The sequence below is a fragment of the Anaerolineae bacterium genome (assembly GCA_035529315.1).
Classification (GTDB): Bacteria; Desulfobacterota; Desulfobacteria; order Desulfobacterales; family ETH-SRB1; genus Desulfaltia.
In genome coordinates this window covers 1-50,826 of record DATKWZ010000012.1, presented here as the reverse complement: position 1 = coordinate 50,826, position 50,826 = coordinate 1, and the positions used below count along the sequence as shown (strand labels likewise).

The 50,826-nt window shown below is 44.3% G+C and carries 53 protein-coding genes; 3 read left to right on the top strand and 50 right to left on the bottom strand.

The window, feature by feature from the left end; genetic code table 11:
• The 20 genes from VMW78_02060 to feoB all read right to left on the bottom strand — a co-directional run.
• Positions 1-252 (bottom strand): lecithin retinol acyltransferase family protein (locus tag VMW78_02060; protein HUV49793.1); only part of this gene is annotated, 252 nt, incomplete at its 3' end.
• Between the two features lie 149 nt (positions 253-401).
• Positions 402-2,108 carry a hypothetical protein gene (locus VMW78_02055; GenBank protein HUV49792.1) on the bottom strand — a complete coding sequence of 569 codons (1,707 nt, stop codon included), beginning with the start codon at positions 2,106-2,108 and terminating at the stop codon, positions 402-404.
• The gene (locus VMW78_02050; GenBank protein ID HUV49791.1) at positions 2,105-2,716 is read right to left on the bottom strand and encodes a DUF2505 family protein; all 612 of its coding nucleotides are present in this window, start codon (positions 2,714-2,716) and stop codon (positions 2,105-2,107) included. The genes VMW78_02055 and VMW78_02050 overlap by 4 nt, the downstream gene beginning before the upstream one ends.
• 106 nt (positions 2,717-2,822) lie before the next feature.
• On the bottom strand, positions 2,823-4,136 hold the full coding sequence (locus VMW78_02045) for a tetratricopeptide repeat protein (protein ID HUV49790.1): 1,314 nt from the start codon (positions 4,134-4,136) through the stop codon (positions 2,823-2,825).
• Positions 4,137-4,152: 16 nt separating this feature from the next.
• The gene (locus VMW78_02040; GenBank protein HUV49789.1) at positions 4,153-5,493 is read right to left on the bottom strand and encodes an amino acid carrier protein; all 1,341 of its coding nucleotides are present in this window, start codon (positions 5,491-5,493) and stop codon (positions 4,153-4,155) included.
• A 144-nt stretch (positions 5,494-5,637) separates the two neighbouring features.
• Complete coding sequence (locus VMW78_02035; protein HUV49788.1) at positions 5,638-6,066, bottom strand: hypothetical protein; 429 nt, start codon at positions 6,064-6,066, stop codon at positions 5,638-5,640.
• Entirely contained in the window at positions 6,067-7,254 is a 1,188-nt protein-coding gene (locus VMW78_02030) for a hypothetical protein (GenBank protein ID HUV49787.1), read from the bottom strand.
• Positions 7,255-7,309: 55 nt separating this feature from the next.
• Entirely contained in the window at positions 7,310-7,894 is a 585-nt protein-coding gene (locus VMW78_02025; GenBank protein ID HUV49786.1) for a hypothetical protein, read from the bottom strand.
• Positions 7,891-8,757: a hypothetical protein gene (locus VMW78_02020; protein HUV49785.1), complete on the bottom strand. Its 867-nt coding sequence runs from the start codon at positions 8,755-8,757 to the stop codon at positions 7,891-7,893. Before VMW78_02020 ends, VMW78_02025 begins: the two co-directional genes overlap by 4 nt.
• Positions 8,758-8,770: 13 nt before the next feature.
• Complete coding sequence (locus tag VMW78_02015) at positions 8,771-9,412, bottom strand: hypothetical protein (GenBank protein ID HUV49784.1); 642 nt, start codon at positions 9,410-9,412, stop codon at positions 8,771-8,773.
• The gene (locus VMW78_02010; GenBank protein HUV49783.1) at positions 9,412-10,854 is read right to left on the bottom strand and encodes a HEAT repeat domain-containing protein; all 1,443 of its coding nucleotides are present in this window, start codon (positions 10,852-10,854) and stop codon (positions 9,412-9,414) included. Before VMW78_02010 ends, VMW78_02015 begins: the two co-directional genes overlap by 1 nt.
• Positions 10,855-10,913: 59 nt before the next feature.
• Positions 10,914-12,116: a hypothetical protein gene (locus tag VMW78_02005; protein ID HUV49782.1), complete on the bottom strand. Its 1,203-nt coding sequence runs from the start codon at positions 12,114-12,116 to the stop codon at positions 10,914-10,916.
• A 4-nt stretch (positions 12,117-12,120) separates the two neighbouring features.
• Positions 12,121-13,179: a hypothetical protein gene (locus tag VMW78_02000; protein HUV49781.1), complete on the bottom strand. Its 1,059-nt coding sequence runs from the start codon at positions 13,177-13,179 to the stop codon at positions 12,121-12,123.
• A 1-nt stretch (position 13,180) separates the two neighbouring features.
• The gene (locus tag VMW78_01995; protein ID HUV49780.1) at positions 13,181-13,855 is read right to left on the bottom strand and encodes a hypothetical protein; all 675 of its coding nucleotides are present in this window, start codon (positions 13,853-13,855) and stop codon (positions 13,181-13,183) included.
• Between the two features lie 21 nt (positions 13,856-13,876).
• The gene (locus tag VMW78_01990; protein ID HUV49779.1) at positions 13,877-14,596 is read right to left on the bottom strand and encodes a hypothetical protein; all 720 of its coding nucleotides are present in this window, start codon (positions 14,594-14,596) and stop codon (positions 13,877-13,879) included.
• 2 nt (positions 14,597-14,598) lie between these two features.
• On the bottom strand, positions 14,599-14,925 hold the full coding sequence (locus VMW78_01985) for a hypothetical protein (protein ID HUV49778.1): 327 nt from the start codon (positions 14,923-14,925) through the stop codon (positions 14,599-14,601).
• Between the two features lie 40 nt (positions 14,926-14,965).
• Positions 14,966-16,033, bottom strand: a complete 1,068-nt coding sequence (gene mamK / locus VMW78_01980) for a MamK family actin-like protein (protein HUV49777.1) — start codon at positions 16,031-16,033, stop codon at positions 14,966-14,968.
• Positions 16,034-16,069: 36 nt separating this feature from the next.
• Positions 16,070-16,696 (bottom strand): hypothetical protein, encoded by a 627-nt coding sequence (locus VMW78_01975; protein HUV49776.1) that lies wholly within the window; start codon positions 16,694-16,696, stop codon positions 16,070-16,072.
• A 49-nt stretch (positions 16,697-16,745) separates the two neighbouring features.
• On the bottom strand, positions 16,746-17,495 hold the full coding sequence (locus tag VMW78_01970; protein HUV49775.1) for a metal-dependent transcriptional regulator: 750 nt from the start codon (positions 17,493-17,495) through the stop codon (positions 16,746-16,748).
• Between the two features lie 21 nt (positions 17,496-17,516).
• Positions 17,517-19,460, bottom strand: a complete 1,944-nt coding sequence (feoB, locus tag VMW78_01965) for a ferrous iron transport protein B (GenBank protein ID HUV49774.1) — start codon at positions 19,458-19,460, stop codon at positions 17,517-17,519.
• A 93-nt stretch (positions 19,461-19,553) separates the two neighbouring features.
• Here feoB and VMW78_01960 point away from each other — a divergent pair, with 93 nt between their 5' ends.
• Complete coding sequence (locus tag VMW78_01960; GenBank protein HUV49773.1) at positions 19,554-19,955, top strand: 4Fe-4S binding protein; 402 nt, start codon at positions 19,554-19,556, stop codon at positions 19,953-19,955.
• Here the strand turns inward: VMW78_01960 and VMW78_01955 are convergent.
• The 27 genes from VMW78_01955 to VMW78_01825 form a co-directional block, all read right to left on the bottom strand.
• Positions 19,947-20,225, bottom strand: a complete 279-nt coding sequence (locus VMW78_01955; GenBank protein HUV49772.1) for an LITAF-like zinc ribbon domain-containing protein — start codon at positions 20,223-20,225, stop codon at positions 19,947-19,949. The genes VMW78_01960 and VMW78_01955 overlap by 9 nt on opposite strands.
• Before the next feature lie 20 nt (positions 20,226-20,245).
• Complete coding sequence (locus VMW78_01950) at positions 20,246-20,566, bottom strand: hypothetical protein (GenBank protein HUV49771.1); 321 nt, start codon at positions 20,564-20,566, stop codon at positions 20,246-20,248.
• An 88-nt stretch (positions 20,567-20,654) separates the two neighbouring features.
• The gene (locus VMW78_01945; protein ID HUV49770.1) at positions 20,655-21,011 is read right to left on the bottom strand and encodes a hypothetical protein; all 357 of its coding nucleotides are present in this window, start codon (positions 21,009-21,011) and stop codon (positions 20,655-20,657) included.
• A gap of 14 nt (positions 21,012-21,025) precedes the next feature.
• Positions 21,026-22,840 (bottom strand): SLC13 family permease, encoded by a 1,815-nt coding sequence (locus VMW78_01940; protein HUV49769.1) that lies wholly within the window; start codon positions 22,838-22,840, stop codon positions 21,026-21,028.
• Positions 22,834-23,715, bottom strand: coding sequence for a cation diffusion facilitator family transporter (locus tag VMW78_01935; protein ID HUV49768.1), 882 nt, complete (start codon positions 23,713-23,715; stop codon positions 22,834-22,836). The genes VMW78_01940 and VMW78_01935 overlap by 7 nt, the downstream gene beginning before the upstream one ends.
• Positions 23,716-23,726: 11 nt before the next feature.
• Positions 23,727-24,002, bottom strand: coding sequence for a hypothetical protein (locus VMW78_01930; protein HUV49767.1), 276 nt, complete (start codon positions 24,000-24,002; stop codon positions 23,727-23,729).
• 17 nt (positions 24,003-24,019) lie between these two features.
• On the bottom strand, positions 24,020-24,331 hold the full coding sequence (locus VMW78_01925; protein ID HUV49766.1) for a hypothetical protein: 312 nt from the start codon (positions 24,329-24,331) through the stop codon (positions 24,020-24,022).
• Positions 24,300-25,163, bottom strand: coding sequence for a 4Fe-4S binding protein (locus tag VMW78_01920; protein ID HUV49765.1), 864 nt, complete (start codon positions 25,161-25,163; stop codon positions 24,300-24,302). The genes VMW78_01925 and VMW78_01920 overlap by 32 nt, the downstream gene beginning before the upstream one ends.
• 131 nt (positions 25,164-25,294) lie before the next feature.
• Positions 25,295-25,651 carry a hypothetical protein gene (locus VMW78_01915; protein HUV49764.1) on the bottom strand — a complete coding sequence of 119 codons (357 nt, stop codon included), beginning with the start codon at positions 25,649-25,651 and terminating at the stop codon, positions 25,295-25,297.
• Between the two features lie 483 nt (positions 25,652-26,134).
• Positions 26,135-27,001 (bottom strand): trypsin-like peptidase domain-containing protein, encoded by an 867-nt coding sequence (locus VMW78_01910; protein ID HUV49763.1) that lies wholly within the window; start codon positions 26,999-27,001, stop codon positions 26,135-26,137.
• 26 nt (positions 27,002-27,027) lie between these two features.
• Positions 27,028-28,836: a TSUP family transporter gene (locus tag VMW78_01905; GenBank protein ID HUV49762.1), complete on the bottom strand. Its 1,809-nt coding sequence runs from the start codon at positions 28,834-28,836 to the stop codon at positions 27,028-27,030.
• Between the two features lie 30 nt (positions 28,837-28,866).
• Complete coding sequence (locus tag VMW78_01900) at positions 28,867-30,486, bottom strand: PDZ domain-containing protein (protein HUV49761.1); 1,620 nt, start codon at positions 30,484-30,486, stop codon at positions 28,867-28,869.
• 17 nt (positions 30,487-30,503) lie between these two features.
• Positions 30,504-31,883: a magnetochrome domain-containing protein gene (locus VMW78_01895; GenBank protein HUV49760.1), complete on the bottom strand. Its 1,380-nt coding sequence runs from the start codon at positions 31,881-31,883 to the stop codon at positions 30,504-30,506.
• A gap of 125 nt (positions 31,884-32,008) precedes the next feature.
• Positions 32,009-32,896 carry a cation diffusion facilitator family transporter gene (locus tag VMW78_01890; protein HUV49759.1) on the bottom strand — a complete coding sequence of 296 codons (888 nt, stop codon included), beginning with the start codon at positions 32,894-32,896 and terminating at the stop codon, positions 32,009-32,011.
• Entirely contained in the window at positions 32,893-33,048 is a 156-nt protein-coding gene (locus tag VMW78_01885; GenBank protein HUV49758.1) for a hypothetical protein, read from the bottom strand. Before VMW78_01885 ends, VMW78_01890 begins: the two co-directional genes overlap by 4 nt.
• 76 nt (positions 33,049-33,124) lie before the next feature.
• Positions 33,125-33,625 (bottom strand): hypothetical protein, encoded by a 501-nt coding sequence (locus VMW78_01880; GenBank protein HUV49757.1) that lies wholly within the window; start codon positions 33,623-33,625, stop codon positions 33,125-33,127.
• A 38-nt stretch (positions 33,626-33,663) separates the two neighbouring features.
• Positions 33,664-34,443 (bottom strand): LemA family protein, encoded by a 780-nt coding sequence (locus tag VMW78_01875; protein ID HUV49756.1) that lies wholly within the window; start codon positions 34,441-34,443, stop codon positions 33,664-33,666.
• Between the two features lie 13 nt (positions 34,444-34,456).
• Positions 34,457-34,792, bottom strand: a complete 336-nt coding sequence (locus VMW78_01870) for a hypothetical protein (protein HUV49755.1) — start codon at positions 34,790-34,792, stop codon at positions 34,457-34,459.
• A 44-nt stretch (positions 34,793-34,836) separates the two neighbouring features.
• Complete coding sequence (locus VMW78_01865) at positions 34,837-35,466, bottom strand: hypothetical protein (GenBank protein ID HUV49754.1); 630 nt, start codon at positions 35,464-35,466, stop codon at positions 34,837-34,839.
• Between the two features lie 24 nt (positions 35,467-35,490).
• Positions 35,491-36,291 carry a magnetosome protein MamA gene (gene mamA, locus VMW78_01860; GenBank protein ID HUV49753.1) on the bottom strand — a complete coding sequence of 267 codons (801 nt, stop codon included), beginning with the start codon at positions 36,289-36,291 and terminating at the stop codon, positions 35,491-35,493.
• Positions 36,284-36,469, bottom strand: coding sequence for a hypothetical protein (locus VMW78_01855; protein ID HUV49752.1), 186 nt, complete (start codon positions 36,467-36,469; stop codon positions 36,284-36,286). Before VMW78_01855 ends, mamA begins: the two co-directional genes overlap by 8 nt.
• A gap of 303 nt (positions 36,470-36,772) precedes the next feature.
• Positions 36,773-37,984 (bottom strand): hypothetical protein, encoded by a 1,212-nt coding sequence (locus tag VMW78_01850; protein HUV49751.1) that lies wholly within the window; start codon positions 37,982-37,984, stop codon positions 36,773-36,775.
• Complete coding sequence (locus tag VMW78_01845) at positions 37,926-38,219, bottom strand: hypothetical protein (protein ID HUV49750.1); 294 nt, start codon at positions 38,217-38,219, stop codon at positions 37,926-37,928. The genes VMW78_01850 and VMW78_01845 overlap by 59 nt, the downstream gene beginning before the upstream one ends.
• Positions 38,220-38,533: 314 nt before the next feature.
• On the bottom strand, positions 38,534-40,294 hold the full coding sequence (locus VMW78_01840; protein HUV49749.1) for an extracellular solute-binding protein: 1,761 nt from the start codon (positions 40,292-40,294) through the stop codon (positions 38,534-38,536).
• A gap of 9 nt (positions 40,295-40,303) precedes the next feature.
• Positions 40,304-41,137, bottom strand: a complete 834-nt coding sequence (gene dapB, locus VMW78_01835; protein HUV49748.1) for a dihydrodipicolinate reductase — start codon at positions 41,135-41,137, stop codon at positions 40,304-40,306.
• A gap of 76 nt (positions 41,138-41,213) precedes the next feature.
• Positions 41,214-42,926, bottom strand: a complete 1,713-nt coding sequence (locus tag VMW78_01830; GenBank protein HUV49747.1) for a sugar phosphate nucleotidyltransferase — start codon at positions 42,924-42,926, stop codon at positions 41,214-41,216.
• A 16-nt stretch (positions 42,927-42,942) separates the two neighbouring features.
• Positions 42,943-45,576, bottom strand: coding sequence for a 1-acyl-sn-glycerol-3-phosphate acyltransferase (locus VMW78_01825; GenBank protein HUV49746.1), 2,634 nt, complete (start codon positions 45,574-45,576; stop codon positions 42,943-42,945).
• Between the two features lie 306 nt (positions 45,577-45,882).
• On the opposite strand from VMW78_01825, the gene VMW78_01820 reads away from it, so the two are divergent.
• Positions 45,883-46,170, top strand: a complete 288-nt coding sequence (locus tag VMW78_01820) for a hypothetical protein (GenBank protein HUV49745.1) — start codon at positions 45,883-45,885, stop codon at positions 46,168-46,170.
• Between the two features lie 56 nt (positions 46,171-46,226).
• Here the strand turns inward: VMW78_01820 and VMW78_01815 are convergent, their stop codons facing one another.
• On the bottom strand, positions 46,227-46,934 hold the full coding sequence (locus VMW78_01815; protein HUV49744.1) for an RNase H family protein: 708 nt from the start codon (positions 46,932-46,934) through the stop codon (positions 46,227-46,229).
• 20 nt (positions 46,935-46,954) lie between these two features.
• Positions 46,955-48,154, bottom strand: a complete 1,200-nt coding sequence (locus tag VMW78_01810; protein ID HUV49743.1) for a DUF1343 domain-containing protein — start codon at positions 48,152-48,154, stop codon at positions 46,955-46,957.
• Positions 48,155-48,342: 188 nt separating this feature from the next.
• Here VMW78_01810 and VMW78_01805 point away from each other — a divergent pair, with 188 nt between their 5' ends.
• On the top strand, positions 48,343-49,197 hold the full coding sequence (locus VMW78_01805) for a hypothetical protein (GenBank protein HUV49742.1): 855 nt from the start codon (positions 48,343-48,345) through the stop codon (positions 49,195-49,197).
• 596 nt (positions 49,198-49,793) lie between these two features.
• Here VMW78_01805 and VMW78_01800 read toward each other — a convergent pair.
• Positions 49,794-50,826: hypothetical protein (locus VMW78_01800; protein ID HUV49741.1), on the bottom strand; the 1,033-nt coding region annotated here is incomplete at its 5' end.

Sequence of the window (50,826 nt, the reverse complement as noted above, 5' to 3'; positions counted from 1 at the left end):
GGAGGCCGGAAGCCTTTTTTCGTATTCACGCCGTCTGAGTATTCCGCCTTTCAGAAACCTGGACAGGTCTGTTTCATGAACCTCCGGGTCTACCTTTTCCCTTATTGAGCCGGTGAAATGAATAACCTTTTCATAGCCGATATAAATCCCGTGGTGAGCATAGAACCTGCCTCTTCGCCTGACACAGATATGATCACCAGGCAAAAGATCCGCCTCGGTTAAACGCTCGGATTTTAAACGATCAAATTTCATCTAAACGGCCCCTTCAATCTCCATAAGATTCTGATTTCCCCCAGATTACTGTTCCGTCCATTCGGAGATTTTGTTCAGCGCCCTCTCCCCTTTCTCAATTTGCACGTCTGATTGAAGAACCCCGCAGCAAGCTACAGGGAATGCACTCGCTATTGCGGTTCAACTGTCTTCCAGTACTCCGAAAGCTCCTTCTCAAAAACCCCCATCCTTTTCTCTTTCTCGGCTTTTACCTCTGATTCAACCGTCTTCCAGTACTCCGAAAGCTCCTCCTCAAAAACCCTCATCTTTTTCTCTTTCTCGGCTTTTACCTCTGACTCAATGCCCCTGCGATACTCTGAAAGACCCTTTTCAAGCTCCTCGTTCTTCCTCTCCTTTTCAGCAGTAAGTTCAGCTTCCAGTTCAGACAACCTCTGTTCCCTGATCAACCTTATTTCACCCTCAACCTCCGCCTCCAGCTCCTTCTTGCGCTCGAAGGATTCGGTCGAAATATCGGGCTGCATCACACCGGCATTGGCTTCAAGCTCCTGCATTTTTCTCTCTTTCTCAGCTTCAATCTCTTGCTCTACGGACTTTCCGTACTCGGACAGCTCCCTTTCAATCTCTTTCTTTTTTCTCTCCTTTTCGGTCGCAAGTTCAGCCTCCATTTTGCTTAGCCTCTGCCCCCTTGTGGACCTAATTTCCGCCTCAACTTCCGCCTCCATTTCACTTAGCCTCTGCTTCCTGATCGACCTTGTTTCACCCTCCAGCTCGACCTCCAACTCCCTTTTGAGACTGGTTAGCGCCGCCTTTTTACGAAACCTGCCAAGCATAATTATATTGCCCCCGATAATCACCACGAACAACGTCACCGCACCAGCGATAGCCGAGCCGTTTACACCATCTCGAACGATCTGTTTTTGACTCTGCCCCACAGGCTTTTTGGGCTCATCACCCATGTCAGGCGATACCGGCTGAGAAGTCACCGTTGCATGAGCCCTCTCCGGCCTCTGCTCGGGACTGGTCTCCGGCTTCGGCTCAACGGGTGTGGGCAATGGTGACTTGCCGGGTATCCCATAATGTTGTGAAGGCGGCGAATGGGTAATACTGCTTGATCTTGCCGACAAAGATAACGTCACGTATCTCAAGAAATCAACAGGCGTCAGGTTCTGTTCTGTTTTCATTGGCAGATACTGCGCGCCACACTTCTCAGCCCAGCTTTTAAGGTAAGCTGACTCACCGGAAAGGTCCCACAGAAGGATTCTGTCACCTGTCCGACCCCTTAAACCGGACAACTGTTCTTCAATCAGCTCAAGGTTCCTTTCGTGATAAAGGTGTCCCAAACGTTCAAAGAGTTCGTCCGGGGAAAGTCCCGAAGCCTTAAGCATACGGTACTGACTGTTAAGGTGTTCGTACCTTGGATCGGATTTCACCCTTTTACTGAAGTGGCGGAGTTTGCCGTCCCATATATCAGGTTCGCCGTCGGAAATAATCAACGCGAACTTGATTGTTTCCTTGCCCTCCCGTTCAAGCAGATATCTGAAAGGAATCTCCAGGTCGGTACAGTAGCTGTGGGCATCGATTTTCTCTATCTCTCCGGCCAGCGCCTCAATATCCGCTTTAGTGTCAGTGACTACGCTGATGTACTCGTAAATTTCCTCATTAAATCCGGCAAGTACTATTCTGAAGGGTTTTTTGAGGGTTCTGAGGAATGCAATTAGCAGGTCTCTCGATTTCAGCCCGGCATCGTGCTTTTTCACTGATCCGGACTTGTCGACGAATATGATCCCTTCGGGGATATCCTCGGCATGCGACACAGGGGAAGCGAGAAAAAATGCAAGGATTAACACTATAATCAATAAAGACTTTGCGGCTTTCATGTATTCACCCCACTGTTGTATGACTCTTTCGTTGAATTCGGCCTGCAACTCCGGAATAATCCAGCCACCTGTTTTGGTCTATCTCTGCCACCACATTCGGCATTCTCAGGGTTCCATTTGGCCACCACTTGGCAGAATTGATCGCTTGTCCTTTTTACTTGCTCCGCAGTTATCCGTTCCAGTAAGCCACCCACTCCGAACAGCCCAACATGTATCCTCCCTTCCATAATTCGGAGACACCGGCTTCCATCAATGGATGCGAGTCGCAATACTCCTGAAGCGTGAAATTTTTCTTTGAACACCGGAGGATGAATTCTCCAGCGCATTTCAAAACGATTCGAGTTTTTCTTCTGTATTTCTTCGTAGATTATTTCATCCCCCACAAACACCTTTTTTACAGCACTACGGACAATATCAGGCATATCCACGCAGGCAAGTCTGATTCTCACCTGCCTGCGTATCAAACAACTCGAGGACTGTCTTTTGATCTGTACATGGGGATAAAGTTCGCATTCTCTGGCCACAAAGCTATCGAACTCGGGGGTATATAAAGCATGCCACAATTCTTGTGCCGACACAGGGATCTCATTTTCCAGACGGAATTCCATGCAAACCTCTCTTGCCTAACCCGGACAGGTCTGTTCCTTGCGCCCTTGGGTTAGGCGCGCTTATTTTGAGCGCTTTATCTTCATCTCCTCAAAACGACAAACCTTATCAAAGAAAATCGATATCATCAAGGGTCATTAAATCTTCATCCGTACATTCTGAAAGTGAGACAACACGATTTGCCTGATTTGCCACCGCTTTTTCAAAAATATTTCTGACGCCCCTTGCGTTGCCGAATTTTTTATCCCCCGGTCCCGATACTTCTCTGAAGAATAGCTTTAAATAAACCATGGCTTTGGGGGTGATTTTGTATCCTGCATTGCCGCACATGAGTTTCATAATCTCAAACAGCTCGAGAGAGTTGTAATCATCGAAGCGAATAAACTTGTTGAAGCGCGATTTTAACCCTGGATTCACCCCCAGGAATTTCATCATCTTGTCAGGATAACCGGCAACAATAACAATGAGATTATCTCGATGGTCTTCCATTACTTTCAGCAATGTATCAATCGCCTCCCTGCCAAAATCCGAGTCATCCCCACCTGACACCAGGGAATAGGCTTCATCAATAAACAATACGCCACCTAATGATTGATCAACAACATCCCTTACCTTAAGCGCTGTTTGTCCCATATAACCCGCCACAAGCCCGGAACGATCTACTTCCACCAGGTGCCCTTTTGAAAGCAAACCCAGTGCCCTGAAGATTCCGGCAAGCGATCTGGCTATAATTGTCTTGCCTGTTCCGGGATTGCCGGTGAAAACAAGATGCAAAGACATGGGAGCAACCGGAAGTCCACGTTTTTTACGTTCTTTATTTGCCATAACAAGGTTGACAAGTGTGTTTACTTCCTTTTTTACTCTTTGTAATCCGGTCAGATTGTTCAGAATATCTATCTGCTCATTCAAATCTAAAAACTGTGAGCCTGCTTTACTTATATTTACATCAAAAGACTCATTATGTAGTTTTTTCTTAAAGCACGCGATGATATCGTGAACATCTTTCCTGCCGGGATCGAGTTCGATGACTTTTTGATAATCCATTATCGCGAGGTCGCATCTTCCCATCTCGTAACATAAAAGACCTCTGCAATAATAAGAATTGGCATCTTCGGGGTTTAATTTAATTGCCTTGTTATAGTCTTCAATTGCTTTTTCAAACTCCTTTAATGCCCGGTAAGCTTCTCCTCTCCAACTATAATATTCGACAACATCAGGATTCAGTTCTATTGCCTTGTTATAATCGGAAATTGCTTTTTTATATTTCAGGGATTCCTTATAGGTCCTTCCCCGGCAGAAATAAAGATAATCATCGTCCGGATCTATGATTATTGCCTTGGAAAAGGACTCTATTGCTTCTCCATATCTTCCTGAATTTAAGGAAGCAAGACCTTCTTTGCGATAATAGTAATAATATGCCATTTTAGCGCTTATTGTTTCAACAGGTATTTGATGGTTTTCGATGACGTTTTATATCAATACTTTCCTCTGCGAGCGCCTGCAGATCTTTGCACATTTCTTTACGGTTTTTAAGAGTGATATACAGAAGAGGAAGCAGGTGAAAAACAATAATCATCGCTATAATAATGTCGCTGAGAGACCATACAAACCGTAAATTGAGAAAAGGGCCAAGAAAGGTTACAACAAGAAAGACGATTCGATAATAAAAGGAATTTGTACCTCCGAGATATTTAAAACATCTTTCCGAGATATGAGCAAATGCGGCAATCGTTGTAAGAGCAAAAACAATAAGACTTACAACGACAACTATCTGGCCGAGAAAGCCGAGACCTGCCTCAAAGGAGGCTGCTGTGAGATGTGCTCCGGTTTGATACTGCCAATTAGAAGTAGAAAGAATCACCAGGCCGGTAATACTGCATATTATTACCGTATCAACAACAGGGGTAATTGCCGACATAAATGCCCCCATTGCAGGGGCCTCTTTATTTGCTCCCTGTAAAAAGGTACTCGTACCCATACCTGACATATGTGAAAACACTCCGCGGGAAATACCAAACTGCATTGCTTGAAGAACAGCATAACCAGCAACCCCTCCGGCAATGGAATAGGGCATGAAGGCACAAGAAAAAACCTGGCCAAGTGCTTTTATTGTCTGAGCAGGATGAAACAGGAGCACCAGAAGTCCGGTAACAACATAGATGGCAATTACAGCAGGAGCTATTGCCGAGCAACAATTGACAATTTTCTTTAAACCACCCAGGATGACCATGCCGACACAAAGGGTCATTAAAAACGCGATCAACAGATTGGGAACGTCGAACCTGTTGTGTACTGCCTGGGCCAGGGAGTTAGCCTGTACCAAATTGTAAAGGACTACTCCCTGAATTAATAGAAGACACGCTACCAGTTTAGAGATAAAAGCCCATTTTCCTGTCATATATTTTTCAAGATAGACCATTGGTGTGGCAAAGGATAAAGAGTTTTCATCAGCAGGCCGCATTTTGATTGCCATATAGGTAGAGGCCATTCTGAAAAACATGCCGAAAAGAGCAGACACCCACATCCAGAACAAAGCGCCCGGCCCCCCAAGGTGGATTGCGGTTCCAACTCCGGCGATATTGCCGATCCCTACTGTCGCGGCTACGGCGGAAAAAAATGCCTTTTTGTGCGAAACAAGTCTGTCGCTGGATTTTGACCGGTCGCTTCGAATGATTTTTAAAAATACGGGTATCCCTTTTTTCCAGGCAATACCACGGGTAAGGTATAAAAAAACTATGCCCAATTCCAGATAAACAAGGCAAAGTACCGGGTCCCATATCCATTTTGCTAATGTAACTATAGCAACTCCTCCTGTATGCCTGTCAGATTCAGGCAGTTACGGCCTATAAGAGTCATTTGTTATGATCTCTGAAATTTAGTGAATAATCCGGGTTAGGGGAACATCAAAGTCAAATTTGATGGGTCAATCCAATTTCAAAAACTGTTTCAAGTCGGATTCAAGTCCATGTCCCTGTAAATGTTTTCCCTTTGCTTTTAAAGAAAGAATCTGCTTGACCTTTGAAGCAATAAGCTCGGGATCAAAGGGATCAGCGAGACAACAGCCGTTTTGAACAGCCTCTCCCTCGAATGTATCCACAATTGACCGATCTCCAATGACAATTACAGCGGTATTCTGAAGAGTTCGGCACAAATTTCTCAACGAATTCAACTCGTCCGGAAAAACGCCTTTTGCGTCAAAAATCACAACCGTGGGGAAATTATCGGCTATAACATCTCCGGCATCCAGAACTCTGTTAACCACCAGAGATTCAAAACCGGTTCGTTTCAACACCTTCTGTGTTATTCCGCCCCTGAGTCTATCTGTTGAAAAAATAATTATCGGAGCCGGCATTCAGCTTTTCGCCTCTGTCATCGCCATTATCAACGCACCCTTGGCAGTTGTGTTAAGAGGGTCTTCAGCAAGGCGGACGCCGGAAATTTCAATGGGTAATTGAATACTATTGAGAACCTTTTCAAACTTCTCCTTGCATCCCTTCGGCATGGCCGTGCCCCCGCTCAAAACGATCGGGATGGGGCTTGAGATCTTTGGCACCTTGTCTGTCGAAGTAAGCACCCGCTGGAGGCTGTCAAGCAGGCTAAAAATGAGTTCATCATAAAAGATATGCAGCGCTGTCGTTATCCTGTCTGTCGGTTCCTTTGAGAGATCCAACCCCTCCTCTTTTATAACCTTTATCTTTGTGGCAGGTACTCCCACAGATGCTTCAACCATTGAATCTATATAATCGCCTGCCTTCTTAATGCTATAGGTAATTACAGGAAAAGAGAGGTACGAGAGACAGACATTGCACATTCCTCCGCCCATGCTTATTCCTATGCCTGTATAGTCATCGCTTGCAAGCTCGGACACTACTATAGCCATTCCTTCGTTTATGGAGACAGGGGAATATCCCATGCTGCCAAGAAACCTTTTGATTACCGACTCATGATACACCACAGAGCCTCCTCCATCAATGGGTTCGCCAGGAATGGCAAAACATAGTGTCTCACCGAAATTCCTGGGTTTTTTAATAAGTGTGCCCACTATGGCCTTGATAACGCTCATGCCCTCTTCTTCATGTGAACTCAAAAACCCTTCTTTTACGGGCTGCCTGCTATTCATATTAAACATGTTTGCAAAACTTTCGGCGGAATAGCCGATGACGTAAAACAAGTCCCCTCGTTCATAATACATGACCTGATTTTTGTTAAGAATACTCCTGGAAAATTTTGATTTGGGAACCGTAAAAAATGCGTTCAACTGTTTAACCACATGAATGTGCTTAAACTTCTCTTGGGCTGCTACGATATGGCTGGTCCCTATATCCAGACCTACCGGCCCATCCGGGCTTTCCGCATCTTCCCCAATCTCTCTTTCGCTGGCGATCACCGGCTTGAGCGAAGCCCCCTCTGCTTTTTCAATCCGCTCGTCAGCCTTTTTGTCACTTTCCCCGATTGGCTGGGCATATCCGCCAAGGGTCTGGCTCTTAAATGCCTCGAAACGCTCTTTTTGTTCGCTTAAAAATTCTTTTTCATCTGCCATTTTTCTCTACCTCCCGGTTCTTTGTGTATGTCTCGTTAACCCCTGGGTTACGGGTTTATCTGCCTTTAAGCATCAGGGAAACTTCCATCCTGTTTTGAGTCTCCATAAAAACATTATGTATTTGCTTGAACATTCCATCATACCTCTTCAGATGTGGGAACTTGACATCTTTATCACTGGAAATTTGCTGGAGTCCGATGTTGATATCATCAAGTCGTTTGGCGACGATTTTCTTTTCCGCCTCTATTTGATTCAGCTCATCTTTTAACATGTTTGTGAGATTCAAGGTTGATTCCACATCCTTTGTTGCAGCCTTTACTTTGAGGCGCAGATCGCTAATTTCCGCAGTTAACACATCTCTTTTGGGCCCTGTTTTTTCTATGTTTTCGACACACTTTCTTGTTCTGCTACCATATGATACCATGTACGCCTCAACTGAAGACATGGCTATACTTATTCCTTCAAGCTCAGCGGTCATGGCATCTATCTCATTCTTAAGCCTGCTGTTTTCCGCTTCTAAAAATGTCTTTGTATTCTGAAACTCATTAAATCCCCTGAGTTCGTCTACAATTTTCTCGTATTCTTCTTCGCCCATGGCTGCATCTTCGGGATCTTGTGCTCCCTTAATGTCTTCCATCATAATTCTCTGCCTTTCAATTGTCGCTCACTCCCACTTTCATAAAACGCCTTTTTCGCCTGAAGCTTTTTATCGGAAAAAGCGGAATGAAGCTTGTTTACCACTGTTTTTGACTTTTTAAGCTCATTCATAAGCATGTACTTATCATCCAGCGCTTCCTTCAACTCTTCCTCAAGGGTTTTTGTCTTTCCCACATAAACCAGCTTTTCACCTTTTAACACATTTATCTCATTTCCATACTCGGCAATCTTTTCCAAAGCGTTATTCAATCTGGAGTCAAGGAAGGTTATCTCTGACATAAGATCCGTCTTTTCTTCCTCCAGACTGCCGCACCTTTTTTGGTATTCAATAACAGCTTCCTGGAGCTTTGTTGTCCTTGACTTCATCTCGCTGATGCTCGCCTGGACGTCGTTTCTTTCCTCTGTCAGCTGGTCGGTCTCTATCTGCAACTCCCTTTTAGATGGCATCTCCTCTGCCATTCGGGCAATGGTCTCCTTGAGCTTTGATTTCGCTCTCTTTAAATCAGCCATCATCTCCTTGGACTCATTGAGATCTTTTTCGAGAACCGAGTTTATTTTCAGCACTCTTTGAAGCTGAACCTCCATGTTCTTAATAACCATAAACATGTCATTTACGGTCTTTTCCAGGTCAACTGCATAAACACCCTGTTTTAAGGCCTCGAGTTCCTTTATTTTGGGCATAATAGTCTCCTGGACCTTTTCTATCCGTGATTGGCCGGTAGCTTGTTGCTGTAATATCTCCTTCAAACGTTCGTCGACATTCTGCTGATTTCCCCAAACAGGCATTTCCATGGATTCGCCAATTTCCTGATTTTGCTTCCGCTTTGATGTATCAATAATAGTCATGGCCACCCCATTGTTATCTTTTGTTTGTGTAGTAATTAGTCTTGACCTTTCTTTCAACAACCTGCATCCTGTTGTAGAGATCTTTCAGCGCCTTGATGCCCCCGGTAATTTTTTCATCGAGATTATCCACATTGGTAGCTTTCACGGGAACCTCACGCTCAAGCATGCCCATTTTGTTTATGAACACCTCCATCTCACCCTTCATAAAATCTATACCCTTAACAGTACTGCCAAGGACGGAGATCTCGGCGCGGAGTCTTTCCGAGACTTCCAGGTGTGTATCGGAAAGTTTAGCTTTTTCTGCCTCATAAAATTGTATTTCGTTTATAATGTCGCGCTCTCTTGCTAACAACCTCACCAGTTTCTTCTTGAGAACATCCGACCTCTTAAGCAATATCCGGCTTTTTCTTCTCTTTTCCGAAAGCTGGAGTTGGAAATCCCTGACACTCCTGGACATCAAATGGTTTTCTTCTTCAAGCCTCTCAACCTCGGAAACTACCCTTTTCTTTTCCATGGTGAGATTTTCTCTGTCGATCTTCAAGACACCCCCGCCTTTTGAGAGGCTTTTTAACAAGGCTTCCTTCTTTTTAATCCACCTGTCTTCCATCACTCCCGAAGAAGGGCTTTGTATGTAATCGTCTTCAGCAATATTCATTATTTCTCCCCAAGAATAAGCCGGGTAAGTTCAGCCTTGGTTTGTTTCTCATTATATTCAATGCCGCGTTCTTCACAGATGGAAAGAAGCTCCGCCTTTGTAATCCTCATCAAGCTCTCCTCTGTAAATTCAGACTCTTCCGACGCGGCAGCCTCTTCAACAGCCTCTGCTCCAGATTCGGCAACCTCTGCGGCAACCCCGGATTCGCTTACATCAACCCTGTTAAACCTTTCTTGTTGCCACCAATTCCTGAGATTATTGATCGCCTCGGTCAATTCCTTCCCCGATGCATTAATGTCAAATGTTATATCTTCACCGCTGATCACCTTGATAGCTTCAAATGCTTTCTCTCTGATATCAAGCTCCTTATCCTTCAACACCTTGATTAAAGGCAACACAGCAGAAATATCCTTGATATTGGCAAGAGCCGTTACAGTCGCCTTCCTGACCCTTGAATCTTCGTCTCTAAGACATTGCACCAGCGAAGGCACAACGTCCGTATAGTCTTTCCAGCCGATAAAAGTAGCCGCGGTTCTCCTCACTTCAGGATTTTCATCCCTCAAGGCCTTTGTCATCACTGGTATCGCTTCTTCATTCTCTGCCATCTTGTAAAGCCCTCTGAGACATCCTGTGCGTATCCTGTGGTCCTGGTGATCAGCATTTCCCTTGAAAACAGGAATGGCCCGGGCATCACCTATTGAGATGAGCGAATTTATTATTTCGGAAGTCAGCTCCGGATTATCAAATTTTACAGCCTCCATAAGGATGGGAACAGAGGCAACAGATGCTATCTTTCCAAGCTCTGCGGCTGCAAGGATTTTGATATCTATCTCAGCATCAAGGAGGTCATTTGCGATCTTGTTGAATATTTCCCGCTCTGAGAGCGTCTCAAATTCGCCATGTCTTAAGGCCCTTGCTATGGCGGATTCAACATTCTTGTTCACCCTGTCATCCGCCGCCGCCTTATCGCTTTCTTTAGACAGTCCGGCCGCTTTCCTGAGCTTCTTCCCCCTCACAGCTTCCGCCTTTTTCTGTTCTCTGGCCTCAACGATACGGTCCTTCAGCCGCTGTATCTCTTTCTCATATTCCCTTACATCAGCGATAAGCTTCTTGATCGGCTCTGTTTGCAGAGCACTCTCATCACCCGAATAATTTGCTCCTTCCTTGCCTATCTCAAGATACAATGCCTTTATCTTCCTTTCGTATTCTTCAATCTTATCCTCCAGGCGTCTGGTTTCACTCGGTCTTGACATGCCAAGACCTGAGGTAAACATGCCTGCTACTTTTTCCGGCAAAAACGTCGATTTTTTTGCCGCGGTGAAAAGTTTGTTAAGAGCGTCGGATGTCACATCATACGCAGACACCATTGCTCTGCCCCCAAAGTTCAACACCCTGGCCACACCACCTATGAATCCTGATCTTTCGTGATAAGAATTTTCCATAACTGCCTCCTTGCTTTAAACTCTGATTTCGAACTCAGGGGGTTTTGCCCCAACCGCGACTAAATGTCCTGCGATTTTGCCCATTTGTAGAAATTACGAAAAGGCTTGTCATACTCTTCAATGGCGGATTGCAGCTTGCCATTCATCAAGCCTGCATCCTGTTTAATGCTGTTAATGATCTCGGTTAACCTGACATTAACATTTGAATCCCTGTCATGCTTTTGAATCTCATTCTGAAGTCTTTCAATTTCAGCGTCTATGTCATCAAATTTGTCCATCTCCTGCTTTAGGGAGGTCAGACGTGAATACCTTTCGGCTAACTCTTGCTTCAGTCTTTTTCCCTGTTCCAGCTCATCGTCCAGGCTCTTAATTCCGGAGTTTAATTCATTTGTCTCTTTAGCAGCTTGTTCAAACTCCGCTACCAGACGTTCCTTTTCGTCTCGCAGCCTATTTACTTCATCCACTATTGTCGCTTTCTCAACATCGCCTCCCACGTCGGTCGTAAGATGCTGGATCTTCTCTTTCAGATCCTCCTTTTTTGACAAAAAGGACCTTTCCTGCGCGTGCTTCTCATCTATTTGTGTATTGAGCCCGGATTTCTCCTTTTCAAGCCTCTCCTTGTGTTCATTGACTTCAGCAATATAGTCGTTAATTGTCTTCTCTATCTCAGCCTGATTCTGAATCGCATCAAAAGTATCGGGATCAAAACCTTCGGGCATCAGTCCGACAAGGATATCTCTCGTGTTTCTCATCACAGAAATCTCATTCTCCAATCCGCTTGACCTTGTTTTCAGGCCCGCCATCTTTTTTTCAACATCCTCCTTTTTGACCAGGCTCTTCCGGTGAATCGATTGAAGATCTTTGAATCTGTCCGATAATCTGCCAACATGTCCACGCACATGCGCAATTTGTCTTTTTATGTCCGGCAAAGTTGCCTGTTTGTTTTCGATCTCCTTTTCAATTGTCTTTAGCTCCTCGTGTTTACTTTCGGCAGCCTCCCTCTCTTCCCGAATGCCGGCCAACTCCTTTTCAGCCTCACTCAAACGGAGCTCGGTCTCTCTGATGGCTTTTTTCGTTCCCTGAAGCTTTGCGCGGCCTGTCGCGACTTTGGCCTCAATATATTGAATTTCTATTATAGACTTGCGTATCTCGGACACAAGGATCTGCTTCTTCTTTGAAGCATGCAGAAGGTCTTCGGTCTTGTCCAGGAAGTTGAGCAAATTTTTATTTGCATCCACTGTTGCGCCAGGATATTGTGGCATATCATTACCTCATGTCTGCTGTTTTGATGAACATGGAACTCATAACCTGCACCAGCCCGGCAACCTTCTTTTCTGCCATTCTGATATCCTTTTCAAGCCAGACCTTATCTACGAGCAGTTTTTTCAGCGCATCCCGACTTTCTTCAAACAACCTGTATGAGGTTTTCAACCTTTCCCGGGCGCTATCCAACCCTGTAGCGGCTTTGTCATAAACCATGATTTCTTTTTCAAGAGCACCTACGGTGTATATTTGTTCGGCATTTTCAGTAGAAAGACTATCAGCTTGTTCTTGATTGTCCGCCAGCATTTTCTGAAGCTCTTTTAATTTAGCGGACAGCAATGCCGACTCTTGTTTCCGTTCTTCCACATCAGCCTTAAGCACCTCCCTCTCAGCTTGAATGGCCTTAATATCTTCGAGAAACGCAACTTTCTCATCAAGTCCGGAGATAGCCTCGGTCATATCCTTGATTGCTGTCTCCAGCTCAGATAACTGTTGCTTAACAGCATCACGCTCTGCGATTCTGTTCAAAAAAGAAGCGCTTAATTCATTAAATTCCTCTTCAATCTTGTCTCTATCCAGGGATGTTTTTGATAAAAAACGGGATATATCGTTCGACAACTTGAGCTTTTCTGCTTCCATTTCGTCCACACGGGAAGACAGTTTTATGTTCTCAGCATCAAGGGCGGCATTGCTATCAGAAATTTCCTGTATGTCTTTGTCCACATTTTCGATGTTTCTATTTAAAGAATTTTTCAAATTATTAAGTTCTGCAAGTTCAGCATCTCTGCTCTTAATTTCTTTGAACAAAAAAGAGGAGCCTTCTTCCATCTCTGTCTGTTTCCTGCGGAAGAGGAAAATAACACCCTGGCTATCCTTTATCTCTCTTTCAGTTACCGCAAGTCCTCTTCTGAACGCTTTCAATTGTGCGGAACCCTTTCCTGTTTCAGAATCAATATGCTCCAATTCCTCCGACAATCTATTTAGAGTCATTCTTTCTGAATCACGCCTCTCGCGTAATTCAGATATCTCTTGATTACTCATCGCGTCAAATTTGTGTGACATATCACCTGCCTGCTATGTATTTTTCCCAGTTTTCCTGGAACTGGACAAGTTTATCCTGGTACTGAGCCCTTTCTCTGACGGCTGTCTCAGCCGTGGCAACGGTTCTGGTCAATTCTGCCTTCAAGTTAGCCACCTCCAGGTTGAGCGCTTTGTTGCTACTGCCGACCTCTGCGAGCTTCCTTTCCATTTCAGCCTTTTCATTGAGCGCGGCTTTGACTTTCTTCCTTAGGTCTTCGTTCTCCCTGGTGGCGGCATCGGCTACTTTCCGCAGCTCGGTCTTTTCCGAGAGAATGGTCTTTGCCCGTTTTTCTACCTCACCTTTCTCGGTCGTTAAACTCTTAATTTTGTTTTCAGCATTCGCCACATAGTTGAAAGCAGATTCGGCTTTCTTCTCTGCCTGTGCCTTCCCCTCTTCGGCAACGTTGAGGTGTTCCTTCAGACTTTTAACCTGTTGCTCAAGTTCGGTATTTTCACTCACGAGTTGACGCACTCGATTATCCAGCATATCGAGTATACCCTGCTCTATTGCCTGCGATTCCCGCAGCAGGTCTTCAACGGCCGGCTTTTTTGCCTGAAAATCCATTTCGAGTTTCTTCACCGCCTCCTGCACGCTCTTCAGAAGTGCTGCCTTTGACACGCTGTCTGCAATCATAGAATTCTCTTTACTTTCGTTCATAGCCACCTCTTTCAGCTTTGGCTAAATTTTGACAATAACATCTCCGACGCTAAAATAGTTTCTGGCCTGATTTCCCACCATCATTGTTGAAGCTATATTTATGGAAGCGCTCAACGGGATACTGATCAACGGAATCAATTTGTAGGCCCTGCCAAAGAATCGGGGGCTGATCTTCCTGGTCACATCCTCCGCCGCATAAGCTATGCCCTTATTGATGTACTTTGCCGCTGTCGCATCAACCATGTTTTTAAAGGTGCTGGCGGCAATCCCTTTTACCATCTGTGCGCTCCCTGAAAAGCCCAGCAGCGCAAGGGTTACCGCCTTTATCTCATCTTCATCTATCCCCGAATCATAGGCAACGGATATCGAATAACACAGCTCTATTTGTGTCCTTAGGAGATAGGCCAGATCAGCAAAAGCGCCCACAACAGCCGTTCCTATAGTCCCTATAACCGGCAAAGCAGCAGGCGCGGATGTAAGGCCTCCGAACGCGCCGGCTTTTATGGCGCTCCTCTTTATCAACTTGCTGCTCACTTCGTATGATATATCCAGTTTTGATCGATCTCCGCGCTCCAGAACGCACTCTTTTTTCATCACCCATACTTCTTCACGTATCAAGGGCAAAGCCTCACCGGACAAGCCGAGTATTCCTACCAGCCAATCGCCTTTCTTTATCTGCGAGCAGGGTTTAACATAGAAGTCATCCTCTGCGTTCTCTGCGATGTCATTCGATCTTTTCATCGTTAACCAGTGAATCCGGCAGGGTTTAGCCTTTCCGCCCTTTCTTTTTTGCGCTCCTCAATACGCTTTTCAAAGCCTTCCAATTTCGAAAAGAGTCCCATCATTTTTTCGTCCTTAAAAACATCAAGCTCAGGAGACTTTTTTCTGACTTCCGTCAGTCTTTCTCCTATCTTTTTTACGATCTCGCGCTTCTTATTCTCGAGTTCATGCATATCATAGGTCAAGAATATCCCCCTGGTAGAGGACTTAATCGCTTCATACGCCCCTTCCAGCTTATCAGCAAAGGCATCTCCGAAATGTTGCATCTTGTACCTGAATCCTTCTCCCATGTATTCCCCCTTTCATGAATTTTAACTACTTGCTGTTACATCACTTTTTCTTGGCGCGGCCTTTCAACTCATCCCAGTATTCATCAGGCATATCCTTGCAAAGCTTTAACGCCCCGTTTGCCCCGGCATATAAAGGTTCTTCCACCTTACTGACCCTGCCGTATCCCAGCGTCTCTTTCATATAGCTTTCAATCTCCTTTTTCAGTCCCACGATCTGGCTTCCCCCACCTGCCAGGATGACATTTCTTTTTAACCCGTCCTGAAATTCGGGATCAAAACCGGCAACAAGATCTCTAACTCCTTCCACAATCTCCGGAACTATAGAACTGCAAGCTTCTCTGAGTTCACTGGTGACATCATGGCTGGTCGGTTTGCCTCGGACAGGAAGATCTATGGTAACCTTCTCACCCTGTGCCGAGACAAAGGCGCATTCTTCTTTAAACCTCTTGATCATTGTCACCGTAAAATTGGCATCCTTGTATTTTTTCTTAATGAGATCGAGAAAAACCTGGTCGATGTGATCACCGGCCTTAAACGTGGTTATCTGATCCTCTTCGGATGGTATGGTTCCGTGCATCCTGCACAAATCAACAGTCCCTGCCCCGATATCTATAATAAGGGCATTGGAAAAGATGTCGAGTCCATAGGCAACAGCGAAAGGTTCCGAGACCACCATGATGTCATCAAGTATCCCCCCTGCTATATCAAGCAGGTCCTTCTTGTTTTTCGTGCTGGCCAAAGCCGGAGCTCCGATTACCCCCCTTATGATCAGATCCCCGGTTTCCCCTTCTGTGGCAAGACCGACAAGGTGTTTCAAAAGTTTCTTTGCAACGCTCTTTGCCTTTTCATATTCTTCGAGATGTTTTTCAGAAGAACCGGAATGCTTGAGCACACCTTTACTAAAAGGTCTATACAGGTCGAGAGCCATTCTGTTCTCAAGGGCATCATCTCCAAAGACTATATCTGTTCCGAGCATCTTGCTTGAAACCACATCTTTGGGAAACCCAACATAACTGGAAATAAAGGCCCTTATGCCGTTGTCGGCGGCTATGACACTTCTTGAGGTGCCAAGATCAATCCCAACATTTAACACTTTAGTTTCCGTCATTTTTTCACCCGCTCCAAATAAATGATTAAATTCTGTTTATAGTGTCTCGGCCAGCAATTTATTTTCTTCAACAATCGCATGCAAAAGCTTCTTTTTCCCGGTATCTAATTTCGTCTCTTTGACCTGAGAAATCGATCTTGCGGAATGGACCACACCATGTTTCTCTATAGAAGATAATCTGCCCTCGATTTGCGAGATCTTATCTTCCAGCCTCTTCAGCGCCTCAACATCATGGGATGTCTTGTAAAAGATTTTGCTCGCCCCTTTCTTAATAAACACAAACGGCCGAGATATGGTCGAAGTAACAGGTCTGGTTATCTTTAACACATTGCCCCATACGGCATTGCCGCCCCTCTTCATGCAACTGCATGAAACCATACCCGCATATTCAGCCGTCGCGCAGGTATATTTCCCTGCTTCATTCAACGTGTTCAATCCACGGGCCGTCTTGTCAACGACCCTGCTCGTCCCTTCCTTAATAAACACAAACGGCCGCGACATGGTCGAAGCGACAGGCCTGGTTATTTTTAACAGATTGACCTTTACGGCATCGCCACCCTTCTTAAAGCAACTGTACGAAAACATACCAGCATATTCAGCTGTCGCGCAGGTATATTTCCCTGCCTCATTCAACGTATTCAATCCATGTGATACGATTTTCATGATTCAGCCACCCCCTGTGCAGGATTATATTATAAGATACTATGCGCGCCTATAACCCGCCTTGCTTTTTACGTCCGAACATAAGTCTGCCCCAGCCACGCCGGCTTTTCCTCTCCAACTCAAGAGGTTTTTTCTCCACAGGCTGAAACTGCCGGTCATTGGACCACACGCAGACATTGGAAACTATCTCCTCATCCATAGCGATATGAGCGCCTTCGCATTCAATAACGTAGCATGGATATCGCTGATGCAACTTAACAATCGCTCCGGGTCTGACCTGGAGGCCGTTGAGTCTATGAAGCTGTTTATCGACATTGCAGTTTATATAGGCAACCCGAGCGGACTGGCCTATTTCCAACTCGGTTAGAGAGCTAACCACGTTATGGGCGGTCTTGGCGGAACTCCGGCAGCATTCCCCTTCAGGTATAGGTCTCCCATGAGGGCATTCTCTGGGATGACCAAGTAATGTGCAGATACCATCCACCAGTTCGCTGGAGACGATATGCTCAAACTCACAGGCGCCTGTCTCAAATTCTTCCCCAAAGATATCATAAAGTAATCTCTCGGCTATCCTGTGAGCGCGTATTATCTTTCGCGCACTATTCTCGCCGGTCTCGGTCAGCTCTATCTTTTTATCGGTCAATTCAATCTGACCTTCCTGCAGTAACTCGTCAACTATACGCGGATCAAAGACTCCGTTCACGGTGTCCTTTAGAATATCCATGGAATCCTGCCCTGCCTCTCTCATTCCCCACAATCTTTCGAGATGTTCCTCTTTGTGTCTCTTTTTCATGTCCATGATACAGTCTTCCTCCAAGCTCTAAAGCAGCGCCACAAGCGCCCAATTCAATGCCCCTGCTGTTACAATGGCGCTTAAACCGATACCGAAAAGCATCGCCAGGGTGTTCTTTCCCCCGACCTCTTTTGTCATGGCCATTATATTAGCAAAACAAGGGGCAAATATCGTGGTGATGATAACAGCTATTATACATTGCACATAGTTTAACTGTTCTTTTCTTACGAGATTTATAATCAAGCCCGCACCTGCTTCGTGCCTGGCAAAGCACAGGATAATGGCGTCCACCATCGCCAAGGGGAGGCCCAATACCCCCTCAACAATGGGACTCAACAACTTTTTGATACCATCCAGAATCCCCAGTCTGTCGATAGTAAAGAGGGCAAGGGCGGCGTAAACAAAAACAGGCAGCGATTCTTTGAGAAACCAGTAAAGCCTGTAATACGTTTTTTTGAGAACACCCTTCAGGTTAGGCAACCGTATTGCCGGCAGCTCCTGTATAAAGGCGATTTTCTCTTTATCCTCCCTCAAAAGAACTTTGTTCAGAACAATCCCCGCTCCCAATCCCACGAAAGCCATAACAGAAAAGAACAGAAGAAACGCGCCCATCCCCATCCTCCCGAGTATGCTCATATTAAGACCCATCTGCGCCGAGCAGGGGATTGCAAAGGCTATTAAGTACACGGCTATATATCTTTCCCTTTTTGATCGCAAGGTTCTGGTTGTCAAGGTAGCCATGGTCTTACAACCAAAACCAAGAACCATCGGCATGATTGCGCCGCCACTCAATCCCAGCTTTCCGAGAAGCCTCTTGGTCAAGACAGAGAGATTAGGAATATATCCAATGTCTTCAAGCGTATTGAACATGAGAAAAAAGACCGCCAAGATAGGTAGAACCGTCAAAAGGGCGTTGGCCAGCCCCAGGGAGAGCACACCGTAATCCCCTATCAGAAGATCATGCCAGAATCCCGTGGGGGAAATATCGCTTATTGCACTCTGTACAGGAAGCCATAACTTGTCATTCATCCATTCTGATGCCACATTGGCCACATTGATCACGAGAAAAAACATGGTGTACACTACCATAAGGAGGATAGGTATCCCGAACACAGGATGACGGCTTAACCGGGCAACGCTCATGGAGAACCCTTTAAACACTACCTTTTGTTTCTTGACCACCTTCTCCACAACATCATCTATCCATCGATTCCGTTTGTTAATGATCCCCCTGCCGATATTACCCCTGTATTGCCTTTTGATCTTATCTATCTCTTTTCTCAATTTCACACAGATTATTTCATCATATTTTTCTTTCAGTCTATCTGTCATGAATGGATCATCGATCAGGAGAAGAAGAGACACTGTTGCCTTATAAGCAAGATCATCCGGCAGCCCTGACTCAACGGATAAAAGCCCGTCTTCTATGATATCACCGTATCGCACATCCCTTTTTCCTGTCCTTGCCCTGACAATGGCTTTCTTCAGCTCATTTGTGCCCAGGCTATAGACTGCAATGGATTCCACAACCGGAATGCCCAGGATACGTGACAACTCGTCTGAATCAATCCACATACCTTTTTTTGCGGTCTCATCTATGGCATTTAGAGATATGACCATCGGTATCCCCAATGTCAACAAATCCTCGGTCAGAGCAAGAGATTGCTTAAGCCGATTGGCGTCAATGCACTGAACGATGACATCCGGTCTTTCGGAAAAGATCGCATCGCGAACCATAAGCTCCTCTTCCGAATGGATGTACATGGAGTTAAGACCAGGGGTGTCAACGACCTCATAGATTTGGCCGTCTATCCGGCAGTGTCCTTTTTTTGTTTCAATGGTAGTCAGCATGGAGTTGGCCACCAAGGCATACTCCCCTGTGAGATTGTTGAATACCTGACTCTTTCCGGAGTTAGGCAGCCCAACAATGAAAATCTTTTTGATTGAAAGTGGTTTGCTTGACTTTTCCATAGCCCTAGGATAAATATTTATATGTTTTTTCCTTGTAAGATCAGATAAAACAACTGTACTTTTAACTTCCCGCGGACAGAGTCCTTTTTTATTATGACATACCAAATCAGCAAAGATTGTATCGGTTGCGGCACATGCGCCAAAAAGTGCCCGGAAAACGCCATTGACGGCGAAATCAAAAAACGCTTTGATATAGATCCATTCCTCTGTATTGAATGCGGCACATGCTTTAGCATCTGCCCACGAAGCGCCGTCATGGACCCTGATGGAAATCGCCCTCCCAAAAAACGCAGGAAGAAAATCTCCAGAGCTAATATTGACCCGGAACTTTGTGCCGGCTGCAGGACCTGCTTTTTAAACTGTCCTCGAGAAGCAATATCGGTCATCAAAAAAGGGCTCTTTTCCGGCGTCTATTGCCATGTGGACCCGGATATCTGCATCGGATGCGGCACATGCACTAAATTCTGCATCACAGGTGCGGTTAAATTAACCTGAGCCTTCATTCTCTTTTACCATCCACACCTTGAAATAGTATCCGCAGTTCGGGCAATAACTTATGGTGTTTTTGATTGTAGCCATATAAATTCCCAGCAGCAGCATGGGAATTCCAATCAGAGCGCCTATCACAAAAAGACAACAAAACACGCCGGCCGCTATCAGCATTAATGGCCACTTTCCTGAATGCTGTTTTATTTTAAGAATAACCATAGGGGTTTTGCAGTTGCGGCACTCCACGGAATAGTTTGTCTTTTCTGTCACACTCATAAGACTTTTCCCGCCTTCCTCTATTTTTTGGATTTATATTTGTTTATCCCAAGTGATAACCCCAGACCGCCTCCTGCAAGCCCGGCAATCTTTGTGACAACACCTGCCAGAACTATCTCGGCTGCGCTGGCCGTAACCGCAATTGCGGCAATCCCTGCCAGAAGCCCCAGGCCTCCGCCAATAAGAACCTTGCTGCCGATTTGAACAACATCTGAAATCTCCACCTGTCTTTCGGAAACAAAACTCAATCCATCATCAAATTCTTCCATCTCTCTCTTTTTTTCATTTTTCAAACGGATAGAATGTTTTGTATTTTCGTAACTATCAAGTCTCTCTTCCATATCTTTTCACTTCCTTTCAAGATTTTTAAGACCGCAGACTACTGAACTATTTGGTATTACTCACTAAAAAATAAAAATTCCTATCCTGTTAAAATAAAACAATACGTTTTCTCGTCCTTTTTTTCTTTTTTTCAGCATGATCTTTTTCTGTTGCTTTTCTGGCCAGATTGACACCTGCGCCTGCAACGCCTCCTCCCGCACCCACCTTAACGGCCAGCAGATGGGCAAAGAGCGTCTTTATTCCGATGGCGGGGAGCATGGCTATCATACCGACAGTGCTTGCTATTATGCCGGCTCCTGCTCCAACAGCCACTGTCTTGCCTATGCATTTTAAGGAGCCTCGGGAATCGCACTCTTTGCCGGTCATCTTTTTGTGATGAAGCTTGCATACATATGCACTGTATCCTCTGAATTCACATGTCGCACAATGCGGATATTCTTGCATAAAAGCCTCCTGTCTTATAAAAAAACCATACATAACCACGAGATATAAATACTTGATACCAATAGAAAAAGAAACATCACCGGTATCCCGATTTTAGCAAATTCAGCATAGCTTATAGTATTGCCGTCTTTTAGATCAACACTGTGCCGCGAACTGAAGTTTTCAACCAGTGTTGCGGCCACAGGCCCTGCCGTAGCTCCTACGATGGTAGCGGAAGACCCGGCAAGAACGCCAAGCGACAGCGCCCACCAGATTATATGGTGAGGCAGCGACAGCCCGATGCCGAATACGATCGGAAAAAATAAGGCTGTCGAGGGGCCCGCGCTCAAAAAAGCGGTCAGAAAAGCGGCCGTCCACATCAGAACAAGACACAGGGGCAAAGGCCTGCCTGATGACAAAGTGGCAATGCCGTCTGAAATATATCTCAAAATACCTGATGCCTCCAACCCTCCAACCACGATAAAAAGCCCGGCAAAAAAGAGTACATCATTAAATCCGAGCCTGCTCATAAGCCTGCGCCTGTTTATGCCGGATAACAAAAAAAGTGAAAGCCCGCCAAAGAGCGCTATGGCAGACGGGTTCAATGAAATCCTTTTAGAAATAATAAATAAAAATATTACATGAAATAAGATAAAAACCGCTCTCCTTACAGCGCTTTGTTCCCTTTTTGTAAGCCGGGGTTCCACGATCTCTGCCGTAGAGGACAAATCTTTCCGACAATCCGCAAAATTGCTGGTCTTCAGCCTCAGGAAGACAAGAAGTATGGCCATAAGTATCAAGCAGATCGGCATCATAAAGACAATAAACTGATTGAATCCAATCCCTGCCTCTGCAGAGATCAACATATTCGGAAAATCCCCTATCATGGTTGAAGCACCGCCAAGGTTGGACGAGATAACTTCTCCGATAACAACCGGCCTTGGGTCAAATCCAACAAGAGCAGCCAGCTTCAGTGTCATCGGCACGATGATAAATATGGTGGTCAGATTATTCACAAGCAACGAAAACCCATAAGTAATTAAACAAAAGAGTATGAGTATCTTTAATCTGCTTTCCCCTGCAAATTTGTATATCCTGTATGCAATACAGTCAAAAAAACCTGCTTCATCCAGAACCACCGAAATAATGCCCATACCTAACAAAAGGGATATGGTGTTAAATTTGATGGCAAAAAAGGCGTCAACCGGGCCATAGATTCCCCCAAAAAGCCCTGTTAACACACATAAGAACGCAAAAAAAAGAGCAATATATGTCCGGGCCGCAATATTCTTATATATGAAGTAGAACATTAAAACCACCATCTTGAGAAAGAGAACAATCGTCACTACCTGTTTGAACCATGTAAACGATTTGATCTTCAATCCCCTGGTTGCCGGCAACCGGTTATCAGCCGGAACATATATGTCCTGGTTGCGACCATTGCGGTTGACGGTCAGCTTAATGCTCGAGCCGGCAGGACCGGCGCTCAAGATACGCACGGCCATCTCCGGCGATGAAATAAACACCCCGTTGACACCTATGACCCTGTCCCTTTTTTTGAGTCCGGCTCGTTCAGCCGGAGAATTCGCATAGACACGGCTCACGATAATATCCGCATTTCTGCCGCCTGTTGCGGTAGAGAGAACAAACTCTGCGCCGGAATTGCCCGCGTTTCCTGTTTGAGCTAATGATCTGTTATATACACTGTTTTCAATCCTCTTTCCATAAAATGCCCATACAATCAAAAACAGGAGCAGCCCGAGAAAGAGGATCACCTTAAGGTCAAACCCCTCAAACCCGACAGTATTGTCGACCACATTCGGCCTGGCTGTAAAAGTTTTGTTCAACATTCTTCTTCCACCGGTTCAAAATGGACAAAAACCTGCTCCAGGTCCATGATCTTTTTAAGCAGCATCTCCCTGACCCGTTCAGAGATCCTTTCGCCTTCCTCGAGCGTGCATTGATTATCCACAAGGATGCTCAGATCAACCCACACCTTTTGACCAATATGTCTGGTCCTCAAATCAGAAATGCCTCGTATGTCCTCAAGGCTTTCAACAATCGTTTTTATCTCTTCGCCATAAAGATTATTGACCGAGGTGTCCATCAGGGCTTTTACGGAATCTATCAATATCTTTATGCTTACCTTGATAATAATCGCCACAACAAAAAGGGCTGCTATTGGATCAAGATGATGAAAACCCAATCTTGCCCCTACAACCCCGACAACCACGGCCATGGAAGAAAAGCAATCCGCCCTGTTTGCCCACGCGTTGGCCAGCATGGTCTGACTCTTAAACTGGGTTCCGACACAGCGCATATAACGAAAAACCATTTCATTGACGCCGATAGATATCAGCCCCATAAGAAGGGCGGTTAGATGAGGCGAAGTGGACGGCGCCCGCATAAGGTGTCTGATCGATATTGTAATAAGGATAGCAGCTCCTGAGATAATCAGGAGGCTTATGAACCCCGCGGCAACAAACTCAATCTTTCCGTATCCATAGTGAAATTTTTTACTGGTCGATTTGCTGCTGATTTTCTGGCTAAGTATTATAGCAAAAGCAGTGATAATATTTGAGCCTGAATGGAGCGCGTCAGCTATACATGCTTTGCTTCCGCTGGTAAAGCCCACGAGCAGCTTTAAAAAAACCAAAGCCAGATTTACCCAGATGCCGACCCATGCAATCCGTTTTTCACATATTTTACATCGCTTATTCCGCATAAAACTCTGCCTTAAAATTCCTCTTCATCAAATTCTTCGGTTTTCTTCCCGGCAGCATAATGACTTTTTCTTCTTATTGTCTGAATCTGTTTCTTCAGCCTTTCTTCCCTTCCAATGCCGGTAAAATGCCGTATCAGATATCCTGTCACACCGGCTATGGCAACAACGAATACCAGACGAATGCTGACCGCATTACCCCAGAAGATATAGACCGGCACATGATCGAAGTTCTGTATGCTGAACAAGACCGCGATCACAGTCAAAATTATAGTTGTTATAGTCTTCATCTATTTCCCCTATACCCCTACCGCATTGGCTGTGCAGCCGTGTAAAGATTATTTGTTGCAGGAGCGGTCTGTCCGCCTGAAAGAGGACGCCAGACCAGATTGTTAAAGGCTGCCGGATGATAGGCCAGAGGCTGTTTTCCCATTCCCGGCTTCCATTCATTTATAAACATCTGACTAAAAGCAGCCGCCACCATGGCCTGCGGAGTTTTAGGCTTTACCCTGTCATGGCTAAACACTATCGCAAGAACTGCGAGTACCATCAGAAAGACAACGCCTATTAACAAGCAGATTGTTCTGTCATTCAGCGTCTGTATTCCCTCTTTGCCCATTGCTACTTCCTCCATACTTAGAAAATGGCGTGACAAGCTTGACATGCCCGCATTTTGTGCACTCCAGACAGCGTATGCAGTCACCTGAATCAAAATCAATGGAAACATTCAGATCCATTGGACATTTGACCTCGCAGACATTGCAGCCATCACAATTTTGACTCACATCAAGATGTATAATGCTGTACCTGTTAAACAATGAGAATATCGCCCCCATAGGGCAGACAACCCTGCAAAACGGTCTCTTGCTTAGAACAAACCAGATTAGAAAACCTATAAGTATAACCAGCGCCACGTAAAATATCACGCCTGGTCCGTCAGGCAAGACCGGCAGACCCGTGGCGGCATTAACAGGGTCCCATACAGTCCAAGCCAGGCCTCCCATTAAAGTTCCCGCCGGGCATAACTTAGAAAACCAGAGATCACCGGTGATATATGGAATAACAATCACAAGCATTATTAAAACCAGATACTTCAGATAACTCAACCTGGAGGGAATCCCGTGCTTGGGTGTTTTTATCTTATAAATCAGGTCCTGCAAAAGACCGAACGGGCATAGCCACCCGCATGCCATCCGCCCCACGGAAAGTCCTATGAGCCCTATAAAACCAAGCAAATAGTAAGGTATGGCATGGATGGCCATAAAGTGCTGCAACGTACCGATAGGACAGGAGAACAGCGCTGTTGGACAGGCATAACAGTTCAAAAACGGAACACAGATTCCTTTCAGCGCATTAGCATTTATGGTCTTGATAACAAACGAACCAAAAAAGCTGTTAACAATAATAGCGCTTAAGAATTGAGTTGATCGTCTAAATTTTGATAATATCATTGTTCCAGCCTGTCCTCCTCACCATGCTCCTAAAAGCGAAAACCTGTCTGCGGACCTCCCGGGCCCGTTTGTTGAGGCGGTCAGCCGACTCCCGCAATCATGCGCAGGCCACCCTGGCCTGCCTGAGGCAGTCACCCTCCCCCCGCGGCAACGCGGGAAAAGTTGTTGGATGCCGCGCTGTAAAAATTCATCGCCTGCCCACATAAAGGACAATGTGGAACCCCTGCCATATCAAAGTTGGGAAGTCCGACTGCTCCGTCCTGTGGACAGACATATTGTCCTGTTCCTCCGGAAACCGCGGGCGATTGCACAAAGGGAGAAACAGCAGCAGCAGTCATAAGATCCGCGGCCGTCTGGACCTGTCCAGCCCACCTGTCAAATCCAAAAATAGCCCAGTAAATACCGGTAATTATAACCGATGTAGCGATCACCGCCACAAAAAACAGGCCATATTTATCTAAATCCACCCCTAAATATTCCTTCAGCATCTACTCCCTCCAAAACAATTAAAAGATGAACGTTCAACATTGAACATTGAACATCGAACGTCGAATAATGATGTCGCTCCGCTCCTCAAATTATTCTAAAATCGAATAAAAAAACAAACACCCAATGAAAAACAAAGGTTCAGGGTTCAAAAGTTGCTGTTTTTCCATTTTTACACACCCCCGTCCTCTTCGCGTCCACCCCTATTGATAGAGGGGATTTAGACGAATTGACATCCTACCTCTGTTTCTTTTGTTTTTCATTCGATGTTGGACGTTCGATGTTCGATGTTCGTCTTTTTCAGTTCCGGGTTAGCCTAACCCGATACACGACGGTCAGAGATTTGCGCCATTCTGCCAGGTCTCAGTAAAATCACCCGTTACAACCATGCCGAACAAAAACAACATAAAAAACAAAAGCATTATAATATATTTGCCGGTCATTTTTATTTTTCCACCTCAGTCAAAATTCTGACTCCCTGAACCCTAAATATTGCCATTAATAAATGCCATAATATCGTTAATCGGGATCGCAAAACCTATCCCCGAATACTGATTGTCCGGCATAAAGCACGCCATGTTAACGCCGATCACCTCTCCTTTTATATTAACCAGCGGACCGCCGTCATTCCCCTCATTAATCGATGCATCCGTCTGGATCATATCCGGATAATTCGCTCCATTTATATTCAGCTTTCGTCTGTTGCTGCTGACGATCCCCATGGTCACGGTTCTGGAAAAACCGAACGGACTACCAACGCAAAGCACAATGTCTCCCACTTCGAGCAGATCGGAATTCCCAAGCGTCACAGTCGGAAAGATATCCTGTGCCCGGATCTTAAGCAACGCAAGATCGGTTGCAGGATCGACCACTATCAGATCAGCCTGATATTCGCGTTTTGAGCCTGAAAAGAGCGTGACATTAACCGCTCCGGCGCTGCCAACCGTCTGAAAGGTGGTGAGCACATATCCCCTGCGGTCAATAATAAAGCCTGAGCCCATACTGCCGGAACTTCCGGAATAAGGGTTAATATAGGTCAATCCTGTATTGGGCTGAATCTGACCACTCGCCGGCCTTGACACGCCCACCACAGCGGGCCTGACCATTGACACCACACTGCTGATCCCTTCCTGAACCATCAACGCCGTGCGCGGCGATCCCACAGTCAATTGCTGCGCAGGAGGGGCTATGTTTGCCAAAGCAGGGGGGTAAAGATACGGCTTTGGCTGAAGAGGCGCCGGAGCATTTTGAATAACTCCCGCATTGGTCCATATAGCACCGATAATCAGAACCACCAATGCGGCTATGGGCCATAAAAAATTATTTATTCTAAAATTCTTATTCTTTTTCATCTATTTCAACTCATGACTTTTCAGCATCATAATAGCCTTATCAACATCCACAAACCGACCAGACTCAGCACAAAGGCAAATATAAACCTCAGAAGGTTGCTTTCAGCCTTTATAGATATTCTTGACCCTATCTGGGCGCCGACAATTGTAACCAGGGAAAGGGGCAATGCCAGTCGAGCATCAAAATACCCGGAAATACTGTGCCCGACAAAACCTGCAAAACCGGTAATAGGCACCATCAGCGAAGAAGTGGCCACAGCCACTTTCATGGGGATTCCGAACAACATAACCATCATCGGGACCTTAAGCCACCCCCCCCCAAGGCCCAATGTTCCTCCCACATACCCTACGACAAAGGTGAGCGGGACAGCCAGCATCATATCAATACTGTATTTATGTCCTAAAAATTCATTACTCCATTCCCATGAGCTTATGGTAAAATTAGATCTGCCGCGTTTGAGTTTAGCTTCATCCTGCAGCATAAAATAGCTTGCGAGAAAGAGGACGCAGGCGAACATAACGCTCAGTAAAGACAGATTAAAATGATGCGCAAACATTCCGCCGATAAATGCGCCGATCATAGTAGGAAATTCCAGCATAAACGCCAGCTTCAGGTCAACCAGCCCGGACTTGAAAAAATTATACAAAGCAGATATCTGGCCTGTTGTTAACATAAAAAGGCTGGTAATTGCGGCAGTCTGAAAATCAATGCCGCACGCGAGCAATATCGGAACATAGAGAAAACCGCCTCCCACTCCCAGCATGGTAAAGACAATAGATGCTACCAGAACCATCAGGCTCATTTTAATAATAATCTTTATGAAAGGATCGGAAAACCCCTGATCAACTGCCGGCGGCTCTGAAATCGGATTGACAGCGGCCACTGTCACAGGCCCCTTTGCAACCTTATCATTAGTCATGATATGACATGTGGTGCATACCCCTGCCGGCGGATGTGTCATAACCGCTTTAGTGCTGACAACCATCTTTTGTGTAATTGTATGGCATTTAGTGCAATCCGAGAAGTCCTGATGGATAGCATCGTTCGGCATCTTTTTATTCAAATTGATCGGTTCTTTGGCATTTGGCTGCGCGGCCGGAACCGTAAGCGCGGCCTGTACAGCGCCTGTCACGCGTGTAAAGAAGTGTTTTGCCCTGTTGATCGGGATGGCAAAGCCGAGCCCTGTGTATGTCCCTTTTGGCGCATAAATGGCTGTGCCGACTCCGACCACTCTTCCGTAAATATTAATAAGAGGCCCGCCGCTGTTTCCTTGATTAATGACAGCGTCCGTCTGGATCATATCCTTGTATGATATCCCTTCGATCATCATATTCCTGTGCAGGTCGCTCACAATCCCCATTGTTACGCTGTGTTCAAACCCAAAAGGGCTGCCGATGCTTACCACCCAATCGCCTGTCTCCAGCCTGTCCGAATTATCAAGCACCGCGGGAACAAAGGTTTCGGTGCTGTCGATCTTTAGCGCCGCGAGGTCAAGTGATTTATCCGTATGCACAACCCTGGCCGAAAATTGATTCTGCTGTGAACGCCAGAGCGTAACTGTAATATTTTCAGACCCTTCAACCACATGATAATTGGTTAAAATAAAACCTCGCTCATCCACAAAAAAGCCTGAGCCGATGCTCTCATACCAGACGGCCTGGCCGTCATTTCCAGTCTTTTTTTTTTGCGCCTTTACACTGACCACCGACGGACGCGCCGAGGCTACGGCCTGATTCATATTCTCCTGAAGCTGCTGCAACGCGGGTTCCGGAACAGCGCCGAATGCCGTGGCTGCTGCTGCCGCTATCAGGAATGTCAGAATCCATATTCTCATTTTTTGTCATGTCCGTGATAAAGGTTGAGCTCAGCGATGCATGGCAACAAGACTATGCGAGACGTATAATCTTATTGCATCGTCGGCCGTCCCAACCACGCCGGTGTAAACAGCAACCCCTTTTGCGGCAAGATCAGAGGCTGTATTACCGGAAATGTCGCTGCATATAAGCGCTGTAATATTGTATTGCCCGATAAGCTCTGAAATAGGGTTCAGATTGTTCGGGTTTATTATTGCATAAGAATTTCTTGCCTGATCCACCAGAATTACATAGGGCTGGGTTCCAATATCTCCGGCCACGGAAAAATTAAGTTCAGGGCCTGTGGTCAATATGGCTAAATTGCCCTGCACAGGTCCTGTAAAAGCAACCTGTTTCATTTTATTATTAACGCCCGTATTTAACCTCGTCCCCTGCTGAGTGAATCCCGGCGGCGGCACACTTATGAAGAGATGTACGTTGCCGCGAATTACATCTACCACAGCGCTTGATTGATTCCGTGTAGCTTCCACAAATCCCTTCATGTCAGGAGTCGGCATCCCGTTTACGGCTGAAATAACATCGCCTGTCTGAAAACCGACCATGGTGGCCGGCGGGCTTTCCACGTCATTAACCAGCACCCCTCTCGTGCCTGTCGGCATCCCTAAATCAGCAGCGTCATTGACGGAAAGCTCCGTCACATCCATTCCGATCCAGGAACCTTCAATCACCATATCAGCAGGGCCGATAAACGCTACCTTATTGATTTCCGGCGATCTCTGGCCGAGGACTATGGGCACGGTCTGATACTGACCGTTTCTGAATATGTTCAGCTGAACCTGTTGACCTGGTTGACCCTTTAAGATCAAAGATTGCAACTGCGCCACATCCCTTATACGCGTCGCTCCAAACCGCCTGATAACATCGCCGGTTTTAAGATCTGAGTTTGCGGCCGGCGATCCGGGCGCAACATGGCTGACAATAACGCCTTTCTTGTCCGGAAGATTGAACTGTATCTTCATGACCGCGTCAATATCCTGAATATCAGCGCCCATCCAGACCGGCTTCTTGATCGCCCCCACATCAAGCCCCATCGGCGCATTTTCAAGCTTTACATGAAAAGATTTTTTCCTACGGTTCCTGTTGACCACAAGTTTTATAACATCTCCGGCCTTTCTGTTTATCAGTATCTGCCCAACCTGTTCAGGCCCGGTCACCTGTTTATGGTCGCATTTTAACAGGACATCGCCGATATTGATCCCTGCCTTTTGAGCCGGAGAGAGCGAAACAACGGCATCGACATAAGCGCCGGTATTGGGCTGAATATTCAAATCTTTGGCAACAGCGCCGGGAACACTGACCAGCTTCATGCCAAGATACGGCCCTGCGGGCTGATTTTGATTAATAAGTTGAATCTGGCCGTTGCCTATCCCTGAAGGAAAGGTCGGATTGTTGATCAACTGAATCTGGCCATTGCCTATCCCTGAAGGAAAGGTCGGATTGTTGATCAACTGTGCCTGACCACCCTGCAGCCGAGCCAGCTTTGTTTCAGGTCTTTCTACCCCCTCAATGCCGATAGGGTCCATGTTGTCCACCCATCCATACATCAAGGCCAGAAGAACCACAAATGCCAGAACACTGATCGGGCCGAACCATATTAATTTTTTATTCATATTAAAAAGTGCCTCTTCTAATAAATTCTGCCGCCAACAACAGGTGAAGCCGGATATATCCCTGTCGGCGCGGGACGTGAAATCACACTTCTTGTATCTGTTGGAGTAAGGCGCCCGCTCATATACGTTCCAAGCGCCGCCTGCGCTGGTCCGGTCACGCCGGAATAGACGTTTACCCTCAAAGTATGCAGGGTTTGGAGCGCATTCGGACTAAAACTTCCGGCAATAACATTGCTCACTCCGGAATCGACTATATATTGACCGGTCTGGATCCCCCTGCCGCTTAGATCATTGGCATTGGGGTTGGCCAGAACCTTGTAATTGTTCAATGCAGGATCAAAAATAACAAAATAAGGGCTTTCCCCGAACTGATATGAAACCTGATAACCCAGACCAGGGCCCATAACAGCTACCGCCACCTTGCCGGAGTATGGACTTGCCACCAATCTCTGAGCCTGTTGTTGCCCCTGAAGGGCGCGGGTAACATCCTGCTGTGTCTTGGGAACTCCAAGCTGCTCCGCCAGCGTCTCTATCTGATTCTGAGTCATCGGCGCCGTGGCTGCGACTCTTTGAGCCTGTTGTTGCCTCTGAAGGGCGCGGGTAACGTCCTGCTGTGTCTTGGGAACTCCAAGCTGCTCCGCCAGCGTCTCTATCTGATTCTGAGTCATCGGCGCCGCGGCTGCGGCAGGAGCAATATTTCCGTAAAGGTTCTTTGGCAGTTTCATTAATATATTTCTGGCCTTATTGCCCCGGTAAATCTTCATCTTTGCGACAGAACCGGGCTTAAAACCATTCAGGGCCGCTTCAAAATCATTAGTGGTGTCAAGCCTGATCTTGCCCATCCGGATAATCTCATCCCCCTGTCTCAAGCCGGCGCTCTCGGCAATGGAATTTGAAGCCACCTCCAGCACCATGACCCCGTCTTCGTTGGCCAACCCTAATTTTTGCATCATCGCCGCGGTTACGGTCTGAATCTTCAGCCCCAGAGTTCCGGATGTGATCCTGTTCAATGCAGCAGCCATGACCTGTGGTTTATTCTTTGGTTGAATTCCATCAACCACCTTATGGCACAAGAGGCAATTCCCCCAGTATTCGTGAATCATTTTGTCTTTAATAGATATAGGAGGCCCTGCCATTACCCGGGAGACAGGGTTGCCGGCGTCAGTGGTAAGATGACATTTATTGCAATTGCCCCAGTAAGGATGGAGCATCTTGTCTTTCACCCTTATCGGCGGCGCACTCGGCGCGACCGCAGCGGCAAGGGCAAAATTCATATTCTGCTGTTTACGAGTACAATGCCATCCTGTCCATCCCAGTACCAGAACCAAAAGAATCGCCAGTGCGGCAATAGCCGGCTTAAACTGCTTCATACAGAATTCATATTCAACCTTTTTCATAAATACCAACCTTGATGCATTCGTAAAAAGTCTAATATACCACTTAACTTTCAAACAACTAAATCATAACCCTTTAATGTGGCAGACAAGTTATTTCCGGTTGTAGTGCCGTAAAGCGGCATGATCTAAGTTTTTACAAGTTCATCAACCGGACACAACATTACTCTTACAATTGATTTTCTCTCCATCAAATCCGCCATAACCTTCTTTGCCTCTCTCTTTATTGCTTCGCCTTGAGACACGCTCATTTTCGCGGGAACATTGAGCTCTATCTTAAATTCGACAGACCTGCCGATTTCTCTTGCATGGACATTTTTAATTCCAACAACATTTTTCAATCCTGTCAGCGCCTTGTGAGCGGCCTCCAGGACATCCTCATCAGGCGCTTGGTCCATAAGCTTTGATATCGAGTCCGCAACCATTTCAATGCATATCTTCAAAATAATCACTCCAACGATTATGGCTGCCAGCGGATCCATAAAATGGAATCCCATCTTAGACCCAACGATGCCGATCAAAACAGCTATGGAAGAATAGACATCCGAGCGGCTCTCCCATGCCTTTGCCACCATTGAGTGGCTGTTGATCTGCGTGCCCGCGCAGATACTCTGCCGGAACATCAGCTCATTAACGATTATCGAAAAAATGGCGCCCCATGCAGCGGACAGACACGGCTTGATCTCACGGCCCGACATGATGACCACGACACCGTTATAGATGATGTAACAAGCTATAACAAACAGGAAGAGATAGATCACAATCCCGACAAGATACTCGGCCATTCCATATCCGTACGGATACTTTTCATCCTCCTCCTGATCGGAAATCCTGAGCCCTATGATCATAACAATAGTCGCCAGGAGATCAGCGCTTGAATGTATGGCATCCGCGATCAGCCCCTTGCTCCTGCCAACAACCCCAAGGTAGCCCTTTATTAGAATCATCAATATGTTTCCGAGTATATTGACGGTTCCAACGCTGGCCGCGCACTTTTTGCATGCTTTGTGTTTCATTGCTGGTTGTCTTCCCGCGCAGTCGGGCCGGCGTCATTATCAATTTCATCATCAATCTCTCTTTCCAACCTTGAGATGCCGCGCAGGAGCATGCCGGCAACTCCTAAAACAGCAATGATGATTGCAAGTCCCGCGATTTTTAATATAGACATAACAGCTCACGGTTGCCGGTTATATGGTGTACGCCTGACAAAAACATAAAATGTAATATCCTTTTCATCCTGACTCCTAAATAACGTAATGCCCCTTTAACATGGCAAAAATCATAATAAAAAACAGGAATTGCTGGGTATGCAGGATATATATCCCCTTTTTGACCTTTCCCGGAGGATATTTAATCCACATTAAAAAACCGCCGAATGTCAGCCATCCCATTATAAAAAGGGCCAAAATCAACCAGTTGTTCGACCAGAGCGAGACATAACAATGGACACACGCCGCAACAAAGGATGCTGTATTAAGCCAGATATGATAAACAAGCAGTTTGTTAAAAAGTTTCTGCACATTTTTAACATTGTAATACAGCCGGAACCTTTTGGCCGGGAAATAAACGTTTGCGGCAAGGAAGAGTACCATGCACAGATTCCCGCTGCCGGTTGCCAGGTTATAATCGGAATTAAAGGCATAAAAGACCGCCAGCGCCAAAAATGCGGCAATGAATATGAGTCTTTGTATTAAAGGACCGCTTCCAAAAAGCTCCAGATTATATATGCCTGTCTTTACTTTCAATGTTTCTCTTTTATCTGATATGATCTCATAAAAAGCTTCTAATACTTTATAGGCACAAGCTTCTTTGCCTCTTCCTCTGCTTTGAAGTAAGCCAGATCCTTAAAGCCAAATATTGCCGCATAGATATTGGTGGGAAACTTGGCCATATTTGTTGTGTATATATTGACTGCGTCATTGAATTTAATCCTTTCATCAGCCATGTCCTTTTCCACATCAATCAACGCTGTCATAAGGCTCTGAAAGGTAGTGGAGAGCTTAAGATCAGGGTATTGTTCGGCTATGGCCAGCAAATTGGCAAACGGGGATAAGGCGTCGGCTGATTTCTTCCCGGCTGCCCTGTCAAACTGCGCTCCTTTAAGTTTTTCAGGCGAAATGCCATCTGCTTGTTCCAGCTTTTTAAGGAGGTTTTCAAACTCCGGATCATTTAACCCGCTTTTTGGCAACATGGAGCGCAAGCTCACAATCGCTGTAAAAACGCCGCTTTCATACTTTGAATAATCAAGCACCGCCTTTGACAGATTTATTGATATATCGTTGCGCCTTTGCATCAGCGCTTCGACCTTGCCCCCTGCCGCCAGAGCGTCCTGTTGCGTAGTGACGAGCAGATTATAATAATATATGGAACCGATGGTCACTATGACAGCTATGATAAGAGATGTAATCTGAACCCACTTTTTCTGGACAAATGAAACAAGGGGATGAAGCCTTGACAGATAATAGTCATGCCTTGACATGATCTCGTAAGAGTTCAGATCGTATTTTCTCCCGTATGCGTTTTTAATGATACGGCTAATGCGGTTGTCTTTCGTAAATTTCATATTAGTTATACTTTTAATTTAATTTCTTGATCCCGTGAACAATAGAAATCACCCCCGCGATAATCAGCAGGACAGGAAAAAAACCGTTGAAAAAATCAGCCACAGCGTAATATTCGTCATAAAGACCATAAAGGCCAAGAATAAGGAATATCGCGGCCGCGGCAAGATTTATTTTTTTAAAACCTGTCTTGCCCAATACCCCAACTGCCAGACATAAAAGCCCTAACAAAATAATGATCGGCTGAATCGCCCCCTTGATGAATTCAACCACAAAAGTACTGTTAAGATAGAGCAAAAAGAGGCCTAAACCAAAAACAATCTGTCCCCCGATAATATGAGCCTTTCTCATTTTATAAATCCCCATCCCTTTATTTAGTCCCTGCTTTACTTGATTTATTGAGGAGCGCCGTTATTAATCCATGCAATAATCAACCGGCTGTCAGGCCCTGCGAATCTGTGCATAGGGCCGCCGATGTGCACAAGAGCCTTTAATAACCCATTATCCACATACATCTTGACATTCTCGTATGTGGTCAAATTGCGAAACTGCCCTGAATGACACCGCAAGCAGTTCCTGGATAGAATATGTTTTATAGTGTTATTGTATGTGATTTGATTTTTTTGTGTATTTGGCAGAGAGGCTCCGGGCTGGCATATCTGTCCGTTAGGCCCTGCCGCATGAGGTCCTGGTATAAAATTGGCTTTTGTCACCGGCTTTTCCGGGGCCCCGTTGTTAATCCAGTTTAAAATTGTCTGGGCATCATTTCCTGCAAAACGACTCATCGGCCCCTGAACCATACCCGCAAGCATCCCGCTGTCTGCATAGAGTTTTAAATTATCATAATCCATTAAATTTCTTGTCATCCCTGAATGGCATCTTGCGCAGTCAGCCATGATAATATTCTTTATGGTATTTTCATAATATACTTTTCCCGCCAAAGGGTTTCCCGCGCGAACAGGAAAAGTCAATACGATTATAATAAGAGCAAGCATGGCCGAAAAGATCAATCCCTTTATAAACATCGTCAATCTCTTTCATGGCAAGGTCTAATATTCATCATCCTGCTCGCGATCAAGTTCCATAACCTTAGTAAAATATACGGCCGCTGCTTTGTGGTCATCCTTTCGCACATTCAGGAACCCAAGATGCTGATGGTATTTGACCTCCTTTGGCTGAAGCTCAACAGCCTTCTGCATGGCCTCAATTGCTTTTTCTATCTCGTCGAGCCCGTCGTGGGCTATCCCCAGAAGATAATATGCCCTGGCACTGTTGGGAGCTATTTTAACAAGAGATTCAAACTCCTTAATCGCTTCCTTGTAATTCTTTGCCTTCATATAGAGAGTGCCTCTGCGATAGATCGCACCCTTATGCTTTGGATCCAGCTTCAAAACCTTGTTGAATGCGCCTGCGGCGCTCTTGTTATTACCGGCTTCCGACAGGGCCACGCCAAGCTGATAATGCGCCTCTGCGTTGGAAGGCTCAAGCTTTGCCCATTCTTTCAGGTGCTCCAGCGCCTTTTCATACAAGCCCTTCTTGATATAGTAAGTGCTTATATTTCGGTAAATTTTAGACTTGTCTATGGGTGTAAGATCAAAAAGTTTATTGTAGGCATCAAGGGCCATGTTCAAAAAACGACCGCAAAAGAGTAAAAACGAATGTACATAAAACAGGATTGAAGGCCCGGAATCTTCCGGTTTTGGCCTGGCTTTTTCCCCGGTTTTCCGCTTCTGTTTTCTTTTTATCCCCTCTGGCTGCTCATCTTCCTGAAATTCATCATCTTTTTCAGGTTCATCTTTTTCAAGTTCATCTTTTTCAAGCTCATCTTTTTCAAATTCATCTTTATGCATTTGTCGATTCCTCCCTTGCTTTTGGCGGAATAACGCCGGCTAACGTGGCCAGGAGACCTAACAAAATCATCAAAACAGGAAGGCCTCCCTTGATAAAATCCGCCACATAATAGTACTCATCAAAAAAACCCCATATCCCCAAGGCAATAAAAAATAATCCCAGGATGATTTGCAGCATAATCCCCTCCAAAAAATGTGGTTTACCATATTTTTACCCCCCTCCCCCGCACAATACGCTTCATGGCACACAAGATGGCGGTTGTGAGGTCATTTTTCCGGAGGTTTTGATATGGTAGTAAAAAATCCTTTTTTTTCTTATACTTTTTTCTTTAAAACAGCCACCTGATCGGAGCGAAGCTGGTTTTTTTCTATGTTTCTCAAAAATTTTTGCCCAGTCAAGAGCTATTTTTTTTCCTCTAACTTCAGGGACATGTTCGTCTTGTGCATGCATATATGGTTCATAAAAACCTTCCCCCCATGATCAATTGGGCTGCGCATTATCCGTCTCCTTTTCCTCAACCATGGCTTTACCCTCAACCATGCCCTCATTTTTTTGCGGGTTCTTCCGCGGCTCGGATAAAAGGTTCGCCATCCGGCCAAGCGCGTCCAGTATACGATCGGTTTTGTCGGTCAACAGCCGCACATCCTGTTGCATTTTTACTATCGCTGCTCTGTCAATCAGGGGCTCTTTTATAGCTATGGTTGGCCGTGATTCAGAGATCTCTTTCTTCTGAACCGCGGCATTAGCTTCATTTTTTTGCAGGTTCTGCTGCTGTTCCACCATCAATATCTTCATCTCGCCAAGTTCCACTATGGCTCGATCCACTTTATCGAACAACAGCCACATCTCTTGTTCAACCTCAATAGCTGACATTTTGCTGGAAGCAGGATCTTGACCGGTTGTGGATAGCCGCGATTCCGGAGCCGGGCCCCCTGGATTTATGTCGTTCAGGCTCTCTGGATTTATGTTGTTTTGAATCTGTGGGACAGGCAACTTTGAAGTAACACTTCCGGAGTTTTTGGGGGCTGATTCCACTTTTTTCCGGGCTAATGCCGTGACAATATTCGGCTGGTCAGCCTGGATCAAGGCTGCAAATCCCAAAGAAGCAGCGATCGACAGATAAACCGCGGCGCAAAAAAAGGCTTTGGTGTGGGATTTTTTAGAAAAGACACTCCTGATCTGTAACAAAAGATAGATAACTATCCCCGCGGGAATCAGAAACTCTATCATAATATATGCGGGCTTTAAGAAAAAAGGCCAGTTTGCGAAAAAGGGGATATCAATAATTGCCTGGTGTAAGGTGAGATTGTTTCGGAAACCCATGATAAGAGGGAAACAGCAAAACAGGGACAGGACAAAAACGAGAAAGATCGTCAGCAGATTAGCCCTTAGAAAAAAAAGCGAGGTGTGGATCATGACAACCGCGCTCAAAAAGAAAATAAACACCAGCTTGTAGTAAGAGATATTAAAAATAAGGAGATGTTGCTCCGGCTGAGGCGATTTTATTAAAAAGACCAATAACAGGGGAACCGCTAACCCCACCAGGAGAAAACAGGTCGCAACAAAAAGGAGATTTTGCCCCACCCCTTTTTCAAGACTCTCCTCTTGAAAAGATGTATCCTTTTCCACAGGCTCATGATGTTTCATCTTCATATTTGTAATCAAAGAAAACATGGCATTCTTTTGTTTCATCCCTGACTTTTTGTGCTATTTGGGCACAAAAAGACCCAAAGACCATGCAAGCAAGTCCTTGGGCTTTGTAAAGCAACCGTTTGTAATTTATATATATTATCTGTCTGTCTGTCTGTCTGTCTGTCTGTCTGTCTGTCTGCACAAACCATACCAAGACCGGTGGTTTTTCTGTAGTTCTCATTAAAAAAGTCAGACTTTTATAATGAGAAAGCAGCCATGAAAATCCCTTTGTCATCGCAATTCACACCCTTGCTTAAAGTTACTCAGGTTTCGCGCCTGTTTTATTTATCAAAAGCTTTAAACTGTAACAACTAAAATGCAGCCGCTGCCCCTTATGCTAGGGAAATGGATATCATAAGCATCTTAATTTTTTTGATAATTACTAAACATAAGGATGCCTTGTCAATACCAATTTCCCCCTCAGGTGTTGTTACCAATGCGTCATATTCGTATATTTTATAGCCTCCGGAAAGCCTCTTGCCCTCTGGATGCTGGTCAGCCCGGCGGCAATCCAATTGGTGGTGGTGAATTTTGGCGTGCAATAAAACCTCACGGTGATTTAAAAATTTCATCAAAATATACTAAAGATTCCTTTGGAGGCAAAAACCCTTTACTTTTTACAGCATCCTTAAGATCAGCCTCTGAGTCTTCATCCAGCCACCAGTACCAGCAGGCACTGTTTTCATTTCCGTATTTGGATAAAATGGTGTCCGGCATCCCGAATTTATTCCAGTAAAGAAGCCTTGTATAATTGATATTCCATAAAAGCACATATGGATAAGCATTATAAATGATCTGATCGATTTGCCGGTATATTTCATTCCGCTTTGTTATATCAAAAACAGCCTTTTGCTTTTCTATAAGCTTATCTACCAGGGGGTTTTTAAAGCCCGTAATATTGTTTCCCGCCTTTCTGTCCGCCTCTTTTGACGACCACATGCTTTCCGGGTCTTTAAAAATACCTGAACCCCACGCAGCCCATGTCATCTGAAAATTATACTCATCCATATCCCTTGCCCATGCAGCCCAGTCTTTTTTGTCAATGACGAGTTCTATTCCAACATCTTTCAGGTCTTCGGCATATATTGCAAGGAACTTCTCGGAAGAAGCGCTTCTGGTTAAAAATTTAAAGGCAAATACCACCCCGTCCTTTTCAAGAAACCCGGTTTTTGGATTCACCTCCCATCCAGCCTGCCTGAGAAGATTTCTGGCACTTTCTCTGTCCATCTCAACCAGCTGGTTGGGACATGGATTCTGTTTTGTATATAGATCTTCAAAATATGACTTATGAAGAAAATACTGGCCGTACATCAGGGCGGAGTTCATTTTTCTTCTGTCAAGAAGAAGCGCCATGGCCTTGCGGACACTAATGTCATCAAAGGGCGGCCTTCTCATATTCATCGCAAAACCCTGAAAACCGATCGGGTTATAATTATAGATCTTTTGCTTTGTTATCCGGTTTTTTAAAAAATCCTCCCCTTTGGTTTCATTAACCCATATCCTGGCGGTATATATGGGGAAAAGATCAATCATGCGTTTTTTAAATGCCTCGAATGCATTTTCCCTTTCAGCAAAAAACTTGAACTTAATTGATTGAAAGTTCCCTGTCCCCTTAGATCTTTTGGAGCTTATATCCCACCAGTCTTCACGTCGCTTTAAGGTAATATAAATTCCTTCATTGATCTCTCCGAGCCTGTAACGACCGGAATCTACAGAAAATTCAAAATTGAGTTTGTTGAAATCCCTGCCCTCGTATGCATGCTTGCAAAGAACATGAAAACCCCCTGCAATGCCAAGATTTTTCCAGTGAACGGTTTTAGCAGTAAAACATATTGTATGTTTATCGATTACGACAGGAGGCTGAAAACGCTCCATGTCCAGCTTGTGTGGGCCTGTGAGATTTTTGGGGTCCATTATGACATCATATGTCCATTTTACATCATGTGCGGTTATTGCGGACCCGTCGCTCCATCTGGCCGTTTGGTCAATATAAAAGGTAAAGCTCTTTTTATCGTCAGATACCAACCATTTTTCAGCAATGCCTGGTTCATACTCCAGCGTAACAGGATTTATGGACAGCAAAGACTCGAACATGGCTCCAAATATCTCTGCAGACAAAACATTGTTATCCAGGTAGTAATTGAGGCTTTTCGGGTACTGGCCTGCGAATATGGAAATCTCGCCTCCAAGAACTGCCTCCGTGTTTGCAAGAGGATTTGGTTTATCCGACCAGCCCTTTTGCGGAAACAGTTCACCGGCAATAGAAGGGACTGCCAGGAATATAATGAGAATAAATATTAATTTTTTCATCGACCTGTTTTAAACATCCCCTTTTAACACATCAATCATCGTAAACATCCTCCCCTTTGCCCCTTGTTTTAGCTTTTTGTAAAGATAGGAAACAGCATCAAGGGTTCCTTTGGCATATATATCACGGCCGTTTACGTTGTGTGTAAACTCAAAGCGCACTGTCCGGTCTTCTGAAATCAGGGTATATGTGTGCCATCCGTGCCCTGAAAGATATTTTTCCGGAATGCCGAGCTTTGCTTTTTGAGTTTCAGGATCACGTTCCATTATAATTTCCTCTTGGTTAAAAGGCATGCCAAATTCATTAAAATACCTTATCATTGCCTTGGCGGTTCCGCTGGTATCTGCCTTGCCTTTTTGATGACTTTCCCTTATCCGGAGTGTGTATCCTTTAAAAAGATCGGGAAACGATTTTGCTCCGTACTCCATCATGGCCTGGAAACCAACTATCTGTTTTGCCATGTTGGGCGCTACTACAGCAGGAATGGAAGATTTTTTTATCGTATCTTCAAGAAGCTCTCTGGCCCCTCCTGTAGTGCCCATAACAAATGGGAGATTGTGTTTGCAGTAAAACTCCGCATTGCCGTTTACAGCCAAAGGATGTGTATAATCCACACTAATAAAGGGCTCATTCCTGTCAACTATTTCAATTACAGCCTGCTCCCTTTTTTCCGGCCGGATAAGGGTTATGACTGAAGAACCTATAACATATTGAGTCTCAGTTATTTCAGGGCCGGTAAAAGAGTATGGAATAACTTCAAACCTCTCGTCATCAAGGGCATGTTTTGCCACAGTCACCGCCATATTGCCTGGGATGCCGTTTACCATGATTTTTATCTTGTTCATTTTGCTTCCCCCTTGTTTTATTATGTATTGCCGAATTAAGAGCTTCGTAAAGGTCGGTTTTTAACATTTTAAATACTTATCTCTGTGTTCTCTGTGGTTTCATATCAGCCCTTTTTGTGATTTTCGAAACCGTTAATTTTAACCGCGGGAATTGTGTATCTTCAACAGCCGACAGGTTATATTTCAAGCTCTCTGTTGCTGCTGGAATAAATTGCTCAAAGTAAGTTTTCCCCTTAACCCGGCTTAAATATCCGAACGCGCCCAGTATCTGAAGGTTTCTTGTTATTGCGCAATACTTGTAACACAAACAAAACCTCTTCCTGTCAATATGAATATATGATGAAAGCTTATCAATACAATAATCAAGCAGTTGATACTGCACATTACAGGGAAGCGCCACGTATGGATCAATCAGCAAAGATGCAAGATCATACTGAATCGGGCCTGTTCTGCCGCCCTGAAAGTCGATAAAATAAGGCTTTCCGTCTTTAATCATGATGTTTCTGGACTGAAAGTCCCTGTGCATAAAGCCATTAACTGAAAATTCAAGCGCCTTATCGGCAAGCAATATAAACTCATCTTCAAAATCATTGTAGCATATATTGAGCTTAAGATATTTTCTTAAAAAAGCGTCGACAAAGTAGCGGCATTCATTTTCAAGAATAACCTCTTTGTTATAATATGGTGTCTGGAATGTCCAGGATCGATCAAATTCTTTAACACCGGCAATCGACATCTTTATAAGAAGCTTTATAATTGATTTATAATAAAATAAAACCTTTTTGCCTGCTTTAACGACTGCCTGAAGATTGACATCGCCTAAATCTTCCAGAAAAACAATCCCTGAAAAAGTATCATGCAGATATATTTTGGGCACAGATATTCCCTTGTCATACAGATGCCCGCCTATTAAAACAAACGAATCTATTTCCGAAGTTCCGGGCTCTCTTTTGATGCCGTGATCAACCATTACAAGGGACCGATCTGCTGCGGTCAGCCTGTGCCACTTTCTGTCCGAACCATCCCCTTGCAGTTTTGAGCATTCTATTTTTTTGCGCAGACACCCAGGGAAAGCCCGCTTAAAAGCTTCGGGCGCCATCTTGTCAAAAACCGTTTCCTTATATCTTTCGGGTGTTCCAATATCCTTCCAGTAATATTTTTTTGAGATATAAGCTTTTATCTTTTTGCCTGATAATATTAACCTCCTGTACATGCTAACGCTGTCTGAAAAGATCCCATCCGGTATAAATTCAAGAATTTCAGGATCAAGGACCTGTATTCCGGTAAAGGTGAGTTTCCTCGCATGACCGAGGCTTGCTTCTTTTTCCTGAGCTTCAATGCCTGTGATAAAATCGTTTTTATCCACGCATACATTGTTAAACTCCGCGCAATCATGAAGAACCAATGTTGCCTGATGGTTATGACTTAAATGGAAATCATATACCTTCCGCAGATCAATATCCGTGACAATGTCGCTGTTTATAACCATAAAGGGTTGATTGTCCCAGAAATCAGCCGCATTCTTTATCGCTCCCGCTGTGCCGAGAATCATTGGTTCGTAACGGGTAGATACGGGGATGGCATATTGTTGTGATGCTAAAAAGGAATCTATTTCTTTATACAGATGGTGGGTGTTTATGATAACAGCCGTGCAACCTGCGGATTCAAGGCTGTGAATTATGATATCCAGTAAAGGATTACCTGAAATAGTAAACAGAGGTTTGGGTGTGAATTCGGTAAAAGGAAGAAGCCGCGTACCCAGGCCGGCGGCAAGTATCATCGCCTTCATAAAGGCCCCGCTATGATTAAAGATAATTTAGATAACGCTGTATTGCTTTGGTATAATATTCAATCTTCTCGGTATCCTGCGAAGATTTAACTCCATGGGAAGTAAAATAATCCACGGCATTTTTATAATTGATTTTTGAAAGAGCCTCTTTGCGCTCGATTTCCCCTTTTTTATACATACGATTCCCGGTAGCCTGTATTTTTTTCAAGATATCCTTTGTATCAGGCAAACTATTCGATACCCCCCCCAGGTGCCTTAAAACTATCAAGTATGATTCAAAATATGTTTTAAGGAAGCGGGAAAACAGCTTCAGATCTCTAAAGCCCGCCGAAGTCAGGTTATATGTGTCCGGCAGTGTCGGATGAGGCATTAACACAGCTTCATTAATAAATGCCTTTATGTTTTTCCGAATAAAATATTCTGATGTCTGGTCCACATCATATGCAAATTCATTTTTAAAGAACCCCTGAAGAAAACCATATCCGATGTTAAGATCGGATGCGGAAAACTGAAATGCATCCTTTTCTAAAATCGCAAGAGCGGTAAAGGCCGCGGGAATAAAAAAGGCAATGCAGTTGTTTTTATAATATTCCAGAATCGGTCTCTTGTTTTCATTTACCATGAATTGTGCGCCGGCAAATCGGCCTTCCATGTTTTTTGAAGTCTGTATGATGAATTTTCTGTTAATATAAGCATCAACGACCTGTTCAACGGCATAAACATTGTCAAGTAAAAGGGTATCCGCCAGATCGACTTTCTGTGACACCAGATAATTCATATAGATTCCCACATGTGACATAAAATGTTCATAAGTAAACCCTTTCTTAGAACAATTCAAAAGCGCGCTTGCGACAAGGCCGTACGGAGTCACCACCGAAACATTGTTTATGGCATTTATGATCCTGAACCCAAGATTACGGGTCAGCGCATTCCGCTCCTTTGATGTCATATCCTGGATCGAAACATTGCTTTGCGATAAAAGTTCGTTGAGCGAGAGAGGCTGGTGAAATTTAATATATATTTTTCCGTACCTTTTCTTAAGCAGTTTTCTCGCCTTAATGATCTGCAATAAATTTTCCGGCTGTTTTTGTCCACCTTCGATTTCGTTAAGATATGAACTCTCCTCCATAACTCTGTCATACCCGATATAAATAGGCACAAATATCATATCATCACAGACGCGGTCTTTATATGCATTGAGCAGAATGGAAAGCAGCCCCAACTTGGGCAGTATCAGCTTGCCGGTTCTACTTCTGCCCCCTTCGATAAAAAATTCTATATTAAATCCTTCTTCAAGAATTTTATAAATATATTCGACAAAAACTTTTGAATAAAGCACAGCCCCCTTGAATGTTCGCCTGATAAAAAATGCGCCACCCCCTCTGAATATCGGGCCCATTGGCCAGAAAGAAAGATTTTTGCCCGCGGCAACAAGCGGGCAGGGCATATTGTTGGCATAAAGAAGATATGACAGCATCAGGTAATCTATGTGACTCTTGTGACAGGGAACCAGAATCAACGGTCCTTTTTTCAACATGCCTTTTACATTGTTAAGCATATCCATATTGACCGTAAGCCCTTCAAATATTGTATTTGAAACCCATTTGACCAGTGCCGCAAGGATCTTTATTATCACCACATTATATTTAGCGGCAATTTCATCAAGATGTTTATCCGCCTTTTTATGTACCTTCTGAATCGACAGATCATGCTTTTTCGAATAATTTTCCATAAAGCCTTGAAGACGATCATTTGTCAGAATGCTTTCCTTAAGCTCTTCCCTTGATTTCAGGGTGGGGCCGAGAGTGCTCTGGCGATGGCGGTTTATCTGAAGCAAAAGATTGCGCCTTAACACAAGCGACTGATATTCAACACCCCGCTGCCTGATTTGCTCTGATTCTAAAAAATCCTTTAAATTAATCGGTTCAGATATTTCCATAAATACCTTCTCGGGATTTTTGAACAGGGTGACCAGTCGCCTTATTTTCCCTGGTTTTTCTTCGGTGCCGAGCAGAATATCTTTTATAGTAGGAGTGTATCTAAGCGGCTCTTTACTGAAAAACATCAGTTGAGGAACAATAAAAATAGGCTTGTCACCTATTTCAACAGATTGCTGTATTTTGATAAGATATTGCAGTGGGTCTGTCTTTTGTTTAACAAATCTGCGGTAAAAGCCTTTTTTTTCAACAAGAGACACCAGACCTGACCGGCCGTTTATCAGTTCCTGCCTGATATAGCCGCCGGCATAAGGATCGGGCAGAGACAGGTTGCTGAATATATAATCAAGATAGGATAAAAAAATCCTCAGGATGCGCGAGACAGGCTGCCATATAAGCACCTTATAATCAAAGCCTATTTCAGGAAAGGCAAGTCCATCCTGCTTATAGCGTGTATAGTAAAAAAGATACTCAAAATAACTTTTATATTTAGTAACATAAACAATAACCCCTTCTTCCTTGAGCTTTTTAAGCATAAGGGTCTGTTCCTTGTTAATCTTAATTCCTGAAAAGAAAAGTTTCAAAATCCGGGAGGATAAAAAACCTGTCTTTCCGGGCAAAAAGCAAAGATAATGGTTGTGTGTACCCTGAAGGACGGAATCGATCCACAGCCTTACTCTGTTTTTAAATTGCATCCATTTATATTTTATCATTGTTTATTTGATGGCTTTATATAAATCCAAAACTATTTTTATCTAAAATTGATGAACTTATAAAAAATTATCAGAATAAATTTTTATTGGCAATATATTATTAAATAGTGTCTGAACGAAAACTATCCAATAGCGAACGCATCCCCCGTAGCCTGCGCTACAGGGTTCTTCAATCAGGAAAATAAATGAAAATAAAATTGACAAGCTCGTAAAAATTATGATAATTTTAAACAAATATAATTAAACAGAAAAAATTATTTTAAAACAGACTCTAATGAATTTTAGATTAACGGAGGATGGTTTTTTATGAAAACATTAATTGGCGGAGCAATTGCGGCTGTGTTAGGCATCATCGGCGTATCAATCTGGTGGAAACCTTTTTTACAACTTTTAGCCGGCGCTATCCCGATAATGCTTTTGTTGGGAGGCGGATTAGCTCTTTATCTTGGCTTTGATGAGCTCAAAGATTCCTGGCAGAAAGATGATACAACAACAAGTAATGCACCAGACATAGAAGACATTGATAAATATAAAAAGGAAATAGATGATCTTAAAAAAGAGATCGATACATTAAAAACAAACAAAACATCATAAGTTATACAGAGCCCTGCACATAATTGTGGAGGGCTCTGTATTTTTTCTTTATTCCCCTATCTTTTTATAGCTGAGGTTGCAAGAAAGTCCGCCTTTTCATTCCCGTCAAACCCGTCATGCCCTTTTACCTTAATTAGTTTCAGGTCGCTGAATTTTGAAATCAGTTTTTTAATTGAGTTTATCAGCTCCCTGTTTTTTATTGCCTTCCAGCCAAGGGTAAGCACCCCGTGGGCATAGCTGCTGTCCGTAAAAAGCCTCACAGGATAATCATAATGCTTTAGTTCCAAAAGGGCTGTTTTAATTGCTTCAAGCTCCGCGATATTGTTGGTTGCCGTTCCTATATTTCTTGATATTTCCTTTTCATGATCTTTAAAACGCAGCAAAATTCCTATCCCTGAAGGGCCGGGATTACCGGAAGAAGCGCCGTCCGTATAGATGAAAATTGTATTATCGCATTCGGTCTTTATACCTGCCTGCAATGCTTCGCAACGCGAGGCATGCGGGTCAAGCTCTGCCGGAGATTTCTTGCGCGGTTTATTTTTTTTAAGCTCTTTTTTCTCAGGCTTCTCAGGCTTTCCAGGTTGCAATGAATCAACAGGCATAACCCTGTTTTCGTGGACCCAGTACTCATAATCCTGGTCAAGCTGATACTTTATCAACACCTTGCCGGTTTTTAAAATCGGTTTCCCGTTTTGCTCTGTCGCCAGCCATACCTTGTTCCCCTTAAATAGCATCCGTTTCCAGTCTGTCTGCTTTTTCTCCACGCCAAAACTCCTTAAATAACTTATTCGCTGTAAAGATAAAATCGGCGGCTTATCTTAACAAACTCATCCAAATCATCCTTCCAGGATGCTGCAATCTCATCAATGTCGTCAAAATTTTCTATTTGCCTTCGTATCTCCTTGTCGCCGGTTATGAGATCAATCGGAATCCTTTCAAATTCATATTCATATGGCGGAAGCTTCCACTTAAACCGATCCCTGTGATGAAAAATCACAGACTGAAGCAGCCTGAGTGTGGTTATATACGGCAGGTATTTATTCGGCTCAATTATATGTATCTGAAAACCATTGCATGGGTTTTCCCGCCATTTGTTTGATGTGGGTTCAAATACGGTTTGCCTCAAAGCCACGCCCGGCAACCCGCCTGAGCCCAGGGAGGATAAAACCTTTTCCGTATCGATAAACGGAGCCCCAAAAAGCTCGAAAGGCTGAGTTGTTCCTCTCCCTTCGGAGACATTGGTTCCTTCCCATAATACCTGCCCCGGATAAACCATGGCAGATACAGGTGTTGGAAGATTCGGTGACGGCGCGATCCATGGAAGGCCTGTATCCTGGAAATACATATTTCTGCGCCACCCTTTCATGGGAATAATCTCCAAATCGCATCCGATTCCAAAATAATTGTTAACCATAAGGGAAAGTTCACCGATAGTTAATCCATATCGCATGGGTATCGGATATTGCCCGACAAATGACGCACATTCAGGAGACAAACAGTTCCCTTCTACCATTAAGCCGTTTATGGGATTCGGCCTGTCAAGAACCAGCACCTTTTTGCCGAACCTTTTGGCAGCTTCAAGGCAAAAAGCCATGGTGTAAATAAAAGTATAAACACGTGTTCCGGCATCCTGCAGGTCAATAATAAGAATATCGATCAAATCGAACATTTCTTTAGTCGGAACTCTGCTTTTGCCGTAAAGGCTGAAAACAGGAACTTTCAACAAGGGATCGATTATATCATCAGACTCGATCATGTTATCCTGTTTTTCCGCAAAAAACCCATGCTGCGGAGCAAATAATGCCGCAAGCCGGCCGGGAAATTGTTTGCTTATCAATTCACGGGCATGAAAAAGCCTTCTGTCAACCGAGGCAGGATTACTTAAAAGACCCAGACGGTTTTCTTTTATCCATCCGGGCGGGCTCTTGATAAAGCTTTCAAGGCCGGTTTGAACTATAGCGGATTTAAAATTAAACGATTTCATATAACCCTCATCAAAACAATGCTTATTATAGACATATTTATGAAATTAACAATCTTTACTATCATAAATCAGATGACTTATGATAGTTTTGCGGTTTGAGTGAAGCCTCTTGATATTATGGCTGATTTAATTTAAGAGATTGAATTGCAATAGCGAACGCATTAAAAAACCATGACAGGTCTCTATTGATGCCTTTTTCCAACACTAATGACAATCAGGTGCCTGGTGGAATTTACCTTTGTCAGGTTAATGAAAGAATTTCCTGTGGAGCATGCTGCGGTTTATACAATGTTGCCGATCCATCGTACGAATCTATAATGGAAATGCTTACATGGCGCACCGATTCTTTCCTGCACGTTAAGCGAGATATGGACGCCATACTCGCCTTCAAGGAGGAGGTCGAAGATAGAGAACCGCAAAAAAGGCCTTTCCCCGAGTTTCATCATTGCCCTTATATCGGCCTGGTGGGGAAAGAACGTTCACGCGTTGGTTGTCTCTTACACCCCCTGCTTGACGAAAATAAAGGTATAGATTTCAGGGGGCTAAGTTTTTATGGAAGCATGGCATGCAGGGTTTACTTCTGCCCTACATACTATGGTCTTCCAGCGGTTTTCAAAAAGATCGTTCGCGAAACAGCAATTAATTGGTATGGTTATGGACTTGTAATTACTGAAACAAAATTATTAAACACAATTTTTGAAGAAATTGAAAATCGTCTTAATCGGCCATTAACAGCAAACAGCCTGTTAAAAAATAACGGATGCCTCAAAACTGTGAGAAGGCTTTTAAATTTAAAGATTAATTGGCCTTTCAGGCTAAAATCCTCATCAGGACCGGCAAATTATTTTTTCAAAGACCAGCTTTATTCCAGGCCCCATATAAATTATGAGTCAATCTCGAAGACCGTATCAATATATAACAATCTACTACAAGAGTTGGAGTCACAATTTAATTCAGCCAGCGATCTTCAAGCCGCAGAAGATTTAATCGATGGATTAATTAATAAAATAATTAATAACCTTGAAGTTCCCGCCCTGCTCTGATTCCACTACAAGCCCCTCCTGTAAAACTTCAAGGGGAATTTCCGAACTGTTCCTTCAATATTAATGGATTGACTGAACAATATTGATAACTCATCGAAAAGATAACAAATTAAATCGACTTGTATATTCACTTAATATATATTGCCAAAGATTAATTTCGGTCTGTTTTTTGAACCTCAAACAGGAGGATCAGGTGACCAAGAATTACAAAAAAATAAAGCCCCATTTCTTCAGCAATATGAAGGATGGGGCTTTTTGATTTACAGGCTTGGACCTGAACCGCAATAGCGAGCGAATACAAAAATAGCAAACTTCCTTACGGTCGAAGCTCCCCGCTGCTTGGCGGGGAAGCTTTAAAACATGAATTAAAAAAAGGAGTTAGCTGTTCTATTCTCGATGATACAAACTTATAAACTGAAGAGTGTCCCGTAAATACCCGTAAGTACGCAAAAGCATAAATGAATCAGTTGCCGATATTCTTTCCCCTGACTTTTTACATATTATGACTCTTATGTATATATTCGCTCACATAAAAATATTACGCCGCAAGCGGCGGGGAATACAACCCTAAAGTGATTGAATTCACCATAATAAATTTACACAATTGAATTGACACTATCCAAAAGATATCGAATCTTCTTGACAACATCTTTTGATCCATCTGTTTCACTTTGTCTCAAATGATCGGCGGCTAAGGCCAAAGCCGCCTGGTTGGCAAACATGGTCAAGAATCTCTTTTGATTCCGTAAATGATTAATATGATGGTTATCTACTCCCATGACTATTACCCCAACGTAGATCCCGTGAGCAATCATGGGAAGGCACAGCATTCCGTCTTTGCCCAGGAAGCGAATAAGCTGTTTATCCAAAATGGTAGAAGCGGCGTTTGTTGAGTAGTCAAAAGAATCGAGAATAATTTTCCGGCGAAGCGACTTGACCAACAGGTTGGTTTTCTTTTGGAAAAGGATTACCAGATCATTGACCAGATGATTTGATAGATCATCTTCTTTGTTTTCTGTAATTCCCTTGCCAATCAAGGCATCTCGTTGTTGGTCATACAGGAAAAAGATTGTGCTTTGAATATTAAATAAAACATGAAGACCCTGCTTAATAACCTTCAGTACGGACTCTTGTCCACGGGTTTCCAACAGCTTGTGAAGTGTAGCTTGAAGGAGAGAACTCTCCTTGACCATACTGAGGAGATCTTGCTGCTTTTCAGCATCCTTTTCCAAAACCGATCTTTTAGTGGCATCAGGAAGTTCAACTTCTATGTCCAGTAATTCTGCTGCCTGTTTTACCTCTTCTTCGGCAAGCGATATCAGCTTATTTGTTTCAGACCGGGTAAACCCAAAAACTTCTTCAGCTGTCTTAAGCTTGGCGCTGGCGTCTTCGACAGTAACTGAACACAGGGCATTGGCTACAAATACGATCTTTACCAGGGGAAGCGCATCCAAAATGCTATGTACCGGTTCATGATGATAAAGAACGGCATCAGAAATAAACGATTGAAGTGCCCAGCTATTGATAAGCCATGCCCCTGTCTCATCGTGTGAGGCGCCTATCCGCTTTTCACTGTCCAGCAACAAAGCTGGATTGCTCCTGGCAGCTTGCAGTACCTCGGTGTATTCC

Coding starts and splice junctions, on each gene's coding strand:
- VMW78_02035 (HUV49788.1), bottom strand. CDS start 6,066: ATGCCGGCTCCGATAATTATTTTTTCAACAGATAGACTCAGGGGCGGA.
- mamA (HUV49753.1), bottom strand. CDS start 36,291: ATGCATAAAGATGAATTTGAAAAAGATGAGCTTGAAAAAGATGAACTT.
- VMW78_01870 (HUV49755.1), bottom strand. CDS start 34,792: ATGAGAAAGGCTCATATTATCGGGGGACAGATTGTTTTTGGTTTAGGC.
- VMW78_01960 (HUV49773.1), top strand. CDS start 19,554: ATGACATACCAAATCAGCAAAGATTGTATCGGTTGCGGCACATGCGCC.
- VMW78_02030 (HUV49787.1), bottom strand. CDS start 7,254: ATGGCAGATGAAAAAGAATTTTTAAGCGAACAAAAAGAGCGTTTCGAG.
- VMW78_01890 (HUV49759.1), bottom strand. CDS start 32,896: ATGAAACACAAAGCATGCAAAAAGTGCGCGGCCAGCGTTGGAACCGTC.
- VMW78_01805 (HUV49742.1), top strand. CDS start 48,343: ATGCCTTTTTCCAACACTAATGACAATCAGGTGCCTGGTGGAATTTAC.
- VMW78_01820 (HUV49745.1), top strand. CDS start 45,883: ATGAAAACATTAATTGGCGGAGCAATTGCGGCTGTGTTAGGCATCATC.
- VMW78_02055 (HUV49792.1), bottom strand. CDS start 2,108: ATGAAAGCCGCAAAGTCTTTATTGATTATAGTGTTAATCCTTGCATTT.
- VMW78_01850 (HUV49751.1), bottom strand. CDS start 37,984: ATGAAACAAAAGAATGCCATGTTTTCTTTGATTACAAATATGAAGATG.
- VMW78_01985 (HUV49778.1), bottom strand. CDS start 14,925: ATGGGAGAAGGATTCAGGTACAAGATGCAACATTTCGGAGATGCCTTT.
- VMW78_02005 (HUV49782.1), bottom strand. CDS start 12,116: ATGCCACAATATCCTGGCGCAACAGTGGATGCAAATAAAAATTTGCTC.
- VMW78_01970 (HUV49775.1), bottom strand. CDS start 17,495: ATGGACATGAAAAAGAGACACAAAGAGGAACATCTCGAAAGATTGTGG.
- VMW78_01990 (HUV49779.1), bottom strand. CDS start 14,596: ATGAAAAGATCGAATGACATCGCAGAGAACGCAGAGGATGACTTCTAT.
- VMW78_01900 (HUV49761.1), bottom strand. CDS start 30,486: ATGAATAAAAAATTAATATGGTTCGGCCCGATCAGTGTTCTGGCATTT.
- VMW78_01875 (HUV49756.1), bottom strand. CDS start 34,443: ATGAAATTTACGAAAGACAACCGCATTAGCCGTATCATTAAAAACGCA.
- VMW78_01955 (HUV49772.1), bottom strand. CDS start 20,225: ATGAGTGTGACAGAAAAGACAAACTATTCCGTGGAGTGCCGCAACTGC.
- VMW78_01895 (HUV49760.1), bottom strand. CDS start 31,883: ATGAAAAAGGTTGAATATGAATTCTGTATGAAGCAGTTTAAGCCGGCT.
- VMW78_01840 (HUV49749.1), bottom strand. CDS start 40,294: ATGAAAAAATTAATATTTATTCTCATTATATTCCTGGCAGTCCCTTCT.
- VMW78_01825 (HUV49746.1), bottom strand. CDS start 45,576: ATGATAAAATATAAATGGATGCAATTTAAAAACAGAGTAAGGCTGTGG.
- VMW78_02020 (HUV49785.1), bottom strand. CDS start 8,757: ATGACTATTATTGATACATCAAAGCGGAAGCAAAATCAGGAAATTGGC.
- VMW78_02010 (HUV49783.1), bottom strand. CDS start 10,854: ATGGAAAATTCTTATCACGAAAGATCAGGATTCATAGGTGGTGTGGCC.
- VMW78_01885 (HUV49758.1), bottom strand. CDS start 33,048: ATGTCTATATTAAAAATCGCGGGACTTGCAATCATCATTGCTGTTTTA.
- VMW78_01995 (HUV49780.1), bottom strand. CDS start 13,855: ATGAACGAAAGTAAAGAGAATTCTATGATTGCAGACAGCGTGTCAAAG.
- VMW78_02015 (HUV49784.1), bottom strand. CDS start 9,412: ATGAATATTGCTGAAGACGATTACATACAAAGCCCTTCTTCGGGAGTG.
- VMW78_01845 (HUV49750.1), bottom strand. CDS start 38,219: ATGACAAAGGGATTTTCATGGCTGCTTTCTCATTATAAAAGTCTGACT.
- VMW78_01855 (HUV49752.1), bottom strand. CDS start 36,469: ATGCTGCAAATCATCCTGGGATTATTTTTTATTGCCTTGGGGATATGG.
- mamK (HUV49777.1), bottom strand. CDS start 16,033: ATGACGGAAACTAAAGTGTTAAATGTTGGGATTGATCTTGGCACCTCA.
- VMW78_01935 (HUV49768.1), bottom strand. CDS start 23,715: ATGCGGAATAAGCGATGTAAAATATGTGAAAAACGGATTGCATGGGTC.
- VMW78_02000 (HUV49781.1), bottom strand. CDS start 13,179: ATGTCACACAAATTTGACGCGATGAGTAATCAAGAGATATCTGAATTA.
- dapB (HUV49748.1), bottom strand. CDS start 41,137: ATGAACAAGATAAAAATCATGGTAAACGGCATCCCAGGCAATATGGCG.
- VMW78_01910 (HUV49763.1), bottom strand. CDS start 27,001: ATGAAAAAGAATAAGAATTTTAGAATAAATAATTTTTTATGGCCCATA.
- VMW78_02050 (HUV49791.1), bottom strand. CDS start 2,716: ATGGAATTCCGTCTGGAAAATGAGATCCCTGTGTCGGCACAAGAATTG.
- VMW78_01915 (HUV49764.1), bottom strand. CDS start 25,651: ATGCTGAAGGAATATTTAGGGGTGGATTTAGATAAATATGGCCTGTTT.
- VMW78_01975 (HUV49776.1), bottom strand. CDS start 16,696: ATGAAAATCGTATCACATGGATTGAATACGTTGAATGAGGCAGGGAAA.
- VMW78_01950 (HUV49771.1), bottom strand. CDS start 20,566: ATGGAAGAGAGACTTGATAGTTACGAAAATACAAAACATTCTATCCGT.
- VMW78_02045 (HUV49790.1), bottom strand. CDS start 4,136: ATGGCATATTATTACTATTATCGCAAAGAAGGTCTTGCTTCCTTAAAT.
- VMW78_01930 (HUV49767.1), bottom strand. CDS start 24,002: ATGAAGACTATAACAACTATAATTTTGACTGTGATCGCGGTCTTGTTC.
- VMW78_01920 (HUV49765.1), bottom strand. CDS start 25,163: ATGATATTATCAAAATTTAGACGATCAACTCAATTCTTAAGCGCTATT.
- VMW78_01945 (HUV49770.1), bottom strand. CDS start 21,011: ATGCAAGAATATCCGCATTGTGCGACATGTGAATTCAGAGGATACAGT.
- VMW78_01925 (HUV49766.1), bottom strand. CDS start 24,331: ATGGGCAAAGAGGGAATACAGACGCTGAATGACAGAACAATCTGCTTG.
- VMW78_01905 (HUV49762.1), bottom strand. CDS start 28,836: ATGAGAATATGGATTCTGACATTCCTGATAGCGGCAGCAGCAGCCACG.
- VMW78_01810 (HUV49743.1), bottom strand. CDS start 48,154: ATGAAATCGTTTAATTTTAAATCCGCTATAGTTCAAACCGGCCTTGAA.
- VMW78_01865 (HUV49754.1), bottom strand. CDS start 35,466: ATGTTTATAAAGGGATTGATCTTTTCGGCCATGCTTGCTCTTATTATA.
- VMW78_01940 (HUV49769.1), bottom strand. CDS start 22,840: ATGTTGAACAAAACTTTTACAGCCAGGCCGAATGTGGTCGACAATACT.
- feoB (HUV49774.1), bottom strand. CDS start 19,460: ATGGAAAAGTCAAGCAAACCACTTTCAATCAAAAAGATTTTCATTGTT.
- VMW78_01830 (HUV49747.1), bottom strand. CDS start 42,926: ATGAAGGCGATGATACTTGCCGCCGGCCTGGGTACGCGGCTTCTTCCT.
- VMW78_02025 (HUV49786.1), bottom strand. CDS start 7,894: ATGATGGAAGACATTAAGGGAGCACAAGATCCCGAAGATGCAGCCATG.